General features: G+C 70.1%; 44 protein-coding genes and 3 pseudogenes (1 of these 47 cut by a window edge). 18 read left to right on the top strand and 29 right to left on the bottom strand.

Annotated elements, in window-relative coordinates; all coding sequences use genetic code 11:
• From B9S58_RS35805 to B9S58_RS35795, 4 genes are all read right to left on the bottom strand, one after another.
• A protein-coding gene (locus tag B9S58_RS35805; protein WP_103536024.1) for a RiPP maturation radical SAM C-methyltransferase crosses the window boundary here: on the bottom strand, window positions 1-1,932 show its 5' portion. The gene continues 36 nt to the left of window position 1, outside the view; 1,932 of the gene's 1,968 nt are visible here — the first part of the coding sequence; the start codon lies at window positions 1,930-1,932; its stop codon lies beyond the left edge, outside the window.
• A gap of 128 nt (window positions 1,933-2,060) precedes the next feature.
• Window positions 2,061-2,183, bottom strand: a complete 123-nt coding sequence (locus tag B9S58_RS39850) for a hypothetical protein (protein ID WP_258045240.1) — start codon at window positions 2,181-2,183, stop codon at window positions 2,061-2,063.
• Window positions 2,143-4,041, bottom strand: coding sequence for a prolyl oligopeptidase family serine peptidase (locus tag B9S58_RS35800; protein WP_308457944.1), 1,899 nt, complete (start codon window positions 4,039-4,041; stop codon window positions 2,143-2,145). Before B9S58_RS35800 ends, B9S58_RS39850 begins: the two co-directional genes overlap by 41 nt.
• Window positions 4,038-5,408 carry an MFS transporter gene (locus tag B9S58_RS35795; protein ID WP_181009569.1) on the bottom strand — a complete coding sequence of 457 codons (1,371 nt, stop codon included), beginning with the start codon at window positions 5,406-5,408 and terminating at the stop codon, window positions 4,038-4,040. The genes B9S58_RS35800 and B9S58_RS35795 overlap by 4 nt, the downstream gene beginning before the upstream one ends.
• A 590-nt stretch (window positions 5,409-5,998) precedes the next feature.
• Here B9S58_RS35795 and B9S58_RS35790 point away from each other — a divergent pair.
• A pseudogene (locus B9S58_RS35790) lies at window positions 5,999-6,692 on the top strand (ATP-binding cassette domain-containing protein); the annotation flags it as partial.
• Window positions 6,693-6,833: 141 nt separating this feature from the next.
• Here B9S58_RS35790 and B9S58_RS40390 read toward each other — a convergent pair.
• The 6 genes and pseudogenes from B9S58_RS40390 to B9S58_RS40110 form a co-directional block, all read right to left on the bottom strand.
• Window positions 6,834-7,331: pseudogene (locus B9S58_RS40390) on the bottom strand (IS701 family transposase); the annotation flags it as partial.
• Window positions 7,332-7,457: 126 nt separating this feature from the next.
• The gene (locus tag B9S58_RS39845; RefSeq protein WP_258045239.1) at window positions 7,458-7,592 is read right to left on the bottom strand and encodes a hypothetical protein; all 135 of its coding nucleotides are present in this window, start codon (window positions 7,590-7,592) and stop codon (window positions 7,458-7,460) included.
• Window positions 7,593-7,777: 185 nt separating this feature from the next.
• Window positions 7,778-9,004, bottom strand: coding sequence for a putative PEP-binding protein (locus B9S58_RS35780; RefSeq protein WP_103536022.1), 1,227 nt, complete (start codon window positions 9,002-9,004; stop codon window positions 7,778-7,780).
• Window positions 9,005-10,906 (bottom strand): FAD/NAD(P)-binding protein, encoded by a 1,902-nt coding sequence (locus B9S58_RS35775; protein WP_103536021.1) that lies wholly within the window; start codon window positions 10,904-10,906, stop codon window positions 9,005-9,007.
• A gap of 261 nt (window positions 10,907-11,167) precedes the next feature.
• Window positions 11,168-11,716, bottom strand: a complete 549-nt coding sequence (locus B9S58_RS35770; protein WP_103536020.1) for a carboxymuconolactone decarboxylase family protein — start codon at window positions 11,714-11,716, stop codon at window positions 11,168-11,170.
• 212 nt (window positions 11,717-11,928) lie between these two features.
• Window positions 11,929-12,147, bottom strand: a pseudogene (locus tag B9S58_RS40110) (DUF6009 family protein); the annotation flags it as partial.
• Window positions 12,148-12,604: 457 nt separating this feature from the next.
• Between B9S58_RS40110 and B9S58_RS35760 the strand changes: the two are divergent.
• Window positions 12,605-13,972, top strand: coding sequence for an extracellular solute-binding protein (locus B9S58_RS35760; RefSeq protein ID WP_181009568.1), 1,368 nt, complete (start codon window positions 12,605-12,607; stop codon window positions 13,970-13,972).
• 120 nt (window positions 13,973-14,092) lie between these two features.
• On the opposite strand, the gene B9S58_RS35755 is transcribed toward B9S58_RS35760, so the two are convergent.
• The 3 genes from B9S58_RS35755 to B9S58_RS35750 all read right to left on the bottom strand — a co-directional run bounded on the left by B9S58_RS35755 (window position 14,093) and on the right by B9S58_RS35750 (window position 18,567).
• Entirely contained in the window at window positions 14,093-16,420 is a 2,328-nt protein-coding gene (locus B9S58_RS35755) for an ATP-binding cassette domain-containing protein (RefSeq protein WP_374935740.1), read from the bottom strand.
• 338 nt (window positions 16,421-16,758) lie between these two features.
• A complete protein-coding gene (locus B9S58_RS39835; RefSeq protein ID WP_258045235.1) occupies window positions 16,759-16,893 on the bottom strand; it encodes a hypothetical protein in 135 nt (44 codons plus the stop codon).
• 189 nt (window positions 16,894-17,082) lie between these two features.
• Entirely contained in the window at window positions 17,083-18,567 is a 1,485-nt protein-coding gene (locus tag B9S58_RS35750; protein ID WP_103536018.1) for a tryptophan 7-halogenase, read from the bottom strand.
• 184 nt (window positions 18,568-18,751) lie between these two features.
• On the opposite strand from B9S58_RS35750, the gene B9S58_RS35745 reads away from it, so the two are divergent.
• A complete protein-coding gene (locus tag B9S58_RS35745) occupies window positions 18,752-19,819 on the top strand; it encodes a glucose-1-phosphate thymidylyltransferase (protein ID WP_103536017.1) in 1,068 nt (355 codons plus the stop codon).
• Window positions 19,820-19,963: 144 nt separating this feature from the next.
• On the opposite strand, the gene B9S58_RS35740 is transcribed toward B9S58_RS35745, so the two are convergent.
• The 11 genes from B9S58_RS35740 to B9S58_RS35690 form a co-directional block, all read right to left on the bottom strand.
• Window positions 19,964-20,350, bottom strand: a complete 387-nt coding sequence (locus tag B9S58_RS35740) for an enediyne antibiotic chromoprotein (RefSeq protein ID WP_181009567.1) — start codon at window positions 20,348-20,350, stop codon at window positions 19,964-19,966.
• Between the two features lie 86 nt (window positions 20,351-20,436).
• Entirely contained in the window at window positions 20,437-21,669 is a 1,233-nt protein-coding gene (locus tag B9S58_RS35735; protein WP_258045233.1) for a DegT/DnrJ/EryC1/StrS aminotransferase family protein, read from the bottom strand.
• Window positions 21,666-22,400, bottom strand: coding sequence for a trans-aconitate 2-methyltransferase (locus B9S58_RS35730; RefSeq protein WP_103536014.1), 735 nt, complete (start codon window positions 22,398-22,400; stop codon window positions 21,666-21,668). The genes B9S58_RS35735 and B9S58_RS35730 overlap by 4 nt, the downstream gene beginning before the upstream one ends.
• Window positions 22,400-23,671 carry a class I SAM-dependent methyltransferase gene (locus tag B9S58_RS35725; RefSeq protein ID WP_103536013.1) on the bottom strand — a complete coding sequence of 424 codons (1,272 nt, stop codon included), beginning with the start codon at window positions 23,669-23,671 and terminating at the stop codon, window positions 22,400-22,402. The genes B9S58_RS35730 and B9S58_RS35725 overlap by 1 nt, the downstream gene beginning before the upstream one ends.
• Window positions 23,672-23,780: 109 nt before the next feature.
• Window positions 23,781-24,938 carry an epoxide hydrolase family protein gene (locus tag B9S58_RS35720; RefSeq protein ID WP_103536012.1) on the bottom strand — a complete coding sequence of 386 codons (1,158 nt, stop codon included), beginning with the start codon at window positions 24,936-24,938 and terminating at the stop codon, window positions 23,781-23,783.
• A gap of 70 nt (window positions 24,939-25,008) precedes the next feature.
• Window positions 25,009-25,662 (bottom strand): aminodeoxychorismate/anthranilate synthase component II, encoded by a 654-nt coding sequence (locus tag B9S58_RS35715; RefSeq protein ID WP_103536011.1) that lies wholly within the window; start codon window positions 25,660-25,662, stop codon window positions 25,009-25,011.
• The gene (gene sgcD, locus B9S58_RS35710; protein ID WP_103536010.1) at window positions 25,659-27,140 is read right to left on the bottom strand and encodes a 2-amino-4-deoxychorismate synthase SgcD; all 1,482 of its coding nucleotides are present in this window, start codon (window positions 27,138-27,140) and stop codon (window positions 25,659-25,661) included. The genes B9S58_RS35715 and sgcD overlap by 4 nt, the downstream gene beginning before the upstream one ends.
• A gap of 16 nt (window positions 27,141-27,156) precedes the next feature.
• Window positions 27,157-28,611 (bottom strand): phenylacetate--CoA ligase family protein, encoded by a 1,455-nt coding sequence (locus tag B9S58_RS35705; RefSeq protein WP_258045232.1) that lies wholly within the window; start codon window positions 28,609-28,611, stop codon window positions 27,157-27,159.
• Window positions 28,608-29,279: a 2-amino-4-deoxychorismate dehydrogenase SgcG gene (gene sgcG / locus B9S58_RS35700; protein ID WP_103536009.1), complete on the bottom strand. Its 672-nt coding sequence runs from the start codon at window positions 29,277-29,279 to the stop codon at window positions 28,608-28,610. The genes B9S58_RS35705 and sgcG overlap by 4 nt, the downstream gene beginning before the upstream one ends.
• A gap of 19 nt (window positions 29,280-29,298) precedes the next feature.
• A complete protein-coding gene (locus B9S58_RS35695; protein ID WP_258045231.1) occupies window positions 29,299-30,621 on the bottom strand; it encodes an acyltransferase in 1,323 nt (440 codons plus the stop codon).
• A 113-nt stretch (window positions 30,622-30,734) separates the two neighbouring features.
• Window positions 30,735-31,298 carry a dTDP-4-dehydrorhamnose 3,5-epimerase family protein gene (locus B9S58_RS35690; protein WP_103536007.1) on the bottom strand — a complete coding sequence of 188 codons (564 nt, stop codon included), beginning with the start codon at window positions 31,296-31,298 and terminating at the stop codon, window positions 30,735-30,737.
• 300 nt (window positions 31,299-31,598) lie between these two features.
• Between B9S58_RS35690 and B9S58_RS35685 the strand changes: the two genes are divergently transcribed.
• From B9S58_RS35685 to B9S58_RS35655, 7 genes are all read left to right on the top strand, one after another.
• Window positions 31,599-32,954, top strand: coding sequence for an NAD(P)/FAD-dependent oxidoreductase (locus B9S58_RS35685; protein WP_103536006.1), 1,356 nt, complete (start codon window positions 31,599-31,601; stop codon window positions 32,952-32,954).
• Between the two features lie 43 nt (window positions 32,955-32,997).
• Window positions 32,998-34,380, top strand: a complete 1,383-nt coding sequence (locus B9S58_RS35680) for a nucleotide disphospho-sugar-binding domain-containing protein (protein WP_103536005.1) — start codon at window positions 32,998-33,000, stop codon at window positions 34,378-34,380.
• Window positions 34,377-35,375, top strand: coding sequence for a dTDP-glucose 4,6-dehydratase (rfbB, locus tag B9S58_RS35675; protein WP_103536004.1), 999 nt, complete (start codon window positions 34,377-34,379; stop codon window positions 35,373-35,375). Before B9S58_RS35680 ends, rfbB begins: the two co-directional genes overlap by 4 nt.
• Window positions 35,376-35,424: 49 nt before the next feature.
• Complete coding sequence (locus tag B9S58_RS35670) at window positions 35,425-36,990, top strand: MFS transporter (protein WP_103536003.1); 1,566 nt, start codon at window positions 35,425-35,427, stop codon at window positions 36,988-36,990.
• Between the two features lie 61 nt (window positions 36,991-37,051).
• Window positions 37,052-38,383, top strand: a complete 1,332-nt coding sequence (locus B9S58_RS35665; RefSeq protein ID WP_258045230.1) for a phenylacetate--CoA ligase family protein — start codon at window positions 37,052-37,054, stop codon at window positions 38,381-38,383.
• The gene (locus B9S58_RS35660; protein ID WP_103536002.1) at window positions 38,352-38,561 is read left to right on the top strand and encodes a DUF6052 family protein; all 210 of its coding nucleotides are present in this window, start codon (window positions 38,352-38,354) and stop codon (window positions 38,559-38,561) included. Before B9S58_RS35665 ends, B9S58_RS35660 begins: the two co-directional genes overlap by 32 nt.
• A 38-nt stretch (window positions 38,562-38,599) precedes the next feature.
• Window positions 38,600-40,183 (top strand): 4-hydroxyphenylacetate 3-hydroxylase family protein, encoded by a 1,584-nt coding sequence (locus B9S58_RS35655; RefSeq protein ID WP_181009565.1) that lies wholly within the window; start codon window positions 38,600-38,602, stop codon window positions 40,181-40,183.
• Window positions 40,184-40,250: 67 nt separating this feature from the next.
• Here B9S58_RS35655 and B9S58_RS35650 read toward each other — a convergent pair whose 3' ends face one another.
• Both B9S58_RS35650 and B9S58_RS35645 read right to left on the bottom strand, forming a co-directional pair.
• On the bottom strand, window positions 40,251-41,087 hold the full coding sequence (locus B9S58_RS35650; RefSeq protein ID WP_103536001.1) for an alpha/beta fold hydrolase: 837 nt from the start codon (window positions 41,085-41,087) through the stop codon (window positions 40,251-40,253).
• 221 nt (window positions 41,088-41,308) lie between these two features.
• On the bottom strand, window positions 41,309-41,731 hold the full coding sequence (locus tag B9S58_RS35645; protein WP_103536000.1) for an SgcJ/EcaC family oxidoreductase: 423 nt from the start codon (window positions 41,729-41,731) through the stop codon (window positions 41,309-41,311).
• A gap of 226 nt (window positions 41,732-41,957) precedes the next feature.
• On the opposite strand from B9S58_RS35645, the gene B9S58_RS35640 reads away from it, so the two are divergent.
• From B9S58_RS35640 to B9S58_RS35630, 3 genes are all read left to right on the top strand, one after another.
• The gene (locus B9S58_RS35640; protein WP_258045228.1) at window positions 41,958-43,286 is read left to right on the top strand and encodes an MFS transporter; all 1,329 of its coding nucleotides are present in this window, start codon (window positions 41,958-41,960) and stop codon (window positions 43,284-43,286) included.
• A 70-nt stretch (window positions 43,287-43,356) separates the two neighbouring features.
• Entirely contained in the window at window positions 43,357-44,739 is a 1,383-nt protein-coding gene (locus B9S58_RS35635) for a condensation domain-containing protein (RefSeq protein ID WP_103535999.1), read from the top strand.
• Window positions 44,740-44,787: 48 nt separating this feature from the next.
• Window positions 44,788-45,069, top strand: a complete 282-nt coding sequence (locus tag B9S58_RS35630) for a phosphopantetheine-binding protein (protein WP_103535998.1) — start codon at window positions 44,788-44,790, stop codon at window positions 45,067-45,069.
• A gap of 108 nt (window positions 45,070-45,177) precedes the next feature.
• On the opposite strand, the gene cmdF is transcribed toward B9S58_RS35630, so the two are convergent.
• Window positions 45,178-46,797: a tyrosine 2,3-aminomutase gene (cmdF, locus tag B9S58_RS35625; protein WP_219818944.1), complete on the bottom strand. Its 1,620-nt coding sequence runs from the start codon at window positions 46,795-46,797 to the stop codon at window positions 45,178-45,180.
• Between the two features lie 79 nt (window positions 46,798-46,876).
• Entirely contained in the window at window positions 46,877-49,510 is a 2,634-nt protein-coding gene (locus tag B9S58_RS35620) for an AMP-binding protein (RefSeq protein WP_146063604.1), read from the bottom strand.
• A gap of 257 nt (window positions 49,511-49,767) precedes the next feature.
• Here B9S58_RS35620 and B9S58_RS35615 point away from each other — a divergent pair, with 257 nt between their 5' ends.
• The 3 genes from B9S58_RS35615 to B9S58_RS35605 all read left to right on the top strand — a co-directional run bounded on the left by B9S58_RS35615 (window position 49,768) and on the right by B9S58_RS35605 (window position 54,326).
• Window positions 49,768-51,876, top strand: a complete 2,109-nt coding sequence (locus B9S58_RS35615; protein ID WP_103535995.1) for an MMPL family transporter — start codon at window positions 49,768-49,770, stop codon at window positions 51,874-51,876.
• A 134-nt stretch (window positions 51,877-52,010) separates the two neighbouring features.
• Window positions 52,011-53,015, top strand: coding sequence for a methyltransferase (locus B9S58_RS35610; protein ID WP_308457943.1), 1,005 nt, complete (start codon window positions 52,011-52,013; stop codon window positions 53,013-53,015).
• A 54-nt stretch (window positions 53,016-53,069) separates the two neighbouring features.
• Complete coding sequence (locus tag B9S58_RS35605; protein ID WP_103535993.1) at window positions 53,070-54,326, top strand: cytochrome P450; 1,257 nt, start codon at window positions 53,070-53,072, stop codon at window positions 54,324-54,326.
• A 55-nt stretch (window positions 54,327-54,381) separates the two neighbouring features.
• Here the strand turns inward: B9S58_RS35605 and B9S58_RS35600 are convergent, their stop codons facing one another.
• Window positions 54,382-55,563, bottom strand: a complete 1,182-nt coding sequence (locus tag B9S58_RS35600; protein ID WP_103535992.1) for an acyl-CoA dehydrogenase family protein — start codon at window positions 55,561-55,563, stop codon at window positions 54,382-54,384.
• 314 nt (window positions 55,564-55,877) lie between these two features.
• On the opposite strand from B9S58_RS35600, the gene B9S58_RS35595 reads away from it, so the two are divergent.
• Window positions 55,878-56,216 carry a hypothetical protein gene (locus B9S58_RS35595; RefSeq protein ID WP_103535991.1) on the top strand — a complete coding sequence of 113 codons (339 nt, stop codon included), beginning with the start codon at window positions 55,878-55,880 and terminating at the stop codon, window positions 56,214-56,216.
• On the top strand, window positions 56,213-57,253 hold the full coding sequence (locus B9S58_RS35590) for a carboxymuconolactone decarboxylase family protein (RefSeq protein WP_103535990.1): 1,041 nt from the start codon (window positions 56,213-56,215) through the stop codon (window positions 57,251-57,253). The genes B9S58_RS35595 and B9S58_RS35590 overlap by 4 nt, the downstream gene beginning before the upstream one ends.
• Window positions 57,254-57,671: the final 418 nt, after the last annotated feature.

The following is a 57,671-nucleotide window of genomic DNA, read 5'->3' as shown; positions in this document are numbered from 1 at the left end:
GGTGTCCGTGCCGCGGCCGGGTTCGGTGGCGGGCTCGTGGACGGATGCGGCGGACGCGTGTGTGTGGCGCATGAAGTCCAGGCGCAGAAGGTCCTCGTTCACGGCGGAAGGAGCGAGGTGCACGTACTGGCCGCCGTCGGTGAAGAGCAGCCCGAGCTCCAGCCAGTGGGCCAGCAGCCGCTCGACGTCCGCCTCGGTGGCAGTGTGTCCGGGTACCCGGCTCGCCGCCTTGCGGAGGAGTGCCGCCGCGGCGTGCGGCTGGTCGAGGAGGCGGAACAGCGTGATCTCGAAGGGGTCGGTAAGTTCCATCGCATGCCAGTCGAAGGCGCGGCGCCTGCTGACGAGGACGATGCGGTCACCGAGGTCGGCCTGAGTGAGGCGGGAGTCCGTGTGGTGCTTCTTCCAGAGTGCCAGGGCGTCGTTGAGAGTGGACACAGTGTCCTCGCCGATGCCGCGTTCGGGCGCCTCGAAGACATAGGCGAGGTCGTACAGCTCCTCCTCCGGCAGGTCGTAGGTGAAGCGGTAGTGCTCCTCGGGTCTGAGCCCCGAGAACCCCAGCTCAGGCCGGTTGAAGTACGGGCTGAAGCGCTCGATTGCGATCCGGGCGGAGAGGTCGACGGGCGGATCGAGGTGTTCCAGGGCCGGGATCTGGCCGACAACGCCCTCGTAGTCCTCGGCTCTTTCTCCCGGGAAGCCGTGGAGGTAGTTCCATGAGACGGACAGCCCCGTCTCCGCTCCGTCCCGGAGCATTCGGACGTTCTGGCAGCCGCTGACCCCCTTGTCCATCAGGTCCAGGACCCTGTTGTTGAGGCTCTCGATGCCCGGTTGCACGTAGATGAGGCCGGCGTCGGACAGCGTGCGCAGCTGGTTTCGCCGCATGTTGGCCTTAATCTCTATGTGAAGTCGTAGGTCGTACCCGCTGTCGATGATCCGTGGGAGCACCGTGGCCAGGTAGCCCATGTCGAGGATGTTGTCGACGACGTACATGTCGAGTACGCGGTGCTCGCGGGCCAGGCCCATGATCTCGTCGTAGAAGACGTCGGGACTCTTGCTGCGGAACTGCATGAAGGAGCCGTTGAGCCCGCAGAAGGTGCAGTGGTGCTTCTCTCCCCACCAGCAGCCGCGCGCCCCTTCGACGACGAGTTTGGGCTCGACCCAGTTGCGGGCCACGGACGCGGCCAGACGCTCGAAGTATCCGCTGTAGTCGGGGGGGAGGATGGTCGAGGGCGGCAGCGGGCTCGTGGCCATGGGATTCGCGGTGCTCACCCCGCCGCCCGGCCGGTGGCAGAGTCCGGGGACCTCGAAGAGATCGCCCCCCGTGGTGAGGGCACTGATCAACTGCGGGAAGGCTGATTCTCCCTCGCCCCGTACGACGTGGTCGACGAAGGAGAAATTGCGGTGCAGCGCCGCGCCTTGTTCGGCGTCGCAGTTGGCGCCGCCGATCACCGTCGTGATGTGCGGCGCGAGCCTCTTCACCTGCTTGGCGGCTGCCAGTGCCGCGGTGTTCTGCTGGAACGTGGAGGTGAACCCGACGACATCGGGTGCCTCGTCGACGATCTTCTGGGCGATCTCGGCTACGAAGTCCGGTGCCAGTCGGTGGAGTTCGTGGGACATCTTCATGCGCGACTTCTTCAGGCGGGAACGCATCACCTGTGTGAACTCAGCCTCGCGCCACGACGGGTCGTCGTAGAGGGCTGAGGAGAATACCCAGTCGCCGCATCCCATGAAGTACGACGAGAGGGCGTAGTACTCGTAGTCCTCGGCCGTGAACTCGGTGCGTTCTGTGATCCAGTCGGTGAACTCCAGGTTGGCGTGGAGCACCGTCGCCGTGGCATCGGGAACGCGCTCGTCGACGCTGCGCTTGAGAATTCCCAGGGCCAGTGACGGAAGGTCGATGGGTGACCAGGGCATATTGACCAGCAGAACACGCATGGGGCTCCTCGGCAGTGACACGGCGGCGGGCAGGAACGGGCGGGGCGTCAGACGCGCGGGCGTCAGCGGGCTTCGCGGATTCCGTGCAGGGGAGGGCCGGCCCGTGGCTCGGGCCGGCCCTGTCGGGACTACTCCTGGTCCTCCGCCTCGTCGGCGTTGCGGAACGGGATCGTCACCGTGACGCCGATGCCCGGCTTACGGTTCTCCTCGTCACCCGCGAGCGGGTCGTTGTTGATGATGTCCTTCTGCATGATCGGGATTCCTTTCTGTCGGGTTCTGCGGTGTGCGGCCCGTGGCCGGTCGGGAACAGTTCTCCGACCGGCGGGACTCCCCCTGCCGGGTGACGGGGGGTGCTGTGGGGGCGGTGCTCGGACCGCCGCGCAGTTCACGGTCGAGGAAGACGACGGCGCTGCGCAGCACATCGACGTGGTCCCGGCCGTCGTATCCGTCGTGGCCGGTATCCAACCAGAGCGCCTCGTGCCGCTTGCCATGGGCAGTCAGAGCGTCCAGGTACTCCTGGACCTGGCCGGGCGGGCACTTCGCGTCGTGGCGCGCAGCGACCAGCAGCAGCGGCGCGTCGAGGTGCGGGACGTAGGTGTGGGGCGAACTGCGCGCGTATCGCCCGGGAAGGCTCCGCGGCGTGCCTCCGAAGAGACGCTCGTCCAGGGCTCGAAGCGCGGGCGTGGTGGTCGCGTGCGCACGGGTGAGGTGGGCGACCGGTTTCACGGCGACCCCCGCCTGCCACAGTCCGGGCCGCGTCCCCAATGCCAGCAGAGTGAGATAGCCGCCCCAGGACGTGCCCCACAGCGCCGTTCGCCGCGGGTCCACCCAGCCGCGTGCGACCAGGTCCGCGCGGACCGAGGCGAGGTCCGTGACCTGGGTGAGTCCGACACCCGCGGTCATCGCCCCGCGCCACACCGGTCCGTACCCGGTGGAGCCCCGGTAGTTGACGCGGGCGACGGCGAACCCGGAGGCCACCAGCGAGTGCACGGTCCCGTCGTAGGCGTCGCGGTCGTGGTCGGCGGGGCCCCCGTGGACGAGGAACACCACGGGCATGGGGCCGGACATTCCCTCGGGCAGGGTGAAAAGGGTGTGCACGGGCCCGTCCGTCCCCGGTGTCCACAGGTCCCGAACTAGACCGGGTACGCGCACCGGCAGGTCTGGGAGGCAGGGCAGAGGGGTACCGGCCGTAGAGGCCGTGCGCGGCGGGGCGGTGGTGGTGGTCCACAGGGTGTGCACGTCACCGTTCACGTGCTCCGCCGCGTCCAGCAGAGTGCCGGGAGGGGTGGGCAGTACGGTCAGCGTGCGGGCGGCGAGGTCGGCACGGTGCAGGATGCTCCGCCCGTGCCGGTCCTGGCGGATCAGCACGGAGTGGCCGTCCGGGCACCAGCGTGCGGTGATCTCCGTCTCGAACGTGCACCACGGGTGCGTGACCAGCAGCTGCCCCGGCCGCCAGGTCGCGAGGAGGTACCTTCCGTGCGACTCCCGTACCAGCAGCAGGTCCTGTCGCCCGGGTCCGGGCGCGAACCCGAGGGACCACAGAGCTCCGCCGTCCTCGGACAGCACGGCACAACGGGTGCCGTCGGTGCGTAACACGGTGACGGCGTGCGGGGAGCGGGCCTGCGCGCCGACGGCGATCAGATCACCGGAGGCAGAGATGCCGGTCAGCGTCGCATGGTGGGACAGGCGGGTCACCGCGCGGGCCTCGCCGCCGCGCGGGCCGGCGTACACGGTGGTGGTGCCGCCGTCGCCGAGGGCGACCGCGACAGTTCCGGAACGGTCGGTGCCCAGGCCGTGCGCGCGACCGGCGGGAACACTCTGCAGGCCCTCCCGTGCGGGTCCGCCGCCGAACGGCTGGAACATCCAGCGGCCCACACCATGGGTATCCTCCTCGAACCACCACACGTGGGCGTCAGCGTCGATGGATCCGTGAAAGGTCCCCGTCGGGCGATCGGTCACCTGTCGCGCGACGGCGGTCTCGGCGTCCCAGGTGAAGACCTCGCAGCGGCCCCCCGCGTCGGCGGTGAAGACCATCCGGAGTGGATCCGTCGCGCACACCTCTGGCAGCGCGGCCCGGAAGACCCGGTAGCGGGGCGGCGGGGCCGTCACGAGGCACTCCCGGTAGTCGCGAGTGCGCGTGGGTGGATCCGACTCGTGTACAGGGCGAGGGCGGTGAGCGCCGTCGCGCAGCCCAGGGCCGGTCCGGCCGCACCTACCCGTGCCGCGAGCAGCCCGGCCGCCGCGGGCCCCAGTGCCGCGGCGCCGCCCGCAGCTGTGGCGAGCACCGCCCCGGCGCGGGCCTGGAGTGGGGCCGGCGTGGTGGCGATGGCCCGGGACTGAAGCACGACCGTGGCACCGGGCAGGATCAGGCAGACCGCGCCCAGCAGTACGGCGAAGGTCCAGGGCGAACGGGCTGCGGCCAGCCCTCCGGTGAGCGGGACGAGCAGCCACGTCACGGCGAGGACGATGCGCGCCGCACCGAGTCGCCGTGCCAGCGCGGGAGCCACCAGCGCGCCCGCGATGCCCGCCACCCCGGAAACAGCCAGCACCAGGCCGATCGCAGCGCCGCCGTGTCCGTCATGTCGGAGTGAGAACAGCAATCCGAGGTAGAGGGCGGTCAGCGTCCCGTTCACAGTGGCGGTCCACAGCAGGACCAGGCGGAGCGGTGCGGAGGCGCTTACCAGGACCAGCCCGGCGCCGATTTCCTCGAGGAGGGCCGTATGACGCCGCCGAGGGTGCCCCCGGTCACCGCGAGGACGGCCGGGCGGCACCGCGTCTCCCGCCTGCCCGTTCGGTGCGCCCGGGTTCGTGGCGGGCGCCGAGGTGCCGGTCTCCGCAGCGCGGGGAACACGCAGATCGGCACGCATGAAACGGATACAGACCGCGGCCACCGCATAGGAGAGGGCATCGGCGACGAAGGGCCATGCGCGGCCCACCTGGTACAGCACACCGCCGAGTACCGGCCCGAGCACCGTCGCGGTGCGGTCTCCCACCTCCAGCCGCGCCACCAGGCGGGGGTAGCCCTCCGGTGGGCAGATCATGGCCACCGTGCCGCGCGCCGCAGCGTCGTGAACGGCGGTGCAGAAGCGTTCCACCAGCACGGCGCAGAGCAGCAGGACCAGCGGCGGCCGGCCCATGGCGACCGCGACCGCCACACAGGCCATGGCGAGCGAGGCCGCCCACGCGGACCACAGCATGACCGTCTTACGGGCGCCCCGGTCGGCCGGGACTGCCGCCAACGGGCCGAACACTATTCCCAGAGCCGCGGACGTACTCGCGATGACACCGACCGCTGCGGGCGAGTACCCCAGTGAGAGCAACAGCAACGGAAGCACGATGCCCGACGTCTGGCTCCCGAGGGCGTCGGCGCTGCTCGCCCACCAGAAGAGGCGTACGTCGCGGGGCGCGGCGCGCGGATCGGCCGTCTGCCCGGAGGCTGGGCCGCCGCTTGCCCGGTATGCCGGTGTCTCCGCCATCGACGTTCCCCCTCTCCGAACGTGGCAACAGACAACCGAAAGTCGTTCACCATTCGTACAGAAATTGCAGGAATGACAAGGAACTTGAAAAGGTCTGAATCCTAACCAGGCACTACCGAACGCCACAAGACCACTACACGGACTGGACGACCGAGGCGCTGCCTACCAGTTGTGGTGCAGCATCGTCGCTCCCACAGCGCGATTCAGCCCCCGTCGTGGCCACGCCCCTGAGCCGATGGGCGGCGCTTCGGCCATCCGGCGCCGGGCAGAAACCGGGCCGTTCACGCCGGCACACCGAGGGTGCGCCGCACCGGACCTTTCCGCCCGCACCGCTCCCGCCACAGCAGCGGCCCGGAGGCTTTCGTTCCCATGCCTCTCGCACGGCCGGCGACCGGTGCCCCTCGGAGTCGGGTCCGGGAGTGTCCATGCGCGGCCCTCGCAGGCCTCACACGGGTACTCCCGGTCCTCGCGGCATTCCAGCCCCTGGTGTTCCCGGCGGCGAACCGCGGAGCCTTGGCCACTGCCCCGCCGGTCGGCCCGCGCGCCTGTCCCGAAGCGCGGACGCGGCAGGGCACGGTCCGATCCCGTACGCGCGGCGTACGGACAAGGTCGCCAGGATCCGGCTCCCGGAACCCGCCCAGTGCGGACGGACACTCCTCGCAGCCGTCAGCCTGAACAAGACCGACCTACGGCGACCACCGGGTGCTGACCGGCGTGGACCTGGCCGTCGACCGGGGCAGCCGGCTGGTGATCCTCGGCCTGAACGGCGCCGGCAAGACCACCCTGCTGCGCCTGCTGGCCGGTCAGGAAACGCCCGACAGCGGGCGGGTGGTGCACGGGCACGGCCTGCGCCTGGGCTACTTCGCCCAGGCGCACGAGACCCTCGATGCCACTCGCACGGTCCGGGAGAACCTGGCCGCCGCCGCACCCCACCTCACCGACGGCGAGGTACGCCGGGTGCTCGGGGCATTCCTGTTCAGCGGGGACGACGCCGGCAAACGCGCCGGAGTGCTCTCCGGCGGAGAGAAGACCCGCCTCGCCCTGGCGGGGCGGGTCCACAGCGGTGCGAACGTGCTCCTGCTGGACGAGCCCACCAACAACCTCGACCCCGCCTCCCGCCACGAGGTCCTGGCCGCGATGGACACCTACCCGGGCGCCATCGTCATGGTCACCCACGACGAAGGCGCCCTCAACGCCCTGCACCCCGACCGCGTCCTGCTCCTCCCGGACGCGCAGGAGGACCTGTGGAGCGAGGAATACCGGGACCTGGTCGCCCTCGCATGAGAGCGGACCGGCCGACAGCGCAACGCACCGGTCCGCGGCATCAGCCAAGGCAGCTGATCCGCGGGCCGGTGCGCGCGTCAGGTGTGCCGGGGCTTGCGTGCCTCGATGAGCGTGCGGCAGGAGTGGGCGACGAACGGACTCACGGCAGCGGTCCGGGTCGCTCGTCCACTCCTCGGGCAGGTAGAGGCGGCGGTCGATGAAGGCGTGTCCGCCCGGGGCGGTATAGGTGAGCATGACCATGGTCTGGCAATTGCGGACATCACCGGTCAGCCCGCAGTGCTGGAAGGCCACCCCGACGGACTTGGTGCCCTTCTTCTGCGCCTGGGTATCGTCGATGACCAGCGACGCCTCCGCGTCGCCGAGGTACTTGATCACGTAGTCGCGCACCGCGTCGCGGAGCTGGTCGGCGCTCCAGACCGAACCGTTGAGCAGCCACTGCATCCGGTCCGGCGTCACATGCCCGGCCCGTTCCGCCAGCGTCCAGCCGTTCTTCTTCGGCAGCTCCGCCAGCAGCCCCTCGACATACTGCGTGAACACCACCCGCGTCTCGGGCCGGTTGAACAACCGCCCCAACGAACCGGTCAGATCGGACAGTTCCGCGTCCCATCCGGCTATCTGCTCAGCCGTCACACCCGTCATCATGCCCGGTCAACGAGGATGACAGGACACGGTCACAAGATCTCCGACTGTAGTACCAGGATCACGGGGAAAATTTCAGACAGACACATCGCGAGCAGGAAGCAGATCCCGACCCGCGAAGGAGGATCACGCAATCCGCACGGAGCGGGTCCCCGCCAGGGCCGCGTCGACCAGCTCGAACGGCACCACCGCCGCCAACTCGCCCGGATACCCGGGCACGAACCGGCCCGCGGCCGCGGTGACCGTACGAGTGATGGACATCACCGCGGCCGGCGGGACATGGTGAAACGGCAGCGCGGCTCCCCACGTACAAGCCGTCCTGGCCGACCGCCTCCACCAACGAGCTCCGTTGTTCTGCGTCGGGAATCTCTCGAATGGCTTGCGTGACCTGCGGAAACGTCGACTGCCCGGCCTTGGGCCCCGGCCCGGGCCCCTCGCTGCTGTACTCAGTTCCCGGAGTGGGGCGGCAGGAGCATCTGCTGGAGCTCGGCGGTACACATCATGTAGCCGTCGGGCGTCGGCAGGTTCTTGAGGTAGTGGTCGAGGTCCGCCGCCAGGGAGAAGACCCGTACCGGAGTGCCTGCGTCGCGGGCGGACTCCACGACCCTGCGCACCCCGTCCAGAACCGCCGGGTGACGGGTGCGGTAGGAGTTGGCGACCAAGTGGTTGCCCCGATCCGCGGCGAGGTAGAACTGCACCAAGTCCTTGATACCCACGAACAGTTCGCTGACGCCCGCAGCACACATCGCCGCGGTGGCATGGACCGCGGAAGGGGTTTCGATGAACGCGGACAGAGGCGCGTCGGCGGGTAAGCCGAGATGGGCTCTGAGCCGAGTGAACTCCGTCTCGTCGCTGACGAACGGGACCGAGAGCTCCACACGGTCGGCATCGGCGCCGAGGCGTTCGCGCAGGGTTGCCAGCACGGAGTGCAGGGCATCGCGGTAGGCGGCAGAGCCGAGCAGCCAGCGCGCTCCGTGCATGCCCATCTCCGGGTTGGGCTCGACCGCGACGGGTGCGGTCGCGGTGACGTCGGCCGCGTGGTCCGAGCGCAGATCGAGCATGCGCAGGACCAGCCGCTGGCCGGGCAGGAGCGCCTCGACGAAGCCGCAGAGCCGCTCTCCGACGGCCTGCCCGTAGGCGGTGATCCCGGCGGGACCGTCGGCCATGGCGTCGAGCGGGCTCAGGCCCAGGGCGAGACAGAGGAACTCCTCACGGATGAAGAAGGACTCGACGCGTCCGGCGTTCGGTCCGCAGGAGTTGATGGCGTCGATGTCCTGCAGGTCCGCGATGACCGCGCACACCGAACCGAGGTCGTCCAGGGTGGGAACGTCGGCCTCCAGCTGTGCGGGCGCGTCCGCCCCGACGATGATCGACGCGCTTTCCAAGTACAGCGTCACCTCACCGACCAGGTCGGCAAGGTCCGCTTCGTCGACGCGGAGCACAGGTATCCCTCTGCCTCGGCACAAGGACTGCATATGACCGGTGAGCCCGCCCGAGCCGCACACCACCGCGCGCGCGGCCACGATGGCGTCGTACAGCCCGGCTTCGAGAGCAGGGGCGACGAGTATGGTTCCCTCGCGTGGACTTCTTGTTCGGTTACAGGTGCCCTGCAGCACGCTCTCGGTGCCGCCGGCCAGCAGAAATCCCAGAATCCGTCGCCCGTTCCCGTTCAACTAACCCTCCGGATTCTCAGCGTTCCCTATTCCCAGTTGTCGACGCAGCTGCCGTGGTGTCACGGAGACGTCGTTGAGCCTTTCCACAGCCACCCGGTTGACGGCCGCCCTCATCAGACGTTTGCGCCGGGCGATTCCGGCCGGAATCGCCGGAAGACCACGCAGGGATCGGAGGCGCGCGTTCACACGCGAGTCGAGCGCCTCTCTCTCCCTCCGTCCACGCGTGGCCAGCCTCCGAACCTCCAGTAGCACAGACTCCTCCAGCGCCGCCCGGTCCGCTTCCTCCGGGTTGCTGACATAGCTGTGGTAGCGAGGATGCCGGGCCGCGATGTCGTCCAGGCCGTCCAGCCGCAGTTCAAGCTGCTCGATCACGTGCGCGGCAACGGAGACCGAGTGGTTCTTGATGGCGGCGAGGTTGAACGCGAACGCGCCGGTTCGGCCGTGCCGGACGATCTCGTCCCCCTCCCGCAGCACGCCGACCGTGGAGACCGGGCCCGCTGGTCGGCCGACGGCGTCCAGCAGAGTTCCGCATACATCGACCTCCAGGCCGCGCCCGGTACGCTCGTGCGGGACCGCGATGCCCTTCCGGAGAAGGTTTCGCCAGAGTGACTGTCCCACCTTCTCGTAGTCGAACTCCCTGCCGAAATTGGACACCACCAGGTCGGCTTCGACGTTGTGTCGCTCGTGCTGCGCCGCCACCGAGATGAGCAAACGCCCCGACTGCGCGGGCGTGATCGCCTGCACCCTTCCGACGATCAGTTCCACCCGCCCGTCCTGGGGGCGCATCGCGCGCTCGATGACCGCCATCGTGTACTCCACCGCACCGACACGCAGGGCTGCGATGCTGGTGGCGAACTCATCCAGCAGACACCGCAGTTCGTCCGTCGGGATGCGTTCGATGACCTCGGGGAGATAGGGCTCCCACGCCTTGGCCACTCGCTCGGAGAGAATCACGGAGGCGACGTCGGGGTGCTGTTCGCGGACCGTCGCGCAGGCTGTCTGCCATGCGGCTCTGACCCGGGCGAGGAATTCTTCGCGGTTGCGGTAGGTCTCCAGCAGAGTATCGGGTCGGGGCAGGCGCAGCACGCCGTGTTCGTGGGTGCCAGGGTAGGTGCGGAAGATCGTCCCGGACTTGGAGACGAGGTGGATCCGCCCGGTGTGTCCGTTGCGCAGTAACAGGCCCGCCGAGTCGTACGCGCTCAGTACCGATCCGACGATGGCCACGGTCGCGTCGGGCGGCGCCTGGAGGATCCTGCGGATTCCGCTCGCGGAGTACGGGTTCCGTACGAAGGCGGGGTGTCCTGCGGCCTCGGCCGCGAAGGGTGGTTCCTTGAGTTCGAGCCCGGTGGCGAGGACGACGTGATCCGCTTGGAGTACCCGCGTGTCCGGGAGAGGTCCGGGCCGCAGGCCTTCGATTCCGTACGCGGCGAAGCCACCGAGGGTCACCTCGAAGCCTCGGTCGCACTTCTGCATGTCGAGCGCCTCGCCGTCCGCCTCGACGAGGACGACGCCGGGACAGGACTCCCTTGTGGCTTCGGCCAGGCGGTTGTCGAGGTAGTCCTGGAAGAGGCGGCGGGGGGCCGGGCCCTGTTCGGTGAACTTCTGCGCGGCCCAGCGCTGCGGCCAGTCCCGGCGGTCGGCCTCCTGGTTGGCCCAGTGGACGAAGTCGAGGACATCCTCCCGGAACACGGACATCCGGCCGGCCTGGATGTTGAAGACGTGGTCCCAGGGGTTACCATCACGGTGGTAGGCGACCCCTGCCGAGCGGTAGTCGGGGCGCCGCTCCAACAGAACGATCTCCAAGGGGCTTCGCGCGAAGTGGAGCAGCCGGATCGCTGTCGCGGTACCGGCCAGGCCCGCACCTACGACGAGAACCCTGGGGCGCACACCCGTTCGACTCATGTGGCCTCCTGCTGAACGAGGGCGCCCGGACAAGCAGTCCTGCGCCGGGCCGCGTACTGGCAGCTGGTCAACTTGCTTGTGTGGTAAAGGAAATCACACGCACAGCGGATGCCTGGACAGAGGACGTCCACGATCGTGGCGCAGACGATACCCGAACCTCCGGGGCGTTGAGGCCGTGATGGGCGACCGTGGGGCCGGTCTGCGTGCCGGCTCCGGAACCGCGAGGCCCCGGAGCCGGACGCGAGCACTCGGCCGGCGGGATCAGTCGTCGATACCCGGAGCGGCGTCGATGTCGAGCTCTGTGCGGGCGTAGTGGTTGAAGTAGTTGGTGTAGAGGTTCACTGCCACATGGACGAACACCTCAGCCAGCTCGGTGTCCGTCCAGCCCTGGGCCACGGCCTCGTCCCAGGCCGCGTCGGAAGCCTCGCCGATCTCGCCGGCGATCTCCCTCGCGACCTGGACCAGGGCTGCGAGCTTCGCGTCGTCGCCGGCCTCACCGCGGCGGATCGCCACGGTCTCTTCCACCGTGAGACCCGCGTACTTCGCCGATACCGTGTGCGCCGACTGGCAGTACGAGCACGCGTCGACCGCGCCCACGGCCAGAGCTATCGCCTCGCGCGTGCGGGCGTCGAAGGTGCCGTGCTCGGCGATCGCACCGGTGATGGCCGCGTAGGCCGCCAGGACCACGGGGGAATGGGCCATCCCTCCATGGATGTTGAGCACCCTCCCGAAGCGCTTCTCCAGGCGGCGCAGGATCTCTCCGCCGGCTGCGGGCGCGCTGTCGATGGTGTGGACGGGAATCCGCGGCATGTGAGTGCCTCTCCTCGTAGTGGTGGGAGTTCCTCGTCCTCGCAGTCTGCCGAAGCCACACAACAGGTAAGTCGTCTTCGGCCTCCTCCAGCCCTTCCTTGGCAGGTCGGCTCCGAGAGACTCCGGCGCCGGATGAGGGCCTGCCCGAGGACAGGGAAACATGGAGTACCACCCGGGTCGGTTCGACAAGGGCAGTCGTGCGCGGGAGGCCCCAACGAGGACACGCGGCGCCGGTACGGACCGCTGTCAGGGTCGGCGTCGGCACCGGGCCGACGCGGCCGATCACGCGGTCGGCTCGGGCGTAGCGCGGTTTGTTCCTGCGCAGGGGGTTTCTCCAGTGCCTGGCGGACGTGGTCGAGGGTCTCCGGGTCTTCGAGCCACACCACGTTCGCTTCGTGGACGAGGTCGCTGTCGGTCAGTGGCGAGCTCATGGCCGCGACCTCTCCTCCTTCGGCGTGCACCGGACGGGGCAGTACCGTCGTGGGGCGTGTACCCGCGACCGGGGCTCGCACTGGTGCGGGCCGCCGTAGCGCTGATTCCCGCGTGGGGGCGCCGGAGGGGGAGCGGGAAGTGTGCTCGCAGGGCCCCACGTGGTGGAGCGGAGGGGCCCGGAAGGGCAGGAACCCACCTCCCCTCGGGAGCCGGGCCGGGATTCGGGCCGATCGTTCTTCGGCTGCCAGGACGAAGGTGGGGGTGGGGGTGGGACTTGCGACCGTTGGGCTTGATCATTTCCGCGGGTGTGGCAGGTCCTGGCCTTGACCTCATCGGCCTGCCCAGCCCCGTCGAAAGACCTCGGATTCCGCATGGAAGAAGATGCCCCGGGCCGGAGGGGAATCGACGATGTCTCTGACCCCTATCCACCGTCCGCTCACACTCAGGAGGCAGACCTTGCAGGCTCCAGAATCGAAGGACAGTCAGGGCCCGGAGCAGCTGGAGGACGAGCGGATCGTCTTGGACGTCTGGCTGGCGGACTACCCCTTTCCCACCTATGACGGCCGTGACTTCCTCGCTCCCCTGCGCGAGCGTGCCGCCGAGTTCGAGCGGGCCCATCCCGAGTACCGCATCGACATCACCGGCCATGATTTCTGGACCATGCCGGGCCTCGTGGCCCAGGCCGCGGGCGAGGGCCGTGCTCCGCACGTCGCGGGGTACTACACCACCGACAGTCAATTGGCACGCGACGCCCGACGAGCGGACGGAACACCGCTGTTCACCTCGGTCGGGGCCGCTCTCGCGGGGCGTAGCGAGATACTCGGCGAGCCCGTGGTGGTGGATGACCTCGACGCGACGGTGAGGGACTCCTACTCCTTCGACGGAGAACTGGTCTCGCTTCCTCTCACGGTGACCACGATGCTCTGCTACGCCAACACCACCCTCCTGCGGCGGGCCGGGGTCACAGAACTCCCCAGGACCTGGGACGAGGTGGTGGGAGCCTGTGAGGCTCTGGCCGGGACGGAGGACGCTCCCGGGCACGGCATCACCTGGGCGAACGACGGCTGGGTGTTCCAGCAGGCGATCGCCCTGCAGAACGGTTTGCTGGCCGACCGGGACAACGGCCGCTCCGGACCGGCCCGTACCGTCGACATCGCATCCGAGCAGATGCTCGACTGGGTCCGCTGGTGGGCGCTCCTCCAGGAGGACGGGCACTACCTCTACACCGGTGGCACGTCGGACTGGGGCGGTGCCTTCGAGGCCTTTGTGCAGCAGCGGGTCGCGTTCACCTTCGACTCCTCCAAGGCTGCCCGGGAGCTCATCCAGGCCGGGGCGCAGTCGGGCTTCGAGGTCGCGGTGTTCCCGCTGCCCAGGAACGCTCATGCCCCCTACGCCGGTCAGCCCGTTTCGGGCGACTCGCTGTGGCTCGCCGCCGGGCTCGACAAGGCGACGGAGGACGGGGCGCTCGCGTTGATGCAGTACCTGATCGGCCCGGCGAACGCCGCGGACTGGCACCGCACCAACGGCTTCGTGCCGGTGACCGGGGCCGCCCTGGACCTGCTGGAACGGTCAGGGTGGTTCGACCGGCGCCCACAGCAGCGAGTGGCCGGGGAGCAGTTGAAGGCCTCCGATCGCTCGCCGGCAGCACTCGGTGCGCTCCTCGGCGACTTCGCGGGCATCAACGACGTCATCACGGGAGCGATGGACGAGATCCTGAGCAAGGGGGCGGAGCCGGTCAAGACCTTCGGGGACGCCGCCGTGAAGGCGCAGCGACTGCTCGACGCCTATACCCGCGCGCAGGCCGCGGTGGCATCCACGGCCTGAGGACTGCGGAGGCCACCGCCGGGGAGGACCCTCGGTCCCGGTCGCCGGCACCTCACAACGGGGCCGGCGGCCGAGGGCTCCTCCTGCCTCTCCCGGGGAGGCCCGGGAGAGGCATCGAGGTCAGCCGGCCGCCGCCTCCAGATGGCGGCGCAGGTACTCGCCGGTGAGCGAGGAGTCCGCGGCGAGCAGCTCCTTCGGCGTACCGGTGAACACGACTTCGCCGCCGTCCCGGCCGCCGTCAGGACCGAGGTCGATGATCCAGTCCGCCTGCTGCACCACATCGAGGTTGTGCTCGATGACCACGACCGTGTTGCCCGCCTCGACGAGACCCTCCAGCAACGCCACCAGGGTCTCCACGTCCGACATGTGGAGCCCGGTGGTGGGCTCGTCCAGCACGTACACCGCGCCGGTGCGGTGCAGCTGGTCGGCGAGCTTGATGCGCTGCAGCTCGCCGCCGGAGAGGCTGGAGAGAGGCTGGCCCAGGGTGAGGTATCCGAGGCCGACGTCGACGAGTGCGCGCAGCTTGGGCAGCATCGTCTTCTCGGTGAAGAACTCGACCGCCTGGTCGGCGGGCAGCTCCAGTACGTCCGCGACGGACTTGCCGCGCAGCTTGTGCTCAAGGACCTCGGGCTTGAAGCGGCGGCCCTCGCAGACGCCGCAGTGCGTGGTCACCGGGTCCATGAAGGCGAGCTCGGTGATGATGACCCCGCGGCCCTGGCACTCGTCGCACGAGCCCTTCGAGTTGAAGCTGAACAGCGAGGCGTTCGCACCGGTCTCCTTGGCGAACAGTTTGCGCAGCGGGTCCATGAGTCCGAGGTAGGAAACCGGTGTGGAGCGGGAGGAGGCGGCGATCGCGGACTGGTCGACGAAGACGGCGTCGGGGTAGGTCCGCATGAAGACGTCAGCGATCAGGCTGCTCTTGCCGGATCCCGCCACGCCGGTCACCGCGGTCAGCACACCGGTGGGTACGGCGACGGAGACCTGCTTCAGGTTGTGCAGGTCGGCGTTCTCGACGGTCAGTTCCCCGGTGGGCTTCCGTACGTCGTCCTTGACACGCGCTCCCCGCCGCAGCGCCTCGCCGGTCCGGGTCTCGGCACTCCGCAGCTCGGCGTAGGATCCCTCGAACACGATCTGGCCCCCGTGCACCCCGGCACCCGGGCCGACGTCGACGATGTGGTCGGCGATCTCCATGACGTCCGGGTCGTGCTCGACGACCAGCACGGTGTTCCCCTTGTCACGCAGCGCGCGCAGTAGTTCGTTGAGCCGCCCCACGTCGCGCGGGTGCAGTCCGATGCTCGGCTCGTCGAAGATGTACGTCAGTCCGGTCAGGCCGCTGCCGAGGTGGCGGACCATCTTCAGCCGCTGTCCTTCTCCCCCGGAGAGGCCGGCCGTGGGCCGGTCCAGGGTCAGGTAGCCGAGCCCGATGGATACGATCCGCAGCAGTGCCGTGCGTGCGGCCGCGGCGAGCGGGGCCGCCGCCGGCTGCTCGATGCCGGCGAGTACGTCGGTCAGGTCCGCCACCTCCATGCCCGAGTAGTCGGCGATGCTCTTCCCGCCGATCCGGACGTCGAGCGCGGCGGCGTTGAGCCGTGCGCCCCGGCACGACGGGCAGACGCCGTCCGTGACGAACCGTTCGACGACCTCGCGCTTGCGGTCGCTCAGTGCGCTGAGGTCGCGCTTGAGGTTGAGCCGCTCGAAGCGGTCGGCCAGACCCTCGTAGTTCGTCTGGAACTCGGTGCTCTTGGTCTTCAGCGTGACCTTGCCGCCGGTGCCGCGCAGCAGCGTGTCCAGTTCCTCCGCGCTGTACTGGGCGATCGGCTTGGCAGGGTCCAGCCGGCCGGACTTCGCCCAGATCTGCCAGTCGGGGCTGCCCACCTTGTACTCGGGGAAGAGGACCGCGCCGTCGTCCAGGGATTTCGACCGGTCCAGCATCTTGTCCAGGTCGAGGGTGATGCTCTGGCCCAGTCCGTCACAGCCGGGGCACATGCCCTGGGGGTCGTTGAACGAGAACGAGGAGACGGTGGCCGACCCCGGTTCCTGGCCCTCCGCCGTGCCGAACCGGGCGAACAGGGCACGGATCATGGGCTGGATGTCGGTCATGGTGCCGACGGTCGAGCGGGCGTTGCCTCCTACCGGCTTCTGATCGACGATCACCGGAGTGGTGAGGTTCTCGATCGCCTCGGCCTGCGGCCGTTCGTACTTCGGGAGCTGGTTGCGGATGTACCAGCTGAAGGTGGAGTTCAGCTGTCGCTGCGCCTCCACGGCCACGGTGTCAAAGACGATCGACGACTTGCCCGATCCCGAGACCCCCGTGAAGACCGTGATCCGGTCGCGGGGGATGGTCAGCGAGACATCCTTGAGGTTGTGGATCCGCGCGCCGACGATACGGATGCCGTCTCCCTGTTCGGATGCCGTGTTAGCGCCGGGGGTGGAGTCGGTGACACTCACAGAGTTCTCCTCTTGGTTCCGTACGTGAGTACCGTCCCGCCGATCGATCCGGCGGGACGGTAACCACCCAGCATGTACTCAGGGAGCGCCCGTGGTCTTCTCCTTCCGTGCTGACTTGGCCATCGAGCGGCCTGAGACGGACGGTTCGCTGCAGCGGGGTGACTCCGGCGACGAACGCCCCGAGCAGCGCTTCCGTCCCGGCCGCGGTGGTCGGCGCTCCGTACAGGACGACGACGGCCACTTCGACGGTGACGACCGAGACGGGGAGCCGGCCGCCGCGATGAGCAACCGGCCGACGTGGCGGTGCGTCATGCTCAGGTCCGCGAGCGTCCTGGCGATCATCGGAACCGGGCCCCGGTGTTGGCCACCGGCAGCAGGACCCCGAACCGGCAGAAGGCGTCGGGCAGGTGCGCCCGGGAGACGTCCGCGGGGAGGAGCCGGGCGGAGAGGCCCGGCAGGACCTGGCCGAGCACAGCCGAACACGGCCGGGCCGTGCAGCACCCTGCGGACAGCTCGCGGGCCTGGGGCGGCAGGCCGATGGGCGCGGCGCGGCCGGCCGGCCCAGGCCATGGACGCGGACGAGAGGTACGCCGCCCTGGAGCAGGAAGACGATCAGCGGCTCCCCGCCCTGTGGCTCAGTGGTGGCGAGGGCCGTCGCGCTGTCAGGGTTGGACGTGGGGGACCCAGCCCAGGCCGTCCGTCGATGCGGCCAGTCCCCCCTGCCTGACCGGCCGCTCGGCCCCCGCCTCGTCACCGAGCAGGGCGCGGGCCTGGAGGGCTGCTCCCTGCTCCATGAGCCGGCCCACCACCTTGCCCGGCACGGCGCCGTGCGGCTGCTCGGGGTCGTCCTCGGAGGTGTGCACCATCGCGGCCATCTCGTCCGCGGCCTCGGTGAACCGCTGTTTGGCCCGCGCCGCGTCGGCGAACTCGTCGGAGGAGACCCCGCCGATGAGCTCGACGAACGACTCCAGGTCGGAATCAGCGGTGTTGGATATCTTCCGGGCCTGCCAGAAGTAGGAGTCCTCGGAGTGGTGCATGTCGTAGAAGCCGACGAGGAACTCGTAGAACCGGCCGTACTCCAGCCGGTAACGGGCCTCGAACTCCTCGAACGCGCTGGCCTCGTCGACCGTCCCGTCCAGGCAGGAGTTGAGCGAGCGGGCGGCGAGCAGGCCGCTGTAGGTGGCGAGGTGCACCCCGGAGGAGAAGACCGGGTCCACGAAGCATGCGGCGTCCCCGACCAGGGCCATACCCGGCGCCCAGAACCTCGTGTTGCAGTACGACCAGTCCTTGCGGACCCGCATCTGCCCGTAGGGGCCGTCAGTGACCCGGGTCGCGTCGGAGAGCATCTCCTCGATCTCGGGGCAGGACGCGATGAACGACGCCATCGCCTTCTCGGGATCGCCCTGCACCAGCTTCGCCGAGCCCTGGTTCACCACCGCGCCGACGCTGGTCAGTTCGGAGGTGAGGGGGATGTACCAGAACCAGCCGTTCTCGAACGCGCAGGTGAAGATGTTCCCGCTGCTCGGCTTGGGCAACCGCTTGCCGCCGTTGAAGTAGCCGAACAGGGCGAGATTGCGGAAGAAGGGCGAGTACTCGCGTTTCGCCCCCGACGTCTTGTACAGCCCGCCGGTGTTGCCGGAGGCGTCGACCACGTAGCGGCTGTGCACCTCGTGCTCACGGCCCTCGGCGTCCCGGTAGCGCACCCCCCGAACCCGGCCGTCCTCGCCCTTGAGCACGTCGAGGACGTCGCTGTTCTCCCGTACCTCCACCCCCTGCTCGCGGGCGTTGTCGAGGAGGATCTTGTCGAACTTCATGCGTTCGACCTGGTAGGCGTATCCCGTCGGGCCGGGCATGCGGCGGGAGACCGCGAAGTCGAACGTCCACGGTTCGGGGTTCGCCCCCCACTTGAACGTCCCGCCGTGCTTGATGGTGAAGGCGGCTTCCTTCAGCTTCTCGCCGACGCCGAGCAGGTGCGCGATGCCGTGGACGGTCGCGGGGAGGAGGGACTCGCCGATCTGGTAACGAGGAAACGTCTCCTTCTCCAACTGGAGCACGCGGTGGCCCCTCCTGCGGACGAGCGTGGACACGGTCGAGCCCGCCGGACCGCCGCCCACCACGATGACGTCGTACTGCGTTGCCACGTCCACCGAGTCTCCTTCTTCCGTCGATCGGTAAGTGGTCACCCCGCTTTTGCTGGAATCCTCCTTGCAGTCGGTGCACCGCGCATCTCCGGGATTGCGAAGTCGTGGGCACTCTGTGAGAAGCGTCGCCCGTGCGGTGCGGTCTACAGTGACCAGACATTTCAGTGATTGCGCTGAAGGGCGGAACAGAATGAAGGCACTTGTACTCTCGGGCGGTTCGGGGACCCGTCTGCGCCCGATCAGTTACGCCATGCCGAAGCAGCTTGTTCCGATCGCCGGGAAGCCGGTCCTGGAATACGTTCTGGAGAATATTCGCGGCCTCGGTATCACCGATGTCGGAATGATCGTGGGCGACTGGGCCCAAGAAATAATCAAGGCGATCGGGAACGGCAGCCGTTTCGGTCTGAGGATCACCTACATTCGCCAGGAGCGGCCCTTGGGTATCGCCCACTGCGTACGACTGGCGCGCGACTATCTCGCCGGCGACGACTTCGTTCTGTACCTGGGTGACATCATGCTCGACGGGGACCTCTCGGCGCACGCCCGGAAGTTCGCCGAGTGCCGCCCCGCCGCGTCGATCATCGTGCGCCAGGTGCGCGACCCGAGGGCCTTCGGCGTGATCGAACTGGATGCCGCGGGGCAGGTGCGGCGTCTGGTGGAGAAGCCCAGCGAGCCGCGCAGCGACCTGGCGGCGATCGGTGTGTACTTCTTCACCGCGGAGGTGCACCGGGCGGTCGACGCGATCGCACCGAGTGCCCGCGGGGAACTGGAGATCACCGACGCCCTCCAGTGGCTCCTGGAACACGGGGCCCGGGTGGAGGCGGAGCGCTTCGGGGGGTACTGGAAGGACACCGGGCGCGTCGAGGACGTCCTGGAGTGCAACCGCCGGATGCTCGGACGACTCGTGTCCCGGGTGTCGGGCGAGGTGGGGCCGGACAGCGAACTGGTGGGCGGTGTGGTGATCGGGGAAGGCGCCCGGGTGATTCGCTCACGGATCGTCGGGCCGGTGGCGATCGGTGCGGGAACGGTCGTGGAGGACAGCGAGATCGGGCCCTTCACCTCCATCGGCCAGCACTGCACGGTGCGGGAGTCCCGGCTCTCGGACTCCATCGTCCTGGACGACGCCTCGATACTCACGGTCGCCGGGTTGCACGGCTCGTTGATCGGCCGGGGGGCCAGCGTGGCGCCCGGGGGCCGGGGCGAGGCACGTCACCGGCTGGTCGTCGGCGATCACGTCCGGATCGAGATCGCGGCCTGACGCCCGTACCGGAGCGTACGACGTACACGCCCCGGTACGGGCGCTACCCGCGCAGGGGTATGTCGTCGGGCCTGTCGCACCGGTGCGACAGGCCCGACGGCATGCGGAGGCCCCCGGTCCGCGGTACCGGGGGGGAACCTCAGGTCAGCCGAAGTCGAGGGCCACGTGGCCGAGGTCCAGGCCGGAGTTGCCCGCGCCGAGGTTGCACGCGGCGGCGGCGCAGTCGACGGCTCCGACCGGCGTGCCCTCGGGCGTGCTGCCCGTGTAGGTCTTCTTCACCACGAAGGTGAACGCCGCGGCTCCGGACGCGTCCGTGGTGAAGGAGGTCGCTGTCGCGGCATTGCACGCGTCCTGTCCGCCGACAGGTGCGCACTGGGCGATGTAATAGGTCTCGCCCGCGGACGCACCGCTGATGGACACCGACACGCTCTGTCCGTCGCTCAGCCCCGAGGCGGGGCTGACCGAGAACGCGGGCGCGGCGAAGGCGACCGACTGGGCGGCGGCGGCCAGGCCGAGGGATGCGACAGCCACGACGCCGAACCTGGAGGCGCGGCGGGACATGTGACGTAACGGCATGCTGTACTCCATCTCGATGGGGACTGCATTTCTTGACATGCTCACGGCCGATGGCTGCAGCTCGCATCTCCTCCTGTGCTGTGATCAGCTTTGGGCACCGCGCTCCCGTCGACCGCCGCGCGGATGATGCGGCAGACGCCTTCCACCTCGGCGGGGCCGACTGCCATCCCGGTGGGCAGCGACAGGACCCGCTCGGTGAGCGCCTCCACCTTCGGCAACGGGTCGGGAGTGTGGCGGGCGGGGGCGGACCGGTACGGTTCGCAGCTGTGGCAACCGGGGCTGAAGTAGGCGCGCGCGAGCACGTTGTGCCCCTGGAGCACCGCTTGGAGCTCGTCTCGGCGCAGGCCGGCGCGGGTGGCGTTCACCTCGATGACGACGTACTGGCAGTTCGACTGCTCGCCCACCTGCTGCGGGCGCACCCGCACGCCGGGCAGACCGTCCAGGTAGTTCTCGTACAGCCGGTAGTTGCGCCGGTTGACCTCGGTGAAGACGTCGGCCGCCTCCAGCGAGGTGAGGCCCATCGCCGCGCTGATCTCGTGCATGCGGGCGACCGTGCCGCTTCCGGTGATCTCATGTGCCGCGTTGAGGCCCTGGTGGCGCATGGCCCTGAGCCGGTCGGCCAGTTCGTCGTCGTCGGTGACGATCGCCCCGCCCTCGAAGCTGTTCACGAACTTCGTCGCCTGGAAGCTGAAGATCTCCGCGGTGCCGAATCCTCCGATCGGCTTGGACCGGTAGGTACAGCCGAAGGCGTGCGCGGCGTCGAAGAGCAGGGGCAGGCCGTGCTCCTCGGCCAGTTTGCTCAGCTCGTCGATCCGGGCGGGCCGGCCGAAGACGTGCACGTCCAGGATCGCGCGGGTGCGCGGTCCGATGAGCCGTTCCACGTGTGCCACGTCGGCGGTACCTGTCTCCTCGTCCAGTTCGCAGAAGACGGGCACCGCGCCGATCCAGTCCAGTGCGTGTGCGGTGGCGACCCAGGTGAACGAGGGGACGATCACCTCGTCCCCCGGGCCGATGCCCAGGGCCTTCGCGGCGACCTGGATACCGGTGGTGGCGTTCGAGACGGCGACACAGTTCCTGACCTCGGCGAACTCGGCCACACGGGCCTCGAACTCCCTGACCAGAGGACCGTCGTTGGTGAACCACAGCCGTTCCAGGGCACCGTCGATCCGTTCGATCAGCCGGTCCCGGGAGCCCAGGTTCGGGCGCCCGACGTGCAGCGGTTCGCTGAAGTAGGGCGTGGGCAAGGATGCCAGGAGCATCCGGTCGTCGCTCATGCCGCGCGTATGCCGAGGAAGAGGCCGGGGCTGTTGGGCCGGCCGTCGGCCAGCCGGAAGCCGGGCACGAACTTCACGGTGAGGCCCGCTGTCTCGAAGGCGTCGGCGTACTGCTCGCGGGTGAACAGGCTGGAGGTCAGGACCTCGGAGAACTCGCGGAATCCGGTCGAGTCCGCGACTCTGAACCGCACTTCCAGCCGGGACTTGTCGCCTTGCCGCACGGAGTGCGTCATACGAGTGATGACACGGCCCTCCTCGCGGTGCAGATGCCCGCCGACGTGGCCGTCGAGGAAGTTCTCGGGGAAGTACCAGGGCTCAGCGACGAGGACCCCGCCGGAGTTCAGGTGGCCCGACATGGCCGACACCGCGGCCTTCAGCTCGGTGACCGAGCCCATCTCGCCGAGCGCGTTGCCCATGCAGGTGATCGCGTCGAAGGTGCGGCCGAGGTCGAACGACCGCATGTCCCCGGAGTGCAGGGGGACGCCGGGCAGCCGGGCGGCCGCCTGCTCCATCATCGCGGGCGCGTACTCCAGACCCTCGACGTGGCCGAAGAGCGTGGCGAGCGTCTCCAGGTGGGCTCCGGTGCCGCAGGCCACGTCGAGGAGCGAGGTGGCGTCGGGCCGGCCTGCGAGGATCAGCTCGGCGAGGCCGCGGGCCTCCATGTCGAAGTCCTTGCCGCGGCTGCGGAAGACGAGGTCGTAGAACTGCGCGTGTTCGGGGCCGTACTCCATCAGACGAGCTCCTTCGCTGACTGGACGGAGATGATCCTGGGCTCCGGTACGGGAACGATGAACTTCCCTCCCGCAGCGAGGAAGCGGTGTTCCTTGCGGACGACCTCCTCGGTGTAGTTCCAGGCGAGGAGGAGGTAGTAGTCCGGTTCCGTGGCGGCGACCTCCTCCGGAGGCAGGACGGGGATGTGGGTCCCCGGCAGCAGTTTGCCGTGCTTGAGGCTGGTGGTGTCGCCGCAGACGGTGATGTCCTGGGCCGTCAGCTCACAGGCCATCAGCAGTTGGGTGCCCTTGGACGGGGCTCCGTAGCCGGCCACCCGCTTGCCGTCCGCCACCAGGCCGTGGACCAGCGTGCGGACCGCCTCGGTCACCCGCGTCACCCGCTCGGCGAAGGCCCGGTAGGGGGCTTCGGTCAGCAGACCGCGCGCCTCCTCCAGGGCGAGCAGCGCGGCGACCGACGGCTGGGGGGTCCGTGCGGCGGTCTCCCGCGCGGCGACGACGGCGATCGAGCCGCCGTGGACGGCCACCCGCTCCACGTCGATGACGCGCAGGCCGTGCGCACCGAAGAGATGGCTCAGCGTGTGCAGGGAGAAGTAGGACAGGTGCTCGTGGTAGATCGTGTCGAACTGGTTCTCGTCGAGCAGGTTCAGCAGGTACGGCACCTCGATGATCAGGACGCCGTCGTCGTCGAGCACCACGTCGACGCCGTCCAGGATGCGGTGCACGTCGTCGATGTGCGCGAAGCACTGGCGGCCGATGACGGCCTTCGCCCGGCCCTGGCCCTCGGTGATGCGGGAGGCGGGGCCGGGCCCGAAGAAGTCCGGATCGGTGGCGATGCCCCGCTCGTTGGCGATCTCGGCGAGGTTGGCGGCCGGGTCGACCCCGGCCACCCTCATGCCGGCCGCCTCGAACATCGCGAGCTGAGTGCCGATGTTGCTGCCCATCTCCACGACCAGGTCGTCGGGGACCAGAGCCGCCCGCCGAGTGGCCAGGCCGACGATGTGACGCATGTGCTCGCGGATCTGGTCGGAGTCGGACGAGACGTAGACGTAGTGCTTGAACAGCGTCTCGGGATCGACGACATGCCGCAGCGTCATCAGCCGGCACCGCCGGCACACGATGACGTCCAGCGGGAAGGCGTCCTGCGCCTCATCGGCGTCGGCCGGGTCGACGAAGCCGTTCGCGAGCGGCAGCGAACCGAACGAGATGACCTCGATCCAGTCGTCCGCACCGCAAACGCGGCAGGTGTCGTCCCGTCTGCATTTCTCCAGCATGAAGTCTCCTGACGGCGAGAGCCGACGACATCGGGCCCGTCGGTCCGGGGACCGTCAATCTAGGGTTCCGGCCGACGGGCGCTCCACTTCGTGTGTGCCCAACCGTGTGTCAGCGCAGTGGACGCGTGAACGTCCGGATGTCCCCGACGAGGAGATCCGGCTGCTCCATGGCGGCGAAGTGCCCGCCGCGGTCGAACTCGGTCCACCGCGTCAGGGTGGGCAGGATGGCCTCGGCGAAGGCGCGGATGGGCCGTGTGGCGTCGTCGGGGAACACCGCGACGCCGACGGGGGCGGTCAGCGGCCACGGCCCGCCCCAGGTGCGTGCGAAGTCCGCCATGCCGTGCGCCGACTCGTAGTACAGCTGGGCACTGGATCCGGCGGTCGCGGTCAGCCAGTAGATCATCACGTGGGTGAGCAGCCGGTCGCGCGGAATGGCGTCCTCCACGTTCTTGCCGCCGCTCCACTCCTGGAACTTGTCGAGAATCCAGGCGAGCTGGCCGACCGGGGAGTCGGTGAGTCCGTAGGCCAGGGTCTGCGGGCGGGTGGCCTGGATGCGCTGCCAGCCGATGCCCGTGTCGGCGAACTGCCCGCCGTGCGCCAGTTTGCCCAGGTCGCTCTCGTCCAGGCGCCCGATGGCCTCCGGATCGTCCTGCGGCGGGAAGGTCACCAGCATGTTCAGGTGCACCCCCGCCACGTGGTCGGGGTCGGCGAGGCCCAGCTCCAGCGAGACGACCTTGCCCCAGTCGCCGCCCTGGGCGACGTAGCGCTCGTACCCGAGGCGGCTCATCAGCTCTGCCCAGGCACGCGCGACCCGTCGCACGTCCCAGCCCTGCTCGGTGGTCGGACCGGAGAAGCCGTACCCCGGCATGGAGGGGACGACCACGTGGAACGCGTCCGCCGGGTCGCCGCCGTGGGCCCGCGGGTCGCTCAGCGGCCCGATGACGTCGAGGAACTCGGCCACCGAGCCGGGCCAGCCGTGGGTGAGTACCAGCGGCATCGCGTCCGGCTCGGGCGAGCGCACGTGCAGGAAGTGCACCTCGGCGCCGTCGATCGTGGTGGTGAACTGCGGGTACCGGTTCAGCTCGGCCTCGGCGGCCCGCCAGTCGTAACCGTGGCGCCAGTGCTCGGTGAGCTCCTTGAGACTGGACAGCGGGACTCCGCGGTCCCATCCGGCGCCGGATATCTCCGACGGCCAGCGGGTGGCGTCGATCCGGCGGTGCAGGTCGTCGATGTCGGACTGGTCGATCTCGATACGGAAGGGACGCACAGTCAATCCACCCTCGTTGTTGTGGGAACGGGCGGCGGGAACACCGCCGCCCTGAATCGGGGACCTTGTGTCAGGCCGCCTTCGCCGTGCGCTCCCGCGCGGCGAAGGACCGCACGGAGGCCAGGAAGTTCCGGATCATCGGCATGCCGTGTTCGGTGCGGAAGCTCTCCGGATGGAACTGGACCGACTCCACCGGCAGCGACCGATGGCGCAGACCCATCACGTAGCCGTCGTCCGCGGCGCGCGCGGTGACCTCCAGGGACGGCGGCACGGTGTTCTCCGGCACGATCAGCGAGTGGTAGCGGGCGGCGGAGAACCTGTCGGGCAGTCCGGCGAACACGCCCCGCCCGTCGTGCGTGATCCGGCTCGTCTTTCCGTGCATCAGATGCCGTGCGGGCACGGTGGCGGCACCGTGGGCGCGGGCGATGGCCTGATGGCCCAGACATACCCCGAGCAGCGGCACCTCTCCGGCGAAGGCCCGTACGACCTCGACGTGTCCCGAGGTGTCGGGGTGGCCCGGGCCCGGGCCCAGCAGTACCGCGTCGGGCCGCATCAGCCTCATCTCGTCCGGGGGCATCAGGTGCGATCGCACCATGACCGGTTCCGCGCCGGCGGACAGCAGGTACTGGCGCAGGATGTCGACGAAGCTGTCGAACGCGTCGACCACCAGGACGTGCGGCTTGCCGGGACCCCGGCGGGGCCCGTCGGTGAACGGCGGGTTCACAGCAGTTCCTCTCCGGTGACCGCCCAGTGGGTGGCGCTCATCTTGGCCAGCGTCTCGGTCCACTCCGTACCGGGTACCGAATCCGCGACGATTCCCGCCGAGGCCCGGGTGCGGTAGACACCGTCGTGGTGGAACAGGGTGCGGATGCACAGGGCGAGGTTGGTATAGCCGCCCACGTCGAGGAGACCGAGCGCGCCGGCGTACAAGCCCCGACGGCTGCGCTCGACGGACTCGATGATCTCCATGGCGCGGATCTTGGGAGCGCCCGTCATGGTGCCGGCGGGGAACAGCGCCGCGATGCTGTCGAAGGCGTCCGTGTCCGCCCGGGCCCGGCCGACCACCGTGGACACGAGGTGCAGCACATGTGAGTAGCCCTCGACGTCCAGCTGGTCGGGTACGTCGAGGGTTCCCGGCCGGGCGATCCGTCCGATGTCGTTGCGGCACAGGTCCACCAGCATGGTGTGCTCAGCGATCTCCTTGGGGTCCGACCGCAGCCGGGCTCCTGCCGCGGTGCCGCCGTCCGGGCCGGAGCGCGGCACGGTGCCCGCGATCGGCCGCATCGTGACCTCTCCGTCCTCGATGCGCACGAACAGTTCCGGGCTGGCGCCGATCAAACGGTGCCCGTCGATGCCCGCCAGGTACATGTACGGGGACGCGTTGCGCCGACGCAGGCGCTGGTAGACGTCGGCGGGGTCGGCCGGTGAACGGATGGAGAGTTCATGGCCGATCTGCACCTGGTAGATGTCACCGACGGCGATGTGCTTCAGACAGCGCTCGACGTCGTTCGCGAACACCCCGGGGTCACTGTCGTCGGTGACCGCCGATGCGGGGAACCCGTCGGCGGGCGTGTCGGGCCAGGCCCGCTCGGCGTCGGCGAGGAGCCCGCAGACCGCTTCCGGCGCGAGGCCGGGCCAGTACGGGGACTCGTGAAGCAGCAGTTCGCTCCGGCCGGTCACGAGATCGGTGACCACACTGCCGCGGTGCAGGACCAGGCGTACGTCGGGCAGTTCCGGCCGGGTCTCGATGAGGTGGGGCAGGTCCTCGATGTAGCGGGCCGTGTCGTAGCCGAAGAAGCCGAGGAAGCCGAAACGGAAGCGGGAGGCGGACCCCTCGGCCTCGAACATGTCGCGCATGACTCGCAGCAGGTCCCACAGTCCGGCCGGGGTCCTCAGACGCAGTCCGTCAGGACCGGTTTCGAGGAGTGCCCCCGCCCGGTCCAGAATCAGACTCCGCAGGGCGGGCGGGCCTTCGACACGCACCGCCCTGTCGGTGACCGAGAGCGACAGCAGCGCGCCGAAGCCGACGAACTGATGCCTGCGGTCGCGGGCCGGTCCGGCCGCGGACTCCAGGAGGTACACCTCGTCGGGTCCGAAGTGCTCGGCCAGCGCACGGTACGCGGACAGCGCCCGCACCTCTTTCACCACAAGCCGTCGTGTCCGCACCCGCACCGGGGCCGAGACCATGCACGGGTCGGTCATCGCTGGGACCTCCGGATCACGTGGTGATGGCGTAGCGGTGTGCCACCTGGCGGGCGGTCAGCGCCGCCCGGTCGGGGCCGGAGCGGTTGTCGACGACCCGGGCGGCCTTCCAGCTGACGAAGGAGCCGGTGTGGGTCACCGGGTCGAGGTCGGTGTCGACGACGATGCGGGCGTGGGCCCCGGTCCGCTCCCGCAGCCGGGCGGCGACGGCCTCGCCGATCCTGCCGCGTTCCGGGCCGGCGCCGGGCAGCAGGTCCATCCGGACGGTGACCGCGTCGCCGCCGTCGGGCTGCCGGTCGATGACGACCTGGTAGCCGAGGCAGCCGCTCACCCCTTCGAGGACCGCGGCCTCCAGCTCGGCGGGCTGGAGGGTCACGTCGCCCAGCGGGATGCGGTCGGCCACTCGGCCGACAACCTGGATCCGCGGTCCCGGCAGGGGGGCGCCGGCCTCGGCCGGGACGATCCGGACGAGGTCGCCGGTGCGGTAGCGGATGAGCGGTTTGATGCCGTCGACCAGCATGGTGAGGACGAGTTCGCCCTCACCGGTGTCGCCGAGCACGGTGCCGGTGTCGGGGTCGATCAGTTCGACCAGGTAGTTGGGCAGGGCGAGATGGAGCGCCCCGGAGTCCGCTCCGGTGGCGATGCACAGCGCCTCCTGGGAGCCGTAGAGGGTGGGCCGCACGACGGCCTGCGGCCAGAGGGTCGCGACGTTGTCGGCGAACTGCGGGGTGCAGATCTCCCCCAGGGTCAAGAAGAGCTTCACCGGCAGTTCGGCCAGGTCGTAGCCGTAGTGCAGCGCCGCCTTGGCAAGGCTCAGGCACAGGGCCGGGGCGCAGACCAGCACCTCGACATCCAGTTCCTCGATCAGCCGCAGGGCCTTGCGGAATCCGACCCGCGGGGACTCCGGCCAGATCTTTACGTGACAGGCTCCGAGCTCCGCGGCCACCGCGGTGAACACATCCCCGAACGCGTACAGTTCCGACGGCCCCATCAGGCCCACGACGGGCATCCGGTCCCCGAACCGGGCCGCGAGCATCCGGCGCCAGGACTCCCGGACGGCGATGTTGCTGGTGGCGATGTCCTTCTCGCCACGCGGGCACGGGGTGGCGGCACCGGTGGTACCGGTGGTCTCGTAGTAGATGCGTGCCTCGTGCAGTGGACCGGACAGGACGCCGTGCATCTCCCGCCGCAGGTCGTCCTTGGTGGTGAAGGGCAGTTCCGCGAGGTTCGCGGGGGTGACCGCCTCGACGTCCACCCCGGCGAGGTGGCGGCGGTAGAACGGCGAGCGGCCGGTGACATGGCGCAGCACCGCCGTCAGCCGCCGGCTCTCCCAACGCTCCCGGTCGGCCGTGGTGAGTTCACCGCGGTAGAAGTCATCGCTCACCCGCCCGTAGGCGGACCAGAAGTCGTCGGCCGCGGCGGAGCCCGGCTGTCCGGCCCCGCCGGGGGCCGGCAGCCGGCCGCCGCTCACGGCTGTGCCTGGAGTTCGTTGAGCGCGAGACCGACACGCTCGTTGGCCTCGCCGGAGGCCAGGGCGTCCGAACGGCCGGACAGTCGGCGGTGCTCGCCGAGCAGCTCGATCATGTCCGTCATCCGGTTGACCATGCGGGAGACGTTGGTCAGGCCCTCGTCGTCCTTGAGCGCGTCGCCCCGGTGCAGCGCGTGCACCGTCGCCGGGAATCCACTGCCCACCAGGATCATCCTGTTGAGCAGGGCGTTGACGGCCAGTTGGGCCCACACTTCACCGGCGCTGTAGCGCCGGGCGACCGAGATGATGCCGGCGACCTTGTTGCTCAGCGGCCGGTCGAAGCGCAGATAGCCGACACCGGCGCGCTCGATGAAGGTCTGCATGAGGCTGGCGGTGCCGAATCCGTGTACGGGAGCCGCGAAGATGATCCCGTCCGCCGCGATCATCTTCTCGATCACCTGGGGCACCCCGTCGGCCAGCGCGCAGGCGACGGGCCTGTCGTTGCAGTCCCCGCACGGACCGCACCGCTCCATCGTGATGGAGCGCAGGTCCACGGCCTCGAAATCGACGCCGCGGGGCTCGACGGTGCGTGCCGCGTGCCGCAGTACGTCGGCGGTGTTGCCGTCACGTTCCGAACCGTTGATCGCGAGGATCTTGATCTGTGCGGTCACGGGGTGCCTCCTTGGGGAGTCAGGTGCGGTCGGCGGTGGGCTCCGCGGAACTGTCCGGCCGGCGTGTGCCCGGGATCTGCAGAGCCGGTTCCGCCGGGGCGGGGGGAAGGCTCCCCCGGGGCGGGCCGCCGCGTTCGCCGAATCGGATGAGTGGCTTCTCCACGAGGTAGAAGCTGATCGTCGCCAGCACGACGCTGATCGCGATGGTGAAGAGGAACAGCTCCCAGAACCCCATATCACCGCGGAACTCCGGTGTTGGCACGGGGGACTTGCCGAAGATGCTGCCGTTCCTGAGCCAGAGGTTGATCACGATCTCGTGCCAGAGGTAGACGCCGAGGGAGATCTGGCCGAGGAAGAGGATCGGCTTGCTGGTGAAGAGTGCGTCGGAGAACCGCGACTCGGCGCCCGGGACCGTCATCGGTGCCAGGAGCAGCAGGGTGAAGAGGGTCAGCACGAAGTGGTCCACGAGCTCCTGGACCAGGGCCGCGTTGTCGCCCATGCCCGGGATGCCGATGGGCTTGGTGGCGTACAGGAGGAACAGCGGGATGAGCGGCAGCCAGCAGATCAGTGGACGCCGGATCACGAAGCGGTAGAAGGCGGGGGTGTCAGGCGTCTTCTCGGCGTACGCGGAGTAGATCGCCAGTGCCATGCCCGCCGCGAAGCAGCCGGCGTAGTACGGCGGCCAGTACCACTGCATCGTCGCGCCGGTGGAGGGGAGGTTGGTGTACGTGACCCAGCAGATGGCCATGACTTCCAGCGCGGCCAGCGGCAGCAGCAGTCGGCGTGCCTTCTGCGCGGGGGTCCGGCCGCCGCGGGCCAGCCGGTGACCGACCCAGGCGATCAGGGGCAGGGCCAGGTAGAACGTGAACTCCGCGGGGACCGTCCAGGTGGGCTCGATGCCGTGCATCGGCTGGCCCTCGGGCAGGTAGAAGTGCATGAGCAGCAGGGGCCGCAGGACGTCGCCGACGCTGTCGATCTCGTACCAGTTGTAGCCGGGGAGCGCGAAGGCGAGCAGCAGGTAGTAGGCGGGCACGATGCGCAGCGCCCGGCGCTTGAGGAACCGCCCGGTGGCGGGCCGCTTCGTCCCGCTGATGGTGACGCGTGCGTAGGGCTTGTAGAGCATCATGCCGGACAACGCGAAGAAGGGGGGGAGGCACACCCCGAGACCGTCGGCGAGAACGCCCCAGAAGGGCTTGCCCGGCTGGTCGATGAAGCTGCCCACTCCGGCCTGGAACGCGACATGGTAAACGACCACACCCAGTGCGAGGACCCCTCGCAGTCCCTCGAACTTCGGTATTCGCTTACTTTTTGCGCCACCTGTGTCGCGAAGGACGTCCCCCATGGAACGGTCCCCTTTCCCTTGGCACTTGCTCGTTGACTTCCCGAAATAGTCAGGTCTTCGGAGTGTGAGCCGCATCTCCAAACGTGCTCTTCCGGTGCTCGGAACGACTTATTTCAGCCGGAGTGGGAAGGCAGCCACCCCAGCCGCCCGGCCTCGGCGAGTCCGGGGGCCGACGAGTCCCTCTCCGAGAGGACCGGAGTGGTCTCCGCGGGCCAGGCGATGCCGACCTCCGGGTCCAACGGGTTCAGGCCGTGTTCGCGCCGCGGGTCGTAGGGCGCGGAGCACAGGTAGGTGATCACCGCCTCCTCACTCAGCGTCAAGAACCCGAACCCCAGACCCGCGGAGACGTACAGAGCCCGGCCGTCGATGTCGTCGAGCTCCACGGTCCGCCAGTCGCCGAAGGTGGGCGACCCCACCCGGATGTCGACGACCGCGCCGAGCACCGTGCCTCGCAGGCAGCTGAAGTACTTGGCCTGGCCGGGTTCTCCCCCGGCGAAGTGGATGCCGCGCAGCACGCCCTTGGCGGAGACCGCGCAGTTCGCCTGCCGTACGTCGAGGGGGTGCCCGACGGTGCGGCGGAACGGCTCGTCCTGGAACCACTCGCGAAACGAACCCCGCTCGTCCCGGAAGATCCTCTTCTCGTCGGTCCACGCTCCCGAGATCCCGATCGGCTTCATGGCTCGTCCCTTCCCGATGGCGCGTGAATGCGGCCGAAGGGGCCGCCGGACCCGTCGAAATCCCGCAGTCTAGGCCGTCGGCGCGGGCGGACGGACGGCCTCCGGGGCCTCTTCGTTCCAGCTCAGCACGCCGGGAGATGCAGGCCGCCGACAAGCGGCGTGACGATGCAACGGTCCAAGGCCCGACGGCCCGGACACGCCCGGCCAGGGCCTGTCGTCGAACTGCCGCTCGGCAGACGGCAGCTCGACGACAGTCCCTGGGGCCGCAGAGCCATCGGAGCCAACGGAGGCGGACCGCAGATGACCAAGCACGCCCGAGACCGCGCGGTAGTCCTCGGGGCAGGAATGGCGGGGCTGCTCGCCGCGCGCGTCCTGTCCGAGACGTATCAGGAAGTGCTGGTGATCGACCGGGACCGGCTGGACGGCAAGGAGCCCCGCCGTGGTGTCCCGCACGGCCGCCACGCGCACGCCCTGCTCGCCAGGGGCCAGCAGATCCTTGATGAGCTGTTCCCCGGCCTCGCCGCCGAACTCACATCGGCCGGCATCCCCGCCGGGGACATCGCCGGAAACCTACGGTGGTACTTCAACGGCCGCAGACTCCAGCCCTCGGACACCGGGCTGATCAGCGTCTCGGCCACCCGGCCCGAGCTGGAGTCCCATGTACGCGACCGGGTCGCCGCGCTGCCCCGGGTGAAGATCATGGACGGGTGCGTCATCCGCGGCCTGACCGCCTCGGCCGACCGCAACCGGATCACCGGCGTCGACGTGGTCGACGCGTCGGGAACGGACACACCCACGCATCTGGAGGCCGATCTCGTCGTCGACGTCACAGGACGCGGCTCGCGTGCGCCGGCCTGGCTGGAGGAGCTCGGATACGAGCGGCCCGCGGAAGACCGGTTCAAGATCGACCTAGCCTACACCACGCGCCACTTCAAGCTCAAGGACGACCCGTACGGCACCGATCTGTCGATCAACCCGGTGGCATCGCCGGCCAACCCCCGCGGCGCGTTCTTTCCCCGGCTCGCCGACGGCAGCTCCCAGCTCTCGCTGACCGGAATCCTCGGCGACCACCCGCCCACCGACGACGAGGGCTTCCTGGCGTTCGCCAAGTCGCTGGCCGCGCCGGAGATCTACCGGGCGGTCCGGGACGCGGAACCCCTCGACGAGCCGGTCACCTTCCGCTTCCCGGCGAGTGTCCGCCGCCGCTACGAGCGGCTGCGCCGCTTTCCCGGCGGATTCCTCGTCATGGGCGACGGAGTGTGCAGCTTCAACCCCGTCTACGGCCAGGGCATGACGGTGGCGGCGCTGGAGGCGGTGGCGCTGCGCGATCACCTGAGCGATGTCCCGGACCCCGACGCGACGCGCTTCTTCCGGCGGATCTCCTCGGTCATAGACGTCCCGTGGGACATCGCCGCCGGCGCGGACCTGAACTTCCCCGGAGTGGAGGGCCCCCGGACCATGAAGGTCAAGATGGCCAACGCCTACATGGCCCGCCTGCACGCGGCGGCGGCCGTCGACGGTGAGGTCACCGGAGCGTTCTTCCGGGTGGCCGGGCTGGTCGATCCCCCGCAGGCTCTGATGCGTCCCGGCCTCGCCCTGCGCGTCATGCGGAACTCCTCGGTCAAGCAGTCCGCTCCGTCCGGGGCGGCCGCGTGAACGCGCGGGCCGACCGGGGCGGCTGCCGACGAGGGGAGCCGTCATGCGGGTGATGATCACGGTCTTCCCGGCGCGGGCCCACTTCCTGCCGCTGGTGCCCTACGCCTGGGCCCTGCAGAGCGCGGGCCACGACGTGTGTGTCGTGGCTCCCCCGGGCTACCCCACCGGTGTGGCCGACCCCGACTTCCACGAAGCCGTCACCGCCGCCGGTCTGAAGTCCGTGACCTGCGGGCAGCCGCAGCCGCTGGCGGTCCACGACCGTGACGACCCCGGCTTCGCGGCGATGCTGCCGACCGCGCTGGAGTCCGAGAGATATGTGCGCGCCCTCGGGATCAGCGAGGAGGAGCGCCCCACCTGGGACGTCTTCTACCACTTCGCCCTGCTGGCGATCCGGGACTACCACCCGCCGCAGCCGCGTCAGGACGTGGACCAGGTGATCGAGTTCGCCCGGGTGTGGCAGCCCGATCTGGTCCTGTGGGATGCCTGGTTCCCTTCCGGCGCGGTCGCGGCACGGGTCACCGGCGCGGCACACGCGCGGGTACTCGTCGCCCCCGACTACACCGGCTGGGCCACCGAACGGTTCGCCGCGGCGGAACCCGCGGCAGGGGTCACCAATCCGCTGGCCGAGACGCTGCGGCCGCTGGCCGAGCGGCACGGGGTGGAGGTCGACGACGAGACGCTGCTCGGACAGTGGACGGTCAATCCGTTCCCGGCGCCCATGAACCCGCCGACCGGGCTCACGAACGTACCGGTGCGCTATGTCCCCTACACCGGCGCGAGCGTCATGCCCGCGTGGCTGTACGCGCCGCCGTCACGGCCGCGGGTGGCACTGTCGCTCGGGGTGTCGGCAAGGGCGTTCCTCAAAGGCGACTGGGGGCGCACCGCCAAGTTGCTGGAGGCCGTCGCGGGGCTGGACATCGAAGTGATCGCGACGCTGAACGACAACCAGCTGGCGGAGAGCGGACCGCTGCCGGACAACGTCCACACCCTCGACTACGTACCGCTCGACCAGCTGCTGCCGACCTGCTCGGCGATCATCCACCACGGGTCGACCGGTACCTTCGCCGCGGCGAGCGCCGCCGGGGTGCCGCAGCTGGTCTGCGACACCGACGAGCCGTTGCTGCTGTTCGCCGAGGACACCCCGGCCGGCATCGAGTGGGACTTCACCTGCCAGAAGCAGCTCACCGCGACGCTCACCTCCCGCGTCGTCACCGAGTACGGCGCGGGAGTCCGGATCGATCACCAGAGGCAGTCCGCCGAGCAGATCCGTGAGGAGCTGCGCCGCGTGCTCGCCGAACCCGCCTTCCGCGAGGGCGCGGAGAGGATCCGCGACGACCGTGACTCAGCACCCAGCCCGGTCGAACTGGTGCCGCTACTGGTAGAACTGACGAAACGTCATCGGCGCTACGAGGAGGCGGCACGATGAGGATCCTGGTGACGGGCGGGGCAGGTTTCATCGGATCGCAGTTCGTACGGGCCACGCTGCGCGGCGAACTGCCGGGCACGGAGGGTGCCCATGTCACGGTCCTGGACAAGCTGACCTACTCCGGGAACCCGGCCAACCTCGCCCCGGTCGCCGCTCATCCGCGCTACCGCTTCGTCCAGGGCGACACCGTCGATCCCCTCGTGGCCGACGAGGCCGTGGCCGGCCAGGACGTCATCGTCCACTTCGCCGCCGAGTCCCACGTGGACCGCTCCATCGACACCGCCACCCGGTTCGTCACGACCAATGTGCTCGGCACCCAGACGCTGCTGGAGGCGGCGTTGCGGCACGGCGTCGGACGGTTCGTCCATGTGTCGACCGACGAGGTCTACGGTTCGATCGCCTCCGGGGCGTGGTCCGAGGACACCCCGCTGGCCCCCAACGTGCCCTACGCGGCGTCGAAAGCCGGCTCGGATCTGATGGCACTGGCCTGGCACCGAACCCGGGGCCTGGACGTGGTGGTCACCCGGTGCACCAACAACTACGGGCCCTACCAGTACCCCGAGAAGGTGATCCCGCTCTTCGTCACCAACATCCTCGACGGTATGCGGGTGCCCCTGTACGGCGACGGCGCCCACCGCCGGGACTGGCTGCACGTGTCCGACCACTGCCGGGCGATCCAGATGGTCATGAACTCCGGGCGGGCCGGAGAGGTCTACCACATCGGAGGCGGCACCGAGCTCTCCAACGAGGAGCTCACCGACCTCCTGCTCACCGCGTGCGGTGCCGACTGGTCCTCCGTGGACCGGGTGGCCGACCGGCAGGGGCACGACCGCCGGTACTCGCTCGACATCACCAAGATCCACCGGGAACTGGGCTACCAGCCGCTGATCGCCTTCGAGGACGGTCTGGCAGCGACGGTGAAGTGGTACCACGAGAACCGCTCGTGGTGGCAGCCGTTGAAGGCGGCTGCGGGCCTCCTGGACGCCGTCGGCTGACGGCACGCACGACCTCAGCGCACCTCCCCCAAGGAATGGAGCAACCCTCGTGGCAGCTGTCGAGGAGCCGACGCCCCGCGCCGGACGGCGAGAGTGGATGGCTCTCGCCGTCCTCTCCCTGCCCACCATGCTGTTGATGCTGGACATCAACGTCCTGATGCTGGCCCTGCCGCAGCTGAGCGAGGACCTCGGCGCGAGCAGCACGCAGCAGCTGTGGATCACCGACATCTACGGATTCGCGATCGCCGGGTTCCTGGTGACGATGGGCACCCTCGGCGACCGGATCGGCCGCCGCAGACTGCTGCTCGGCGGCGCGGCCGTGTTCGCGGCCGTCTCCGCCGTCGCGGCCTTCTCCGACAGTGCGGCGATGCTCGTCGTCAGCCGCGCCGTCCTCGGTGTCGCCGGGGCCACGGTGATGCCCTCGACACTCGCGCTGATCAGCAACATGTTCACCGACCCCAAGGAGCGGGGCACCGCCATCGCCGTGTGGGCGAGCGCGATGATGGCCGGGGTCGCCCTCGGGCCCGCGGTGGGCGGACTGGTCCTCGCGGCGTTCTGGTGGGGCTCGGTGTTCCTCATCGCTGTTCCGGTGATGCTGCTCGTGGTGGTCACCGGGCCGGTGCTGCTGACCGAGTCCCGCGACCCCGACGCGGGTCGGCTGGATCTGCTGAGCGCTGTGCTGTCCCTGGCGACCGTGCTGCCGGTGATCTACGGGCTGAAGGAGCTCGCCAGGAACGGGTGGGAGCCGCTGGCCGTCGGCGCGGTGGTGCTCGGCACGGTCTTCGGTGTGGTGTTCGTCCTGCGGCAGCGACGGCTGGCCGATCCCATGCTGGACCTCGGCCTGTTCGCCAACCGCACCCTGCGGGCGGGGCTGACGGTCAGTCTGGTCAACGCCGTCATCATGGGCGGAACCGGACTGATGGTCGCGCTCTACCTCCAGACGGTCGCCGGACACTCGCCGCTGGCCGCCGGTCTCTGGCTCCTGATCCCCGCCTGCGCCCTCGTCGTGGGTGTACTGCTGTCGAACCTTCTGGCCCAGCGGATGCCTCCGTCGAGAGTCCTGCTGGGCGGCCTGCTGATCGCGGCCGTCGGCCAGCTCCTGATCACCCAGGTGGAGGGCGACGACACCGCGCTCCTGATCACGGCCACCACCCTGATCTACTTCGGCGCCTCCCCGGTGGGTCCGATCACCACCGGGGCGATCCTGGGGGCCGCGCCCGCGGAGAAGGCGGGCGCCGCCTCGTCGCTGTCGTCCACCGGTGGCGAGTTCGGTGTCGCGCTCGGCATCGCGGGGCTGGGCAGCCTGAGTACCGCCGTGTACAGCGCGCGAGTCGATGTGCCGGCCGGCTCCGCGGCCGGGGAGGCGGACGCCGCGCGGGAGAGCATCACGGGCGCACTGCACACGGCCGGACAGCTGGGCCCGGACAGTGCCGGAGCCCTGCTGGAGTCGGCACGTGCGGCCTTCACCACCGGTGTGCAGTCCGTCGCCGCCGTCTGCGCCGTGTTCTCCGTCGCCCTGGCCGTGCTCATCGGCACCCGGCTCCGGGACATCTCCGCCATGGACCACGGGCCCGGCGAGGAGCAGGTCGAGAGCGACGTACAACCGGCCTCATGACCGCATTCCCGAAGATGCACGGACCGGCGCCCAGGTATGAGGATCACCTCCTGGGGTGCACGTGCACGGCATCGGAGGCGTAGTGGAGTACTGGAACAGCACGGCGGAGACCATGCCTCGCAAGGAGCTGGCGGAGTGGAAGTGGCGCAGGCTTCAGGACGCCATGGAACACGCCAGGCGGCATTCCCCCTTCTGGCGGGAACGCCTGCCCGAGGGCATCACCTCCATGGAGGACTACGCCGCGCGGGTACCCCTGTTGCGCAAGGCGGACCTGCTCGCCGCTCAGGCGACGGCTCCCCCGTACGGCACCTGGCCCTCGCTCGATCCGGCACTCGGGATACGTCACCACCAGACCAGCGGGACCAGTGGCAACCCCCCCATCCGCACGTTCGACACCGAACGCGACTGGGCATGGTGCGTGGACACCTTCTGCACGGCGCTCCACAGCATGGGCGTCCGTCCGCACCACAAGGGTCTGGTCGCGTTCGGCTACGGCCTGTTCGCCGGGTTCTGGGGCATGCACTACGGCCTGGAACGCATGGGTGCCACGGTCGTTCCGGCGGGCGGTCTCGACTCCCGCTCCCGCGTGCGACTGCTGGTCGACTACCGGATAGAGGTGCTCGGCCTCACGCCGAGCTACGCCATGCGGCTGATCGAGACGGCACGCGAGATGGGCGTCGACCTCGCCCGCGAGGCGAACGTCCAGATCATCCTCGCCGGGGCCGAGCCGCGCTCCGCCTTCACCACCCGCACCATCGAGGAGGCCTTCGGCGCGCGGGTCTTCAACGCGGCGGGCACCACCGAGTTCGGCGGGGTGTTCATGTTCGAGTGCACCGACCGCCGTGGGGCCTGCCACATCATCGAGCCCTCGTGCATCGAGGAGGTGCTCGACCCGGTGACCGAACAGCCGGTGGGCTACGGCCAGGAGGGCGTCCGGGTCACCACCGGGCTGAACCGTGAGGGGATGCAGCTCTTCCGGCACTGGACCGAGGACGTCGTGGTCAAGCGACCCCACAGCGAGTGCGGCTGCGGCCGGACGTGGGACTTCTACGACGGCGGCATACTGCGGCGCGTGGACGACATGCGCAAGATACGCGGCGTCTCGATCACCCCGGTGATGATCGAGGACGTGCTGCGCGGATTCGCCGAGGTGAACGAGTTCCACTCGTCCATCAGAACCGTTCGCGGACTCGACACGATCCACGTCAAGGTCGAGGCGGGGGATCTCACCGGCGAGGCCGCCGAGAGCCTGTGCGGCCGCATCACCGAGGAGTTCAAGCGTGAGATAGGCATACGGCCCCAGGTTGAGCTGACCCCCGCGGGCAGCCTCCCCCGATCGAAGTGGAAGGCGGCACGGCTTCATGACGAGCGCGAACTCACCTCTCACGCCTGAGCAGGCGGAACAGCTTCTGGAGAGCTACCGGACCCTGGGCCGGCTGGAGCAGAGCTGCACGGTTCCGGCCGTCCTCGCCGCAGTGAGGGCGGCCCGCGCCGAACTCCGTATCGCCCTGGACGGCCAGGCCGTGGAGTTCGAGTACTACCGGGGGCTCGACAGCAGCCTCACGGCCTGACCCACCCCGGCTCGCCGGGCCAGAAGGAGGGGAGACCGGTGTCCCACGGTACAGAGCGAGAGGCGAGCCCGGCCGCGGAGAGTTCCGGCACCCGGCCGCTGACCGGCGCGGAGTATCTGGAGAGTCTGCGGGACGCGCGGGAGGTGTACCTCGACGGAGGCCGCGTCAAGGACGTCACCGCGCATCCCGCGTTCCACAACCCGGCCCGGATGACAGCCCGGTTGTACGACAGCCTGCACGACCCCGCCCAGCGTGAGGTGCTGACGGCACCGACCGACTCCGGCAACGGGTTCACCCACCGCTTCTTCACCGCGCCGCGCAGCGTCGACGACCTGGTCAGGGACCAGGCCGCAATCGCCTCCTGGGCGCGCAAGAGCTACGGCTGGATGGGACGCAGCCCCGACTACAAGGCCTCGTTCCTCGGCACCCTGGGGGTCAACGCCGACTTCTACGAGCCGTTCGCGGACAACGCGCGGCGCTGGTACCGGGAGTCGCAGGAGAAGGTGCTGTACTGGAACCACGCCTTCCTGCACCCTCCGGTGGACCGGTCGCTGCCCGCCGACGAGGTGGGCGACGTCTTCATCCACGTCGAGCGGGAGACCGACGCCGGTCTGGTGGTGAGCGGGGCCAAGGTCGTCGCGACCGGTTCGGCCCTCACCCACGCCGCGTTCATCTCGCACTGGGGACTGCCCATCAAGGACCGCAAGTTCGCCCTGGTCGCCACCGTCCCGATGGACGCGGCCGGCCTCAAGGTGATCTGCCGTCCGTCCTACTCCGCCACCGCCGCGATGACGGGCAGCCCGTTCGACAATCCGCTCTCCTCACGGCTGGACGAGAACGACGCCATCCTCGTACTGGACGAGGTGCTGATTCCGTGGGAGAACGTGTTCGTCTACGGCAACCTGGGCAAGGTGCACCTTCTCGCCGGGCAATCGGGAATGATCGAGCGTGCCACCTTCCACGGGTGCACCCGGCTCGCCGTCAAACTGGAGTTCATCGCCGGGCTGCTGGCCAAGGCGCTCGACGTCACCGGGGCGAAGGACTTCCGCGGCGTACAGACCCGGCTCGGCGAAGTCCTGGCCTGGCGCAACCTCTTCTGGTCCCTGTCGGACGCGGCCGCGCGCAATCCCGTTCCGTGGAAGAACGGTACGCTCCTGCCCAACCCCCAGGCCGGCATGGCCTACCGCTGGTTCATGCAGCTCGGATACCCGCGGATCCTGGAGATCGTCCAGCAGGACGTCGCCAGCGGGCTGATGTACGTCAACTCCTCCACCGAGGACTTCCGCAACCCGGAGACCGGTCCCTACCTGCAGAAGTACCTGCGCGGCAGCGACGGCGTCGGCGCCGTCGAGCGGGTCAAGGTGATGAAGCTTCTGTGGGACGCGGTGGGCTCCGAGTTCGGCGGCCGGCACGAGCTGTACGAGCGCAACTACTCCGGCAACCACGAGAACACCCGTATAGAGCTGCTGCTCTCGCAGACCGCGAGCGGCAAGCTGGACTCCTACAAGGAGTTCGCCGAGGCCTGCATGGACGAGTACGACCTGGACGGATGGACGGCGCCCGACCTCGAATCGTTCCACGGGCTGCGCTCCGCCTCCCGCGACCTGCTCAACGGCGGGTGACCCCGACGACGGATCGCGGCCCCCGGACGTCGTGTCCGGGGGCCGCGATCCGTCGTCGGGAGAAGGCTCAGCCGCGCAGGAACTCGATGAGCTCCGGGGCGAGCTTCTTCGGCGCCATGGCCACAGCGCCGTGGTTGAGCCCGTTCAGTGTGTGGTGACTCGCGTGGGGAAGCACCCCGGTGAGCTCCTTCGCGGCGCGCTGGAAGCCGTCGGGGCTCTTCGAACCGGTCAGCACCAGGGTCGGGGCGGACGCCGACGACCACTGCTCGGGAGAGAGCGGCCTGCCCTGCTGGGTGTCGCCCATCACCGCGATGTCGTAGGGGAGTGTGTGGGCCATGCCCTTGAGCCCGGACCAGATGCCGGGCATCAGCCGCATGGAGCCGACCATGAACGAGGGCATGCCCTGCGCCTTGACCATGAACGCCTTGACCGCCTCGCTGCGCCGGTCCTGCGCGATCAGGGTGTCGATCTGCTCGGCGAAACCGGTCGGCGGGCCGAAACCGTCGCTGGTGACGGAGAACGGCGGCTCGTAGAGCGCGAGCTTGTCCACCTTCAGGCCGGCGGCGGCGGCGCGCAGGGCGAGCACCGCCCCGGACGAGCTGCCGAACACGGACGCCGAACCGCCAGCGTGGTCGATCAGCGCCGCGATGTCCTCGATCTCCCGCTCCACCGCGTACGCGGTGGAGTCGGCGCTGGCGCCGCGGCCCCGGCGGTCGTAGTTGATCACCGTGAAGTGCTCGGCGAGGAGACCTGCGAGCTTCTTGGTGTCGGAGCGGTCGGCCAGGGCGGAGGCGACCAGGATCACCGCCGGCCCGCCGCCCGACTTCTCGAAGGCGATTCTGGTGCCGTCGGCCGATACCGTCGTCGATTCCACCTTGGCTGCTTTCTCGCGGGTTGAAGACATACTTTCCCTCAGATTCACGTTGTGGGCCGTGCTGCCGACATGGAGACCGACGTTCGGTGGAAAAGTAATCGGTCCTGCCGGGATCGGGACCGGATCGGGCACGCCGGCCGCTGCTCGACGGCGTGCCCCGACCTCCCGGACATTGTCACGGCTTCCGGCCCGGCCCGCATCTTCAGGAATGCGCAAGTGTCTCCGGTCGCGAACCGGCTGCGCGGGGTCGGTCAGCCGTTCTCGCGGGGGCTGTTCTGGTACGCGGCCAGACGCCACTGCCCGTCCTGCTCGACGGCCAGCCAGGAAGCCCGTACGGCGCCGTCGCCGCTCGGCTCGGATTCACCGGGGGCCAGGATGCCTCCTTCGGTGATCAGCAGGGCGACCCCGTCGCCGAGCAGACGCGCGTCGATGGGGCTGCCGATGACGCGCGTGCCCTTGTAGGGGCCCGCGAACGCGGCCCCCATGTGCGTGCGGATGGTCTCACGGCCCTTGCGGTAGAGGCCCGGAAGAATCATCGTGCCGTCCTCGGCGAACACCTCCGCGAAGGCGTCGGCGTCGTGGGCGGCCCACGCGGCCACGATGCGTGCGGGAAGGGCGGCGACCGCGGCCAGGGCCGCGGTCGGAGCGGAGGAGGTCGAGTTGCTGCTGGTCATATCTCGGTTCCCGTCCGTTGGATGGCGGATGCGGCACGGCCGACAGCCCTGCCTGGGCCCGACGCTGGCAGCACGCCCCAGGCCGGGGCATCTCCTGCGTTGCGCCCTCCGCCAGTCACTTCACGGCCATAACAAGTCGCGCATTCTGGAAGAAGCTGCGGCCCCGGCCCCGGTGCGACGATCTGCGGTGTCAAGGACTTCGCACACGTTTACGCACGGAGGCTCGATGCCCGCTGTCAATCGTTCGGTGCGGCCGGAGGCATCGCACCGACGCTCCGTGGTGGCGACCGTGGTGGGAAACTTCGTGGAGTCGTTCGACTGGCTGGCCTACGGGCTCTTCGCGCCGCTGTTCGCGGCCCAGTTCTTCCCGTCGTCCAATCCGCTCACCTCTCTGCTCGGCGCGTTCGCGGTCTTCGGCACCGGCATGCTGTTCCGGCCGATCGGCGGTGTTCTGCTCGGCCGCCTCGCCGACCGGCGCGGCCGCCGGCCCGCCCTGATGCTGGCGATCGGCCTGATGACCGGCGGCTCGACGCTGATCGCGATCGTCCCGACCTACGAGCACATCGGGATCCTCGCGCCGCTGGTGCTGCTGCTGGCCCGGCTCGCCCAGGGCATCTCGTCGGGCGGGGAGTGGACGGCGGCCGCCACCTACCTGATGGAGATCGCGCCGAAGAACCGCCGGTGCCTCTACAGCAGCCTGTTCTCCGTGACGACCATGGCCGGCCCCTTCGTCGCCTCCCTGCTCGGCGCGGGACTCGGAACGTGGCTGGGCACCGCGACGATGGAGGCCTGGGGCTGGAGGGTGCCCTTCCTCCTCGGCGGTGTCTTCGGCGTGATCCTGCTGGTGCTGCGCCGTCGTCTCACCGAGACCGAGGTCTTCCGACGCGAGGTGCGCCCCCGCGCCCGGCGCGGCTCGCTGCGCCAACTGATCGGTGCCCATCGGCGGCAGGTGCTCCTGGCCGTGATGTTCGTGGCTGGCCTGGGCGTGATAGGCGGAACGTGGTCGACCGCGGTCCCGGCGATGGGCCACCGGCTGATCGGCTCGCAGACGATGTTCTGGGTGGTGGTCTGCGTGACCGGTTCGGTGATCGCGCTCCAGGTCCCCCTGGGGCTGCTCGCCGACCGGGTGGATCCGGGGAGGTTCCTCATCGTGTCCAGCGTCGTCTTCGCCGCCGTGGGATCGTACGCCTACCTCACCGTCCAGGACTCGTTCGTCAGCCTGGCGTTCACCTACAGCACCGGAGTGATCTTCCTCGGCTGCGTCACGATGGTGCTGCCCAAGATGCTCTCCAGAATCTTTCCGCCCCAGATACGCGGCCTGGGCATCGGCCTGCCGCACGCCTCGACCACCGCACTCCTCGGCGGGGCGGGCCCGCTGCTGGCCGCCTACTCCGACGAGCGGGGCGCATCCGGCTGGTTCATCGCCGCCGTGATGGCCGCGGTCCTTCTCGCCTGGCCGGCCACGGTGTGGGAGCGCCGCCTGTACCGCCGCGACCCGTCGGCCCCGGGCAGCGGCCCGGTGTCCGAACCCGCCGTCGCCCGCACCGCCGGATGACCGGCCGCGCGGCTCCGTCACTCCGTCCGGCACCGAGCGCCGGCGACGTTCCCGATGAGAGGTTGACACCATGACGACGTCCGACACCATCGAGCAGCCCCAGGACGGTGCGGCGCCGCCGCTCTCGTTCCACCAGGAGTTCCTGTGCATGTTCGACAGCGGTAACGACGGTGCCGACGTCGGCCCGTTCGGTCCGATGTACCACATCGTCGGGGCCTGGCGGCTCACCGGTGAGGTCGACGAGGAGACCCTGCGCGAGGCACTGCGCGATGTCGTCGTGCGCCACGAGGCCCTGCGGACCTCGCTGGTCCGCGAGGGCGCCACGCACCGGCCGGTGGTCCTGCCCGCGGGGCCCGCGCGACTGGAGGTCCGCGACCTCGGTGGAATCGACCAGTCCGAGCGGGTCCGGCGCAGTGAGGAACTGCTCAACGAGGTCGAGTCCACCGGGCTGAGCGTGCGGGAGATGCCGCTGCTCCGTGCCGTGCTGGGACGCTTCGACCAGAAGGACTCGGTGCTGGCGCTCATCGCCCACCACACGGCGGTGGACGCCTGGGCCATGCACGTCGTCGCGCGCGATCTGCTCAACCTCTACGCCGCCCGGCGTGGTCACCCGGTCCCCGAGCTGCCCGAGCCGACGCAGCACGCGGAGTTCGCACGCTGGGAGCGCTCGGCGGCCGAGGCGCCGCGGGCCGCGGTGTCGAAGAACTTCTGGCGTACCCGCCTGGAAGGGGCGCGGATCACCGGGATCCAGACGGACATGCCGCGCTCGGCGGGCCTGCCCAAGGGCACCGCGTGGCTGCGGTTCGCTGTGCGCGGGGAGCTGGCCGATGCCGTCCTGGAGTTCTCGCGGGCGGCCAAGTGCTCGCCGTTCATGACGATGTTCGCCGCCTACCAGGTGCTGCTCCACCGCAGGACGGGCGAGCTGGACATCACGGTTCCCACCTTCTCCGGAGGCCGGAACAACTCGCGGTTCGAGGACACCGTGGGCTCCTTCATCAACTTCCTGCCGCTGCGCACCGACCTCGCGGGCTGTGAGTCCTTCCGCGAGGTGGTGTTGCGCACGCGCACCACCTGCGGTCAGGCGTTCACCCACGAGCTGCCGTTCTCGCAGCTGATACCGCAGGTTCCCGAGCTGATGGCGACGGCGGCGTCCGACGACCACCAGATCTCGGTCTTCCAGGCCGTGCACGCGCCGGCCTCCGACGGAAGCGAGCAGGCCGGGGACCTGACGTACTCGAAGATCTGGGAGCGGCAGCTGTCGCAGCCGGAGGGCTCGGACATTCCCGACGGAGTGCTGTGGTCGGTCCACATCGACTCCTCGGGGTCCATGGCCGGAAGCCTCGGGTACAACACCAACCGGTTCAAGGACGAGACGATGGCGGCCTTCCTGGCCGACTATCTCGATCTGCTGGAGCAGTCCGTGGCGCAGCCGGACGCCCCCCTCAATCCCTGACGCCGGTCCGGCCGGCGGGGCAGAGCCCGCCCGAAGAAAGGAAATCCAGTGGCCACCATTCCCGACGCAGCGGCCGGATCCTCCCTGGAGGAGCAGGTCACCAGGATCTGGGCCGGCGTTCTCGGCGCCACCGGTGAGGACGGTGCGACGTTCATCGAGCTGGGCGGCCAGTCCGTCTCCGCCGTGCGCATCGCCACACGCATCCAGGAGGAGCTGGACATCTGGGTCGATGTCGGCGTCCTCTTCGACGACCCGGATCTGCCGACCTTCATCGCGGCGGTCGTCCGAACGGCCGAAGCGGCGGGCGCGGACGGTTCCCGGGCGGGGTGAGGCCGTGCCGGGCGCCGCCTCCCCGCAGCGCCCGGCACCACGCGGCTGAGGCGGTTCACCCCCATCGGGTGAACCGCCTCAGCCGTGCGCCGAATGCCGCGGGGCGGGTCAGTGCAGCTTGATGTCCGTGTGCCGGGCGATCGCCCCGATGAACTCGCCGCGGGACAGCGCGGCGGCCACCAGCTCGATGTCGTCGGCCATGTAGCGGTCGACGCCCAGCGTCGGAACCAGGGCGCGTATCGCCTCGTACGTGGCCTTCGAGCCCGGGCTCAGGCCGTCGAACCGGTGGGAGACGTCGACCGCCTGGGCGGCGGCCAGGAACTCCACCGCGAGAATCGTGTTGTTGTTCGACAGGACCCGGCGGGCGTTGCGGGCCGCGATGAGGCCCATGCTCACCACGTCCTGGTTGTCGCCGTTGGACGGGACGCTCTGGGTGCTGGCCGGGCCGATCGTACGGTTCTCGGCGACCAGGGCGGTGGCCGGGTACTGGGCGCCGGCGAACCCGCTGTGCAGGCCCGGGTCCCCGGCGACGAGGAACTCCGGCAGGCCGTAGCTGAGGTGGCGGTTGAGGGCCCGGTTGAGTTGCCGCTCGGCCAGTACGCCGAGCTGAGTGAGCGCGATGGTCACGAAGTCCATGGCGAACGCGATCGGCTGGCCGTGGAAGTTCGCGCCGTGGAAGATCTCCTTCCCTTCGAAGAAGAGCGGGTTGTCGTTGGCCGAGTTGAGCTCGATGTGCAGCTTGTGGCGTGCGTGGTAGAGGGTGTCGCGGACCGCGCCGACCACCTGCGGGATGGCCCGCAGGGAGTAGGCCTTCTGCAGGTAGATCTCCGAGCGCTGGACGTCCTTGCCGGCTTCCTTGTCCTTCTGCAGCTCGCGACGCAGGTCGGCGTGCTCGACCGTCAGCCGGCTGCCGCGCATCAGGGCCCGCATGTTGGCCGCCGTGTCGATCTGCCCCTCGTGCGGCCGCGCGATGTCGTGCCCCTCGGGGAGGAAGGGGCTGGTGGAACCGCGTACGGCCTCGATGAGCAACGCGGTGACGATCTCGGCCTGCTGGGCCTGTTCCAGCGCGCGCCCGACGACCAGGGAGCCCAGGCCGGTCATCCCGGAGGTGCCGTTGATCAGTGCCAGGCCCTCCTTGAAGCGTAGTTCGAGCGGCTCGATGCCCCGTTCGGCCAGTACCCGGGCGGTCGGCACCGGCCTTCCCTCGCGCAGGACGTAGCCCTCACCGATCAGGGTGCTCGCGACGTGGGAGAGCGGCGCCAGGTCACCGCTCGCGCCCAGCGACCCGATCTCGGGTATGGCGGGGGTGATGCCCTCGTTCAGATACTGCGCGAGACGCTCCAGGACCACAGGGCGTACCGCGGAGTGCCCCTTGGCCAGGGTGTTCAGTCGGGCGGCGACGATGGCCCGCGCCTCGTCCTCCGCGAAGAGCGGACCGACGCCGGCGCTGTGGCTGCGTACCAGGTTGGTCTGGAGCTCGACTTCCTTCGACTTGTCGACCTGCATGTAGATCATCTCGCCGTAACCGGTGGTCACGCCGTAGATGGGGATGTTCTGTTCGGCGATCCCCTCGAAGATCTCCCGGCTCTTGCGAGCCTTCGCGACGGCTTCGGCCGGTACACCGACCGTCGCGCCCTCTTCCGCGACGCGGCGTACAGCGTCGATGGTCAGCGTCTCGCCGTCGAAGGAAACCGGGACGTTCTCGGTCTCGACTTGGGTCAATGCCATCACTCCATTGGTAGCGGCCGGGGCCGGGGGTACGACAGGGGCGGAAGAGCGAGGTCGGGGGCGGCGCGGGAAGGGCGGCTCAACGGGCGAGCCGGGAACGGTCCACCTTTCCCGCGGCGTTGCGGGGCAGGCGCGAGGTCAGGCGGGTGAACACTGCGGGCAGCGCGAGGGGCCCGAACTGGCGGCGCAGATGGGCCCGCCAGGCCTGGACGTCCTCGCGCGCGTCCCTCTCGGGGTCGCCTCGCGGCACCACGTACACGCCGAGGCGGGTCACCAGGCCCTGTCCGTTGGCGTGGGGAAGGACCGCGCACTCCAGGACCGAGGGGTCCCGGGCCAGCGCTGCCTCGATCTCGGTGAGCTCCACCCGGTTCCCGAACAGCTTGATCTGGAAGTCGCTGCGGCCCCGGAACTCCAGGGCGCCGTCGAAGCGCAGCCGCGCCAGGTCTCCGGTCCGGTACCACCGGTCGCCGTCGGGGACGAACCCGGCGACGGGCCTGAACAACGCATCGTGGTGCGGGCCGCCGGCGACGGTGAGGTAGCCGGGCGTCACATACGGGGATCGCACCACCAGTTCGCCGGTGACGCCGGCGGGACACACTCGGTCGTGCTCGTCCACCACGACGACCTGGCGGCCGGGCAGGGGGTGCCCGATCGGGACCGGCCCCGCGGTCGGCCCGGTGATCTCGTGCCAGGTCGCGGCGATGGTCTCGGTGGGGCCGTAGAGGTTGATCAGCCGGGTGCGCGGCAGTGCCGTGCGGAGCCCCTCCACCAGTTCGCCGGGCAGCGCCTCGCCCATCAGGAGCAGATGGCTCAACGCGTGGGGCCGGTCGTCCGCACCGGAGTCGTTGATCACCCCCAGGAGGTCACGGGCGAAGCTCGGCACGGTCTGGAGATGGGTGATGCCCTCCTTGACGAGCCACGGCACCAGCTTGTCCGGATTGACCCGGACACGCTCCGGCACCGGACACAGCGTCCCCCCGGCCACGAGGGTCGCGAAGACCTCGGCCAGCGCCGGATCGTGTTCCGGGGAGACCCACTGCGCCACCCGCGCGCCCGGTCCCATCGCGAAACGGCTGCCCATCCAGCCCGCGAACTGCGCCAGTGCGGCATGCGACTGCGCGATCCCCTTGGGACGTCCGGTGGACCCGGAGGTGAACGCCAGATAGGCGAGGCCGGAGGGGTCCGGGGGCGCACCGGTCGTCGCCGCGGTGCCGCCGGACGCGTCGGCCCCGGTACCGACCGCCCGGGAGGCGTCCAGCAGACGGGCGCCCGGTTCGTCGGCGTACCACCCGGCCAGCGGGTCCTCCTGCGGGCCGCCGTCGAGCACCATGCAGGCGGGGCGCAGATCGCGCAGCATCGACTTGTGCCTCTCGCCCCCCACGCCCGGGGCGAACCACGCCAGGTGGGCGCCGGCCTCCAGGACTCCCAGCAGCACGGCGATCCGGCGGGGGCCCGGTTCCATCCGCACCGCCACCGGCGAGCCGGGGCTGACCCCGGCCGCGGTGAGTGCCTCGGCGATCCGGGCAGCGTGCGCGGTCAACTCCCCGTACCCCGTGCCCGCGCCGCCGAACGAGACGGCGGCGCCGTCCTGTCCGGCATGGCGGCGTACCGAGACGTGGACCGCATCCGTCCCGGCCGCCTCGGCCGTCCGGCCGTCCGAGGCGCGGAGCGCGAGTTCCCGGTGCCGTACCTCCTCCAGCGGCAGTTCGCCGATCGCCGTGCCGGGGTCGGCGGTCGCGGCGGCCAGGAGGGTGGCCAGCTGCTCCAGCAACCGCCGGGCCGAGGCGGCTTCGAACAGGGCTGTGCGGTACTCCAGGAAGCCGGTGGTGCGGGGCTCGGTGCCCTGGAGGACCAGGGTCAGATCGGCGGCGGCCGTGCCGTTGTGCACGGGCAGCGACCGCACCCGCGCTCCCGGCAGCCGCAGCGCGGCGTGTGCCGGGTCCCGGTGGACGAACACCGCGTCGGCCTGTTCGATCCGGTGGGGCCGCGACCCGGGGTCCGACGTGGCGTGCAGCAATTCCCGGAAGGTGACGGACAGGGAGCCGTCGTCCAGCCCGGCGTAGTGGCGGACCAGGGCCCGGAAACCGGCCAGCAGCACAGCCGCGGGCGTGACCCCCTCCGCTTCGGCGAGCCGTGCGGTACGCCGACCCGGCTCCGGGCCCCAGTCGAAGGCGACGGTGCTCCCCGCGTGCGGGGGCAGGTGCGGGCGGCTCCGGTCGGCCGGCAGGACCAGATGCCCGGGCGCGGTCGTCGCGGCGGGCTTCGAGGGCTCCTCGCCCCGGTGCGCGGGGGACGCCCCCCGGCGCGTCGAGCCGGGAGGCCTCTGGCCGGTCACGACCGCGCGGTACGCATCGGACAGGGTGATCGGCAGCGCTCCGGACGGCCGCTCCCAGGCCTCGGCGTCGGGGGCCACCAACAGCAACAGGTGCTCGCCCCGGCTTCTGCGGGCGATGTGGAGCCTGGCAGCCGTGTCGCCTCCGGTGAAAGGCAGGGCCGCCCACCGGGCGCACAGCTCCCCGTCCCCGAACTGCCTGTCGGCGGCCCTCCCGACCGCCGCCGGCTCCAGGGGAGCACCGTCTCCGGCGGTGGCCCGCCAGGCCTTCCGCAGGGCGTCCAGGTCGAGACCGCCGGTCACTCGGTAGGCCTCGTACCGGTGCAACGCCGCAGATCCGGGGGCCGGTCGAAGGCCCCGGTCCGGATCGGTCACAGTCACGTCATTCGCCACAACGCCAATCTTGGGGCGGCGGCGTACGGGGCGCGTCTCCTGGTGTGCGGAGCTCCCCCGGAGCCCCGCCGGAAGGTCGGGTAAACCTCCGCGGACCAACTCAGCAATCTGGAAGTTGACTTCCCCCGGGGGAAGTTGGGGACCATGAGGGCCCCGCCGGGCGCGTCGGCACGGCCGTGCAGAGCGGCCCCACCCGGCACTCCCGGCCATCGCGGAAGCTGTGACGTGCCCCGAAGGAGTCCCCCTTGCAAGCCTGGTTCAAGCGCCCCAGTGGTGTGCCCGGTGACAGACGCGGAAAATGGCTGGTCCTGGCAGCCTGGCTCATCCTCGCGATGGCGCTCGGCCCATTGGCAGGGAAACTCGCCGATGTCCAGGACACCAGTGCCAACGCGTTCCTGCCGCGGAGTTCCGAATCGGCGGAGCTGAACAAGGAGCTGGAGAAGTTCCGCGCCGACGAGCTGATGCCGGCCGTGGTGATCTACAGCGCCGACGGTTCGCTGTCCGCGCAAGGGCGCGCCAAGGCGGAGAAGGACGTCGCCGCCTTCCAGGAGCTGGCCGCTGAGGGAGAGACCGTCGAAGCGCCCCTGGAGTCGGAGGACGGCCAGGCGCTCATGGTCGTCGTGCCGCTGATCAGTGACGCGGACATCGTCGCCACGACGAAGAAGGTCCGCGACGTCGCGGACGCCAACGCCCCTCCGGGCGTCACCGTCGAGGTCGGCGGGCCCGCGGGTTCGACGACCGACGCCGCGGGAGCCTTCGAGTCGCTCGACTCCATGCTGATGATGGTCACCGGCCTGGTGGTCGCGCTCCTGCTGCTGATCACCTACCGCTCCCCCATCCTGTGGCTCCTGCCGATCCTGGCCGTCGGCTTCGCCTCTGTGCTGACCCAGGTCGGCACCTACATGCTCGCCAAGTACGCCGGCCTCCCGGTCGACCCGCAGAGCTCCGGCGTCCTGATGGTTCTCGTCTTCGGCGTCGGCACGGACTACGCCCTGCTGCTCATCGCCCGCTACCGCGAGGAACTGCGCCGTGAGAAGGACCGGCACGTCGCCATGAAGACCGCTCTGCGGCGCTCGGGCCCCGCGATCCTGGCTTCCGCCGGCACCATCGCCATCGGTCTCGTCTGCCTGGTCCTCGCGGACGTCAACTCCTCGCGCTCCATGGGTCTGGTCGGCGCGATCGGCGTGGTCTGCGCCTTCCTCGCCATGGTCACGATCCTGCCCGCGCTGCTCGTCATCATGGGCCGCTGGGTGTTCTGGCCCTTCGTGCCCCGCTGGACGCCCGAGGACGCCGCCGCCCCCGAGGCGCCCGCGTCCCACAGCCGCTGGGAGCGCATCGGTTCCGCGACGGCCGCCCGGCCCCGCCGCGCCTGGGTGCTGACCCTCGCCGCGACCGGTCTCCTCGCCCTCAGCTCCCTCGGCCTGGACATGGGCCTCACCCAGAGCGAACTGCTCCAGACCAAGCCTGAGTCCGTCGTCGCCCAGGAGCGCATCTCCGCGCACTACCCGTCGGGCTCCTCCGACCCCGCGACCGTCGTGGCGCCCACCGCGGACGTGGCCGAGGTGCGGCGGGCCGCCGAGGAGACCGAGGGCGTGGTGTCCGTCCAGGACGGCCCCGCCACCCCCGACGGAGAGCTGACGCTCCTGTCCGTGGTGCTGGAGGACGTCCCCGACAGTGCCGGGGCCAAGGACACCGTGGACGCCCTGCGTGACAACACGGACGCCCTCGTGGGCGGGACGACCGCCCAGAGCCTGGACACCCAGCGCGCCTCCGTCCGCGATCTGTGGGTCACCGTCCCCGCGGTCCTGCTCGTCGTCCTGCTCGTCCTGATCTGGCTGCTGCGTTCGGTCGTCGGACCGCTGATCATGCTCGGCACCGTGGTCGTGTCGTTCTTCGCGGCGCTGGGCGCGTCCAACCTGCTCTTCGAGAACGTGATGGGGCACGCCGGCGTCGACTGGTCGGTGCCGCTCCTCGGGTTCGTGTACCTGGTCGCTCTCGGCATCGACTACAACATCTTCCTCATGCACCGCGTGCAGGAGGAAGTGGCCCTGCACGGACACGCCAAGGGCGTACTCACCGGTCTGACCACCACCGGCGGCGTCATCACCAGCGCCGGTGTGGTCCTCGCCGCGACGTTCGCCGTCATCGCCTCGCTGCCCCTGGTACCGATGGCGCAGATGGGCGTCGTGGTCGGCCTCGGCATCCTGCTGGACACCTTCCTCGTACGGACGATCCTCCTCCCGGCCCTGGCACTCGACCTGGGGACCCGGTTCTGGTGGCCGGGCGCGCTGTCGAAGGCGCCCGGGGTCCGGGCTCCCGCCCGAGAGGGCCGCGCGTCGGAGCCGGTGGGCTGAGGTCCGCGGGGCGGACGGCCGGTCACCCCGGGCCGTCCGCCCCCCGACTGCGCAATCGAGAAGATGGGATGCCAGCGGCTTGGCGCGACGATGGTGACCCACCGGCCGCAGGCCGACTCCCGGAAGGAACAGCCGTGTTGGGCGATGAGGACGGCAAGGCCGCTGAACTGTGGTCGATGGCGAACCTGGGCACACCGATGGCCGTGCGCGTCGCCGCGACGCTACGCATCGCCGACCACATCGAGTCCGGGAGGCACACGGCCCGGGAGCTTGCCGAGGCGGTCGACGCCCATGAGGACGCGCTCGACCGGCTGCTGCGCTACCTCACGGTCCGCGGCCTGCTGGAGCGTGACGCGTCCGGCCGCTACACCCTGTCCCCGCTGGGCCGTCCGCTGCGCGAGGACCACCCGGCAGGTGTCCGGGCCTGGTTCGACATGGAGGGGGCCGGCAGAGGCGAACTGTCCTTCGTCGATCTGCTGCACAGCGTACGGACGGGGAAGGCCGCCTTCCCTCTCCGCTACGGCCGTTCCTTCTGGGAGGACCTGGCGGCCGACCCGGAACGCGCCGAGTCCTTCAACCGGCTCCTCGGCGAGGACGTCGCCACCCGGGCGCCGGCCATCGTCGCCGGCTTCGACTGGGCGTCGGCCGGCCGTGTGGTCGACGTCGGGGGCGGCGACGGGTCCCTGCTGACCGCGCTGCTGACCGCGTACCCCTCGCTGCGCGGGACGGTCCTTGACCTGCCCGACGCGGTGCAGCGCGCGAAGGAGTCGTTCGCGGCAGCCGGTCTCGACGGCCGCGCGAACGCGGTCACCGGAAGCTTCTTCGAACCGCTTCCGTCCGGCGCCGGCGCCTATGTGCTCTCCCTGGTCCTGCACGACTGGGACGACGCGTCGTGCGTCGCGATCCTGCGGCGCTGCGCCCGGGCGGCGGGAACGACGGGCTCGGTGTTCGTGATCGAGTCGATCGGCGCGGCGGGCGACACCCCGCACACCGGCATGGACCTGCGGATGCTGTGCGTCTACGGAGCCAAGGAGCGGGGCGTCGACGCGTTCTCCGCGCTCGCCGCCGAGGCCGGGCTCCGGATCGTCGCCGTACACCCCGCGGGCCCTTCCGCGATCATCCACATGTCCGCGGTCTGAGGCCCTCCTCCCTCCCGTACGCGACGCGGAGCACGGCAGACAAGGAGACAGCGAATGACCGGCCCGGTCATGTCACCGGTCGAGGCGCTCGACGCGCTGGGCACGGCGGGTGGGCGTCAGGACCCCTACCCGCTCTACGAGTCGATCCGCGCGCACGGGCAGGTGGTGCCCACCAAACCCGGCCGCTTCGCCGTGGTCGGCCACGACGCGTGTGACCGCGCGCTGCGGGAGCCGTCACTGCGCGTCCAGGACGGCAGGAGCTACGACGTCGTCTTCCCGTCCTGGCGCTCGCACTCCTCGGTCCGGGGGTTCACGAGCTCCATGCTCTACAGCAACCCGCCCGATCACGCGCGGCTGCGCCACGTGGTGAGCTTCGCGTTCACCCCGCCCAAGGTCCGCCGGATGCACGGAGTGATCGAGGAGATGACCGACCGGCTGCTCGACCGGATGGCCGGTCTCGGTTCGGCGGGCTCCCCGGTGGACCTCATCACCGAGTTCGCCGCCCGGTTGCCCGTCGCGGTGATCAGCGAGCTGCTCGGCTTCCCGGAGAAGGATCAGGTGTGGTTCCGTGACATGGCCTCCCGGGTCGCCGTGGCCACGGACGGCTTCACCGATCCGGCCGCGCTCGCGGGGGCGGACGCGGCGATGGACGAGATGAGCGGCTACTTCGCCGCCCTGCTGGACCGTCGCCGTCGCACCCCCGCCGACGACCTCGTCACGCTGCTCGCCCATGTCCACGACAGCACCCCGGAGCGATTGGGCCACGACGAGTTGATGGGCACCATGATGGTGCTGCTCACAGCGGGGTTCGAGACCACGAGTTTCCTGATCGGCCACGGGGTGATGATCGCTCTGGAGCACTCGGCGTACGCCGCCCGGCTGCGCACCGAGCCCGAGTTCGCCGACGGCTTCGTCGAGGAGATCCTGCGGTTCGAGCCCCCGGTCCACGTCACCAGCCGCTGGGCGGCGAAGGACTTCGACCTGCTGGGCACGCCCGTACCGGCGGGCTCCAAGCTGATCCTGATCCTGGCCGCCGCGAACCGGGATCCCGGCCGCTACTCCGATCCCGGCCGCTTCGCCCCCGGCCGCTTCGCCCCCGCCCGGGACGGCTCGGAGGTCAGCAGGCCGTTGAGCTTCGGCGCGGGCGGCCACTTCTGTCTGGGGGCCCCGCTGGCCCGCCTGGAGGCGCGGATCGCACTGCCTCGGCTGCTGCGCCGGTTCCCTGGGCTGACCGTGTCCGAGCCACCCGTCTACCGCGATCGCTGGGTCGTCCGCGGTCTTGAGACCTTTCCCGTCACCGTCGGGCCCTGAAGCCCTCGTACGCCGCCGGCCCGGGACCGCGGTCCCGGGCCGGCGGCGTGGCAGCTCAGACGTACAGGGTGTTGGGACTCTGGCCGCACAGGACCCGGCCGTACAGCTCCAGGTTGGTGCTCGGATTCATCAGCGCGTGCAGTGTGATGCTCTGCGCGTCGCGCTGCACGCGCTGGATCGGGACGTTGCCGTAGATCGAGGAGCCGCCGCTCGCCGACGCGAGGATGTCCACCGACTCCCTGCCCAGTCGGCAGGCCCGGCCCAGCAGGCCGCGGCACAGCACGCGCTCCTCCAGCGTCCACGCCTCGCCCGTGGCCCCCTTGGAGTCGACCAGGTCGGCCAGCCGGTGGGCGTGGAACCGTGCCTCGTCGGCCAGCAGGGTCGCCTCGCCGAGTTGCAGGTGGGTGATGGGCGCCGCGCTCTGGTCCTCGTAGTCGGTGTAGGTGATCTTCCGGCCCTCCAACCGGCCGCGGAAGGCGTCCTGGGCGGCCGCGGCCAGGCCGGTCATGGTGCCGACCGAGGAGGCGGAGGCGACAGCCAGCATCGGCGCCCGGAACATCGGGGAGCCGGCGTTGAGTTCGGAGGCGTACTGCTGCTGGAGCACCGCGCCCAGCGGAAGGACCCGCTCCTGGGGGACGAAGACGTCCGAGGCGATGGTGGTGACGCTCCCGGAGCCGCGCAGGCCCGAGGTGTACCAGTCGTCGACGATCTGCAGCTGGTCCGTCGGCACCAGGGCCATCACGGGCTGCATGCCGCCGTCGGGTGTGGGCGAGACCGCGATCAGCACCTGCCAGTGGCTGTGCCAGGCGCCACTGATGAAACCCCATTTGCCGTTCACCACGACGCCGCCGTCGGCCGGAGCCGCCATGCCGCCGGGGCTGAGGGTGCCGGACACCCTGACGTCGGGCCGGGAGAACACCTCGTCCTGGACGTGGTCCGGGAAAAGACCCGCCATCCAGGTGGGAATCCACCACACCGACGCCGTCCACGCGGCCGATCCGTCTCCGCGGGCCAGTTCGGCCGCCACGTCCACCAGGGTGCGGGCGTCGGACTCGTAGCCGCCGTAGCGGGCCGGTACGCGCAGGCGGAAGATGCCGGCCTCGGCCATCGCCTCGACCGACTCCTCGTGCAGTCGCCGGTTCTCCTCGCTCCATGCCACGTGCGACTGGAGCAGCGGCCTCAGCTTCGAGGCTCGTTCGACCAGTTCGGTGCGGGCGGGCGTAGACGTGAGGTCCACTCGATCCTCCAGGAATCATGAGACGCCCTGTCCGCGGCATGCGGAAGCAAGCGTCTGCGCGCATCGGTCAGGACGGCGTCGCCCTGCCCACGCATCGTTCACCGAGTCGCGGGAGTACCGCATCTCCTCCATTGCCGGTCGTCCCGCGCTCTCGTGCGCCCTCGTGCTCCCCCGTGCGAGAGCGCATGCCACGAGAAGCCCGGACCGGGACGGCCGGTCGAGAATGTGCTTTCTCGGCCGGAGTCACGGCCGGCGCCGACGTGGGTCGTCGGGCATGCCGGAACCGGGGCCCGGCCCTGTCAGGGAGGCAGCCCATGAGCGACAGCGACCGCCCGTCCCGGGTGCCGGCCGGAGCGGCACCCACCCCCACCACCCCCACCACGCCGGCCGGCACGGTCCTCGGCGCGGCGGCGGCTTCGTCCGTCGAGTACAGCGCGGCCACCGCCCAGGGCGCGGCGACCGCGCTGGTCGGCCTGTTGATGGAACAGATGGTGCTCGGTCCCGACTGCATCGCGTCGAAGGACCGCCTCGAAGCTCCGGGGACGGGGACGTGGGGCCCCGACAGCGGGCCGGTACGCCCGGGGGGCGTACCGGACGAGCCGTGTCCGGCGAGGGAACCCGGCGAGCGTCACGAGAAGGAGCGACGGGGATGAGGCCGCTCGTGCGGGCTGTGCTGCGGGGTTCCCTCCGGCAGGTGCGGTACGTGGACGTGGTCGCCCCGCGGCGTGCCCGAGGTCTGGTGGCGCGGGTCTACCGGGAGTCGCAGGACGAGTTCGGGGTGCTCGCGCCGCCCTTGGCCCTCCACTCGCCCGCCGCCGCGTCGCTGGCCGCGACGTGGCTGATGCTGCGGGAGACCCTGCTGGTCGACGGGCGGGTGAGCCGCGCGGTGAAGGAGACGGTCGCCACTGAGGTGTCGCGTGCCAACGACTGCCCGTACTGCGTCCATGTGCACCAGGCGGTCCTCGGGACGCTGCCGCCGGACGGGATCGGCTCCGGGCTCATCGAGTGGGCCCGGACAGCCGGACGGCGCGACCAGGGCGATGCGGCAGGCGGCGGGCACCCCTTCCTGCCCACGGACGAAGAGGTGCCCGAACTCGGCGGCACCGTCGTGACGTTCCACTACATCAACCGCATGGTGTCGCTCTTCCTCGCCGAATCTCCCATGCCCGCACGCACTCCGACACCTCTGCGCGGACCCATCATGCGCACTACCGCCCTGGCCATGCGCCCCGTCGCCCCGGGGCCGCTGACTCCGGGCGAGTCGCTTGCCCTGCTACCGCCGGCCCCGCTGCCACCGGGGTTGGAGTGGGCCCGGAACAGTCCCTTCGTGGCCGACGCCCTGGGGCGGGCCTTCGCCGCCGTCGAGCAGGGGGCGCACTGGGTGCCCGAGCCGGTCGTGGAGCGGCTGCGCTCTCGCTTCGACGGGTGGGACGGAACAGCCCCCGGGCTCGGCAGGGGGTGGCTGCAGGGGGCCGTGGCGGGGCTGCCGACCGAGGACGTGCCCACCGCCCGGCTGGCCTTGCTGACCGCCTTCGCGCCTTACCAGGTCCTCCCCGAGGACGTCGAGGCGTTCAGGAGCCGATTCCCCACGGACCGTGAACTCATCGAGCTGACGTCCTGGGCCGCCCTGAGGACCGCTGTTCGTATCGGAGGCCGGATCACCGTGCCACGGGGCGGCGGCCCTGTGTGATCGGTCGGGTGCCACGGGCGGAGCGTGGGGTCGCGAGCGCCGGTAGAAGTGCCTTTGCCCTGCGTGGGAGCGGTGGGGCGGGTTGGTGGACGAGAAAGACGTTCCCGAGCGACCACCGGCCCTTGATGAGGCATCAGCCACAGCACGTCGACCAGGTCCGAGTAGCGGATACGGCGGGCCCGCAGTAGCCACCGCAAGCTGAACGGACATCAGCCACGCCTTGCCGCCTTCGTCATCAGCCACCGATCGCAGCGGAGTTGGAACCGGGGCGAGGTAAGTCCCCCGAGGACCGCAGCGCTTGCGCGAGGACCGCAGGGCGGTCCCAACGGACCGTCAGCCGAGGTCCCTTGGATGCACAGAGAGGGCGCAACCCCCGCACGCCTCTGACCTGCGAAAACGATCACGGGATAGGCATCCT

Origin of the sequence: Streptomyces sp. SM11, from assembly GCF_002910905.1 — a bacterium.
Classification (GTDB): domain Bacteria; phylum Actinomycetota; class Actinomycetes; order Streptomycetales; family Streptomycetaceae; genus Streptomyces.
Note: the sequence above shows the minus strand (reverse complement) of the source record. Positions and strands in the feature narration are given on the sequence as shown.

Coding starts and splice junctions, on each gene's coding strand:
- B9S58_RS39850 (WP_258045240.1), bottom strand. CDS start 2,183: ATGCAGAAGGACATCATCAACAACGACCCGCTCGCGGGTGACGAGGAG.
- B9S58_RS35795 (WP_181009569.1), bottom strand. CDS start 5,408: ATGGCGGAGACACCGGCATACCGGGCAAGCGGCGGCCCAGCCTCCGGG.
- B9S58_RS39845 (WP_258045239.1), bottom strand. CDS start 7,592: ATGTCCATCACTCGTACGGTCACCGCGGCCGCGGGCCGGTTCGTGCCC.
- B9S58_RS35775 (WP_103536021.1), bottom strand. CDS start 10,906: ATGAGTCGAACGGGTGTGCGCCCCAGGGTTCTCGTCGTAGGTGCGGGC.
- B9S58_RS35770 (WP_103536020.1), bottom strand. CDS start 11,716: ATGCCGCGGATTCCCGTCCACACCATCGACAGCGCGCCCGCAGCCGGC.
- B9S58_RS35745 (WP_103536017.1), top strand. CDS start 18,752: ATGAAGGCACTTGTACTCTCGGGCGGTTCGGGGACCCGTCTGCGCCCG.
- B9S58_RS35735 (WP_258045233.1), bottom strand. CDS start 21,669: ATGAGCGACGACCGGATGCTCCTGGCATCCTTGCCCACGCCCTACTTC.
- B9S58_RS35730 (WP_103536014.1), bottom strand. CDS start 22,400: ATGGAGTACGGCCCCGAACACGCGCAGTTCTACGACCTCGTCTTCCGC.
- B9S58_RS35725 (WP_103536013.1), bottom strand. CDS start 23,671: ATGCTGGAGAAATGCAGACGGGACGACACCTGCCGCGTTTGCGGTGCG.
- sgcD (WP_103536010.1), bottom strand. CDS start 27,140: ATGACCGACCCGTGCATGGTCTCGGCCCCGGTGCGGGTGCGGACACGA.
- B9S58_RS35695 (WP_258045231.1), bottom strand. CDS start 30,621: ATGGGGGACGTCCTTCGCGACACAGGTGGCGCAAAAAGTAAGCGAATA.
- B9S58_RS35690 (WP_103536007.1), bottom strand. CDS start 31,298: ATGAAGCCGATCGGGATCTCGGGAGCGTGGACCGACGAGAAGAGGATC.
- B9S58_RS35685 (WP_103536006.1), top strand. CDS start 31,599: ATGACCAAGCACGCCCGAGACCGCGCGGTAGTCCTCGGGGCAGGAATG.
- B9S58_RS35680 (WP_103536005.1), top strand. CDS start 32,998: ATGCGGGTGATGATCACGGTCTTCCCGGCGCGGGCCCACTTCCTGCCG.
- rfbB (WP_103536004.1), top strand. CDS start 34,377: ATGAGGATCCTGGTGACGGGCGGGGCAGGTTTCATCGGATCGCAGTTC.
- B9S58_RS35660 (WP_103536002.1), top strand. CDS start 38,352: ATGACGAGCGCGAACTCACCTCTCACGCCTGAGCAGGCGGAACAGCTT.
- B9S58_RS35650 (WP_103536001.1), bottom strand. CDS start 41,087: ATGTCTTCAACCCGCGAGAAAGCAGCCAAGGTGGAATCGACGACGGTA.
- B9S58_RS35645 (WP_103536000.1), bottom strand. CDS start 41,731: ATGACCAGCAGCAACTCGACCTCCTCCGCTCCGACCGCGGCCCTGGCC.
- B9S58_RS35640 (WP_258045228.1), top strand. CDS start 41,958: ATGCCCGCTGTCAATCGTTCGGTGCGGCCGGAGGCATCGCACCGACGC.
- B9S58_RS35635 (WP_103535999.1), top strand. CDS start 43,357: ATGACGACGTCCGACACCATCGAGCAGCCCCAGGACGGTGCGGCGCCG.
- cmdF (WP_219818944.1), bottom strand. CDS start 46,797: ATGGCATTGACCCAAGTCGAGACCGAGAACGTCCCGGTTTCCTTCGAC.
- B9S58_RS35605 (WP_103535993.1), top strand. CDS start 53,070: ATGACCGGCCCGGTCATGTCACCGGTCGAGGCGCTCGACGCGCTGGGC.
- B9S58_RS35595 (WP_103535991.1), top strand. CDS start 55,878: ATGAGCGACAGCGACCGCCCGTCCCGGGTGCCGGCCGGAGCGGCACCC.
- B9S58_RS35590 (WP_103535990.1), top strand. CDS start 56,213: ATGAGGCCGCTCGTGCGGGCTGTGCTGCGGGGTTCCCTCCGGCAGGTG.